General features: G+C 65.4%; 51 protein-coding genes and 2 pseudogenes (1 of these 53 running past the window's edge). 27 read left to right on the top strand and 26 right to left on the bottom strand.

The features are described 5' to 3' along the window. The 4 genes in view from GFY24_RS10365 to GFY24_RS10350 are tightly spaced (at most 55 nt apart) and all read right to left on the bottom strand, a layout consistent with a single transcriptional unit that may run on beyond the window. A protein-coding gene (locus GFY24_RS10365) for an amidohydrolase family protein (protein WP_309230697.1) crosses the window boundary here: on the bottom strand, positions 1–424 show its start. It extends 1,325 nt beyond the left edge of the window; only the first 424 of its 1,749 coding nucleotides appear in the window; the start codon lies at positions 422–424; its stop codon lies off the left edge, out of view. A 6-nt stretch (positions 425–430) separates the two neighbouring features. Continuing rightward, positions 431–2,089, bottom strand: a complete 1,659-nt coding sequence (locus GFY24_RS10360; RefSeq protein WP_153804805.1) for a class I adenylate-forming enzyme family protein — start codon at positions 2,087–2,089, stop codon at positions 431–433. Positions 2,090–2,144: 55 nt separating this feature from the next. Then, complete coding sequence (locus tag GFY24_RS10355; RefSeq protein ID WP_153804804.1) at positions 2,145–3,290, bottom strand: serine hydrolase domain-containing protein; 1,146 nt, start codon at positions 3,288–3,290, stop codon at positions 2,145–2,147. Positions 3,291–3,306: 16 nt separating this feature from the next. Next, the gene (locus GFY24_RS10350; protein ID WP_153804803.1) at positions 3,307–4,674 is read right to left on the bottom strand and encodes an NAD(P)/FAD-dependent oxidoreductase; all 1,368 of its coding nucleotides are present in this window, start codon (positions 4,672–4,674) and stop codon (positions 3,307–3,309) included. A 206-nt stretch (positions 4,675–4,880) separates the two neighbouring features. On the opposite strand from GFY24_RS10350, the gene GFY24_RS10345 reads away from it, so the two are divergent. Next, the gene (locus GFY24_RS10345) at positions 4,881–5,531 is read left to right on the top strand and encodes a TetR/AcrR family transcriptional regulator (protein ID WP_153804802.1); all 651 of its coding nucleotides are present in this window, start codon (positions 4,881–4,883) and stop codon (positions 5,529–5,531) included. Between the two features lie 145 nt (positions 5,532–5,676). On the opposite strand, the gene GFY24_RS10340 is transcribed toward GFY24_RS10345, so the two are convergent. The 7 genes from GFY24_RS10340 to GFY24_RS10305 form a co-directional block, all read right to left on the bottom strand. Then, entirely contained in the window at positions 5,677–5,889 is a 213-nt protein-coding gene (locus GFY24_RS10340; RefSeq protein WP_153804801.1) for a hypothetical protein, read from the bottom strand. Positions 5,890–5,979: 90 nt separating this feature from the next. Next, the gene (locus GFY24_RS10335; RefSeq protein WP_309230696.1) at positions 5,980–6,831 is read right to left on the bottom strand and encodes a CbiX/SirB N-terminal domain-containing protein; all 852 of its coding nucleotides are present in this window, start codon (positions 6,829–6,831) and stop codon (positions 5,980–5,982) included. Next, positions 6,828–8,198, bottom strand: coding sequence for a uroporphyrinogen-III synthase (locus GFY24_RS10325; protein WP_228566178.1), 1,371 nt, complete (start codon positions 8,196–8,198; stop codon positions 6,828–6,830). Before GFY24_RS10325 ends, GFY24_RS10335 begins: the two co-directional genes overlap by 4 nt. Continuing rightward, positions 8,195–8,611, bottom strand: coding sequence for a nitrite reductase small subunit NirD (gene nirD, locus GFY24_RS10320; protein ID WP_153804800.1), 417 nt, complete (start codon positions 8,609–8,611; stop codon positions 8,195–8,197). Before nirD ends, GFY24_RS10325 begins: the two co-directional genes overlap by 4 nt. Positions 8,612–8,676: 65 nt before the next feature. Next, a complete protein-coding gene (nirB, locus tag GFY24_RS10315) occupies positions 8,677–11,250 on the bottom strand; it encodes a nitrite reductase large subunit NirB (protein ID WP_153804799.1) in 2,574 nt (857 codons plus the stop codon). Between the two features lie 31 nt (positions 11,251–11,281). Continuing rightward, positions 11,282–12,739, bottom strand: a complete 1,458-nt coding sequence (locus tag GFY24_RS10310; RefSeq protein ID WP_153805158.1) for a NarK/NasA family nitrate transporter — start codon at positions 12,737–12,739, stop codon at positions 11,282–11,284. A 265-nt stretch (positions 12,740–13,004) separates the two neighbouring features. Then, on the bottom strand, positions 13,005–14,156 hold the full coding sequence (locus tag GFY24_RS10305; RefSeq protein ID WP_153805157.1) for an MFS transporter: 1,152 nt from the start codon (positions 14,154–14,156) through the stop codon (positions 13,005–13,007). Positions 14,157–14,377: 221 nt separating this feature from the next. Between GFY24_RS10305 and GFY24_RS10300 the strand changes: the two genes are divergently transcribed. Together GFY24_RS10300 and GFY24_RS10295 are read left to right on the top strand one after the other, a co-directional pair. After that, a complete protein-coding gene (locus GFY24_RS10300) occupies positions 14,378–15,049 on the top strand; it encodes an FCD domain-containing protein (RefSeq protein WP_309230695.1) in 672 nt (223 codons plus the stop codon). A 191-nt stretch (positions 15,050–15,240) separates the two neighbouring features. Beyond that, positions 15,241–16,707 carry an MFS transporter gene (locus tag GFY24_RS10295; RefSeq protein ID WP_153804798.1) on the top strand — a complete coding sequence of 489 codons (1,467 nt, stop codon included), beginning with the start codon at positions 15,241–15,243 and terminating at the stop codon, positions 16,705–16,707. A gap of 105 nt (positions 16,708–16,812) precedes the next feature. Here the strand turns inward: GFY24_RS10295 and GFY24_RS10290 are convergent, their stop codons facing one another. The 3 genes from GFY24_RS10290 to GFY24_RS10280 form a co-directional block, all read right to left on the bottom strand. Continuing rightward, positions 16,813–17,664: a TIGR02569 family protein gene (locus GFY24_RS10290; protein WP_153805155.1), complete on the bottom strand. Its 852-nt coding sequence runs from the start codon at positions 17,662–17,664 to the stop codon at positions 16,813–16,815. 237 nt (positions 17,665–17,901) lie between these two features. Beyond that, a complete protein-coding gene (moeZ, locus tag GFY24_RS10285; protein ID WP_309230694.1) occupies positions 17,902–19,089 on the bottom strand; it encodes an adenylyltransferase/sulfurtransferase MoeZ in 1,188 nt (395 codons plus the stop codon). Positions 19,090–19,191: 102 nt separating this feature from the next. Then, positions 19,192–20,148, bottom strand: coding sequence for a DUF3152 domain-containing protein (locus tag GFY24_RS10280; protein WP_228566207.1), 957 nt, complete (start codon positions 20,146–20,148; stop codon positions 19,192–19,194). 459 nt (positions 20,149–20,607) lie between these two features. On the opposite strand from GFY24_RS10280, the gene GFY24_RS10275 reads away from it, so the two are divergent. Then, positions 20,608–21,273 carry a TetR/AcrR family transcriptional regulator gene (locus GFY24_RS10275; protein ID WP_153804797.1) on the top strand — a complete coding sequence of 222 codons (666 nt, stop codon included), beginning with the start codon at positions 20,608–20,610 and terminating at the stop codon, positions 21,271–21,273. A 110-nt stretch (positions 21,274–21,383) separates the two neighbouring features. Here GFY24_RS10275 and GFY24_RS10270 read toward each other — a convergent pair whose 3' ends face one another. Together GFY24_RS10270 and GFY24_RS10265 are read right to left on the bottom strand one after the other, a co-directional pair. Beyond that, positions 21,384–21,611: a DUF3107 domain-containing protein gene (locus GFY24_RS10270; protein ID WP_309230693.1), complete on the bottom strand. Its 228-nt coding sequence runs from the start codon at positions 21,609–21,611 to the stop codon at positions 21,384–21,386. A 120-nt stretch (positions 21,612–21,731) separates the two neighbouring features. Continuing rightward, a complete protein-coding gene (locus GFY24_RS10265; protein WP_153804795.1) occupies positions 21,732–22,433 on the bottom strand; it encodes a ferritin-like fold-containing protein in 702 nt (233 codons plus the stop codon). Between the two features lie 138 nt (positions 22,434–22,571). On the opposite strand from GFY24_RS10265, the gene GFY24_RS10260 reads away from it, so the two are divergent. Next, positions 22,572–23,678, top strand: a complete 1,107-nt coding sequence (locus GFY24_RS10260) for an SGNH/GDSL hydrolase family protein (RefSeq protein WP_153804794.1) — start codon at positions 22,572–22,574, stop codon at positions 23,676–23,678. 17 nt (positions 23,679–23,695) lie between these two features. On the opposite strand, the gene GFY24_RS10255 is transcribed toward GFY24_RS10260, so the two are convergent. After that, positions 23,696–24,730 (bottom strand): alpha/beta fold hydrolase, encoded by a 1,035-nt coding sequence (locus tag GFY24_RS10255; RefSeq protein WP_309230692.1) that lies wholly within the window; start codon positions 24,728–24,730, stop codon positions 23,696–23,698. Positions 24,731–25,248: 518 nt separating this feature from the next. Here GFY24_RS10255 and GFY24_RS10250 point away from each other — a divergent pair. From GFY24_RS10250 to GFY24_RS10235, 4 genes and pseudogenes are all read left to right on the top strand, one after another. Further along, a pseudogene (locus GFY24_RS10250) lies at positions 25,249–26,895 on the top strand (DEAD/DEAH box helicase); the annotation flags it as partial. 1,719 nt (positions 26,896–28,614) lie between these two features. Continuing rightward, positions 28,615–29,838, top strand: coding sequence for a hypothetical protein (locus GFY24_RS10245; protein WP_228566177.1), 1,224 nt, complete (start codon positions 28,615–28,617; stop codon positions 29,836–29,838). 113 nt (positions 29,839–29,951) lie between these two features. Further along, positions 29,952–30,560: an acid phosphatase gene (locus GFY24_RS10240; protein ID WP_375336029.1), complete on the top strand. Its 609-nt coding sequence runs from the start codon at positions 29,952–29,954 to the stop codon at positions 30,558–30,560. Then, on the top strand, positions 30,557–31,042 hold the full coding sequence (locus tag GFY24_RS10235) for a GNAT family N-acetyltransferase (RefSeq protein WP_153804791.1): 486 nt from the start codon (positions 30,557–30,559) through the stop codon (positions 31,040–31,042). The genes GFY24_RS10240 and GFY24_RS10235 overlap by 4 nt, the downstream gene beginning before the upstream one ends. An 84-nt stretch (positions 31,043–31,126) precedes the next feature. Here the strand turns inward: GFY24_RS10235 and GFY24_RS10230 are convergent, their stop codons facing one another. Then, the gene (locus GFY24_RS10230; protein ID WP_228566206.1) at positions 31,127–31,456 is read right to left on the bottom strand and encodes a hypothetical protein; all 330 of its coding nucleotides are present in this window, start codon (positions 31,454–31,456) and stop codon (positions 31,127–31,129) included. A 245-nt stretch (positions 31,457–31,701) separates the two neighbouring features. Between GFY24_RS10230 and GFY24_RS10225 the strand changes: the two genes are divergently transcribed. Together GFY24_RS10225 and GFY24_RS10220 are read left to right on the top strand one after the other, a co-directional pair. After that, complete coding sequence (locus GFY24_RS10225) at positions 31,702–32,640, top strand: diacylglycerol kinase family protein (RefSeq protein ID WP_309230691.1); 939 nt, start codon at positions 31,702–31,704, stop codon at positions 32,638–32,640. A gap of 258 nt (positions 32,641–32,898) precedes the next feature. Continuing rightward, complete coding sequence (locus GFY24_RS10220) at positions 32,899–33,153, top strand: WhiB family transcriptional regulator (RefSeq protein ID WP_011211115.1); 255 nt, start codon at positions 32,899–32,901, stop codon at positions 33,151–33,153. A 296-nt stretch (positions 33,154–33,449) separates the two neighbouring features. Here GFY24_RS10220 and GFY24_RS10215 read toward each other — a convergent pair whose 3' ends face one another. Together GFY24_RS10215 and GFY24_RS10210 are read right to left on the bottom strand one after the other, a co-directional pair. Beyond that, a complete protein-coding gene (locus GFY24_RS10215; RefSeq protein WP_153804790.1) occupies positions 33,450–34,964 on the bottom strand; it encodes a sensor histidine kinase in 1,515 nt (504 codons plus the stop codon). Between the two features lie 174 nt (positions 34,965–35,138). Beyond that, entirely contained in the window at positions 35,139–35,360 is a 222-nt protein-coding gene (locus GFY24_RS10210) for a biotin/lipoyl-binding carrier protein (RefSeq protein ID WP_153804789.1), read from the bottom strand. A 90-nt stretch (positions 35,361–35,450) separates the two neighbouring features. Here GFY24_RS10210 and GFY24_RS43630 point away from each other — a divergent pair, with 90 nt between their 5' ends. Further along, positions 35,451–35,525: a 50S ribosomal protein bL37 gene (locus tag GFY24_RS43630; RefSeq protein ID WP_153805149.1), complete on the top strand. Its 75-nt coding sequence runs from the start codon at positions 35,451–35,453 to the stop codon at positions 35,523–35,525. Positions 35,526–35,750: 225 nt separating this feature from the next. On the opposite strand, the gene rsrA is transcribed toward GFY24_RS43630, so the two are convergent. After that, positions 35,751–36,014 carry a mycothiol system anti-sigma-R factor gene (rsrA, locus tag GFY24_RS10200; protein WP_153805148.1) on the bottom strand — a complete coding sequence of 88 codons (264 nt, stop codon included), beginning with the start codon at positions 36,012–36,014 and terminating at the stop codon, positions 35,751–35,753. Between the two features lie 8 nt (positions 36,015–36,022). Next, complete coding sequence (locus GFY24_RS10195) at positions 36,023–36,826, bottom strand: sigma-70 family RNA polymerase sigma factor (RefSeq protein ID WP_194852838.1); 804 nt, start codon at positions 36,824–36,826, stop codon at positions 36,023–36,025. A gap of 259 nt (positions 36,827–37,085) precedes the next feature. Here GFY24_RS10195 and ybaK point away from each other — a divergent pair, with 259 nt between their 5' ends. From ybaK to GFY24_RS10175, 4 genes are all read left to right on the top strand, one after another. Next, positions 37,086–37,580: a Cys-tRNA(Pro) deacylase gene (gene ybaK, locus GFY24_RS10190; protein WP_153804788.1), complete on the top strand. Its 495-nt coding sequence runs from the start codon at positions 37,086–37,088 to the stop codon at positions 37,578–37,580. A gap of 129 nt (positions 37,581–37,709) precedes the next feature. Next, positions 37,710–38,261, top strand: coding sequence for a MarR family transcriptional regulator (locus GFY24_RS10185; RefSeq protein WP_309230690.1), 552 nt, complete (start codon positions 37,710–37,712; stop codon positions 38,259–38,261). Between the two features lie 56 nt (positions 38,262–38,317). Continuing rightward, entirely contained in the window at positions 38,318–39,946 is a 1,629-nt protein-coding gene (locus tag GFY24_RS10180; RefSeq protein WP_153805146.1) for an MDR family MFS transporter, read from the top strand. Positions 39,947–40,094: 148 nt separating this feature from the next. Then, a complete protein-coding gene (locus tag GFY24_RS10175; RefSeq protein WP_153804786.1) occupies positions 40,095–40,385 on the top strand; it encodes a hypothetical protein in 291 nt (96 codons plus the stop codon). Positions 40,386–40,448: 63 nt separating this feature from the next. Here GFY24_RS10175 and GFY24_RS10170 read toward each other — a convergent pair whose 3' ends face one another. After that, positions 40,449–41,216, bottom strand: a complete 768-nt coding sequence (locus GFY24_RS10170) for an SOS response-associated peptidase (protein ID WP_153804785.1) — start codon at positions 41,214–41,216, stop codon at positions 40,449–40,451. A gap of 91 nt (positions 41,217–41,307) precedes the next feature. Here GFY24_RS10170 and GFY24_RS10165 point away from each other — a divergent pair, with 91 nt between their 5' ends. The 5 genes from GFY24_RS10165 to GFY24_RS10145 all read left to right on the top strand — a co-directional run bounded on the left by GFY24_RS10165 (position 41,308) and on the right by GFY24_RS10145 (position 46,485). Further along, positions 41,308–42,816, top strand: coding sequence for an aldehyde dehydrogenase family protein (locus GFY24_RS10165; protein WP_153804784.1), 1,509 nt, complete (start codon positions 41,308–41,310; stop codon positions 42,814–42,816). Between the two features lie 189 nt (positions 42,817–43,005). After that, entirely contained in the window at positions 43,006–44,289 is a 1,284-nt protein-coding gene (gene aroA / locus GFY24_RS10160; RefSeq protein WP_309230689.1) for a 3-phosphoshikimate 1-carboxyvinyltransferase, read from the top strand. Then, positions 44,250–45,296 carry a ribosome small subunit-dependent GTPase A gene (gene rsgA, locus GFY24_RS10155; RefSeq protein ID WP_309230688.1) on the top strand — a complete coding sequence of 349 codons (1,047 nt, stop codon included), beginning with the start codon at positions 44,250–44,252 and terminating at the stop codon, positions 45,294–45,296. Before aroA ends, rsgA begins: the two co-directional genes overlap by 40 nt. Positions 45,297–45,624: 328 nt before the next feature. Continuing rightward, positions 45,625–46,086: a nitroreductase family deazaflavin-dependent oxidoreductase gene (locus GFY24_RS10150; RefSeq protein WP_309230687.1), complete on the top strand. Its 462-nt coding sequence runs from the start codon at positions 45,625–45,627 to the stop codon at positions 46,084–46,086. A gap of 81 nt (positions 46,087–46,167) precedes the next feature. Beyond that, entirely contained in the window at positions 46,168–46,485 is a 318-nt protein-coding gene (locus GFY24_RS10145) for a hypothetical protein (protein WP_153804782.1), read from the top strand. 4 nt (positions 46,486–46,489) lie between these two features. Here GFY24_RS10145 and GFY24_RS10140 read toward each other — a convergent pair whose 3' ends face one another. After that, positions 46,490–46,774, bottom strand: a complete 285-nt coding sequence (locus GFY24_RS10140; RefSeq protein WP_153804781.1) for a hypothetical protein — start codon at positions 46,772–46,774, stop codon at positions 46,490–46,492. Positions 46,775–46,922: 148 nt separating this feature from the next. Next, positions 46,923–49,751: a preprotein translocase subunit SecA gene (secA, locus tag GFY24_RS10135; RefSeq protein ID WP_309230686.1), complete on the bottom strand. Its 2,829-nt coding sequence runs from the start codon at positions 49,749–49,751 to the stop codon at positions 46,923–46,925. A 494-nt stretch (positions 49,752–50,245) separates the two neighbouring features. On the opposite strand from secA, the gene GFY24_RS10130 reads away from it, so the two are divergent. From GFY24_RS10130 to bluB, 6 genes are all read left to right on the top strand, one after another. After that, a complete protein-coding gene (locus tag GFY24_RS10130; RefSeq protein WP_309230685.1) occupies positions 50,246–51,661 on the top strand; it encodes a wax ester/triacylglycerol synthase family O-acyltransferase in 1,416 nt (471 codons plus the stop codon). A 52-nt stretch (positions 51,662–51,713) separates the two neighbouring features. Continuing rightward, complete coding sequence (locus GFY24_RS10125) at positions 51,714–52,226, top strand: DUF6912 family protein (protein WP_153805142.1); 513 nt, start codon at positions 51,714–51,716, stop codon at positions 52,224–52,226. A gap of 254 nt (positions 52,227–52,480) precedes the next feature. Beyond that, entirely contained in the window at positions 52,481–53,641 is a 1,161-nt protein-coding gene (locus tag GFY24_RS10120; RefSeq protein WP_153804779.1) for a ferredoxin reductase, read from the top strand. Between the two features lie 220 nt (positions 53,642–53,861). Next, positions 53,862–55,280 carry a fatty acid desaturase gene (locus GFY24_RS10115; RefSeq protein WP_309230684.1) on the top strand — a complete coding sequence of 473 codons (1,419 nt, stop codon included), beginning with the start codon at positions 53,862–53,864 and terminating at the stop codon, positions 55,278–55,280. Positions 55,281–55,375: 95 nt separating this feature from the next. Continuing rightward, entirely contained in the window at positions 55,376–56,626 is a 1,251-nt protein-coding gene (locus GFY24_RS10110) for an acyl-CoA desaturase (protein ID WP_153804777.1), read from the top strand. Positions 56,627–56,767: 141 nt separating this feature from the next. Further along, positions 56,768–57,403, top strand: coding sequence for a 5,6-dimethylbenzimidazole synthase (gene bluB / locus GFY24_RS10105; protein ID WP_194852837.1), 636 nt, complete (start codon positions 56,768–56,770; stop codon positions 57,401–57,403). 92 nt (positions 57,404–57,495) lie between these two features. On the opposite strand, the pseudogene GFY24_RS41050 reads toward bluB, so the two are convergent. After that, a pseudogene (locus tag GFY24_RS41050) lies at positions 57,496–57,671 on the bottom strand (IS30 family transposase); the annotation flags it as partial.

Genomic DNA, 57,671 nt, shown 5'->3' with positions numbered 1-57,671 from the left:
GCGATTCCAGCGCCGCCACATAGCTGTGCGCGCTGTTCCAGGTCTTGAGGTCGTCGACCGCCGACACCACGAACTTGTGCGGAATCGCCTCCACGCGTCCGAACAGGTCGCCCGCGTCCGAGCCATTCACGTGAATGGTCGAGAGCGAGCAGGATCCGAGCACAATCGTGGTGACACCGTGCCGCAGCGACTCCGACAGCGTCGGATCCAGCAGCACCTCCACGTCATAGTGGGTGTGGATATCCACCATGCCAGGCATGACCCACCGCCCGGCGGCGTCTATGACTCGCCCGCAATCGGTTTCGTCGAGCGGTTCGGCGCTGACCGCGGCGACTCGCCCGTCGGTGATGCCGATATTACGGATGGCGGACGGCGCACCGGTGCCGTCGAACCAGCGCCCGTCCTTGATGATGGTGTCGTACACGGTCTCTCACTCCCCGAGGGATAGGTCGCGGCGCAGCACCTTGCCGGTCGCATTGCGAGGCAGCGCATCAGCGGTGATGAGCCAGCGGGCGGGCACCTTGAAGTAGGCGAGCCGCTGCGCCACATGATCGCGCAGTTCGTCTTCGGTAACCGAATCAGGATTGGCCACAACGACAATCGCCGCCACTTCTTGACCGAGATCCTCGTGCGGAATGCCGATCACGGCGGATTCCTGCACCAGCGGGTGATCGTCGAGAGCGTTCTCGATCTCGGTCGGGTAGACGTTCTCACCGCCGCGCAGAATGAGATCCGAACGCCGCCCGGCCATTTGCAGCCGACCCTCGCTGACGAAGCCGAAGTCGCCGCTGCGCAGCCAGCGGTTCTCGTCGATGGACGCCTTGCTGGCGTCCTCGTTGCTCCAGTAGCCGAGCATGACGTACGCGCTGCGAATACAGATCTCGCCCTCGGTGCCGTCCGGGACGACATTCCCCTCGGGATCGCGAATCTCCACGGCCACACCGATAATGGGCCGCCCCACCGTCTCCGGATTGGTCATCAGGTCCGGCGGTGTCGCCACGGTGGCGGCGGTACCGGATTCCGTGCACCCGTAGCTGGTGGTCAACGCCACCTGCGCGACCGGCAGCCGCTCGCGCAGCCGCTGCTGCAGCGCGGGCGAGGACGGCGCGGCATTGAGGGAGAACCCGGCCAGCGACGACAGATCGTATTGTGTGAGATCGGTATCCAGCAGTCGGCTGGCCATGGTCGGCACCGCACCCCAGTTGGTGATGCGCTCGGATTCGATGAGCCGCAGGATCTTGTCGGCGTCGAAGCCGCCGGACGGGAAGACCACGGCGTCACCGGTGCGCAGCCGCGGAATCGCCAGATTGTGCAGGCTCGCGATATGGAACAGCGGCGAGGTGGTCAGGAACCGCCGGCTGGTCGGCGAACCATCCCACGGCAGGCCGCGGAAGCCCGCCGCCAGCGCGTCGGTGAAGCGGTGATAGTCGCTGACCGCCACCATATTTCGATGCGAGTGCACCACGCCCTTGGGGCGGCCGGTGGTACCGGAGGTGTACAGGATGCAGGCCGGATCGTCCTCGGCCACCTCGACGCTCGGGTACTGCCCGGCGAACTCCGCGATCAGTGCGGGCAGGTCCTGCTCCATGGTGAGCACCGGCACCGTCGACCCGGATTCGGCCACGGCCGCCGCGCGCTTGGCATCGACGATCACCACCTTCGGCTCGGTGTGCTCGAGCCCGTAGGCAATCTCCATCGGAGCCCACCAGGCGTTGTAGCCCACCGGAATCGCGCCGAGACGCTGTGCCGCCCAGAAGGTCAGCACCCATTCCGGGTTGTTGGCGGCCAGAATGCCGACCCGGTCGCCCTTACCGACGCCGTAGCGCTGCGCCAGCGCCGCCGCCAGCGCGCCCGCGGCCTCGTAGTGTTCGGCGAAGGTCATCCGGCTGTCGGCACTGACCAGGTAGTCGCGGTCGCCGAGTTCACGGGAGGCTTCGAGCACCTCCAGCAGCGAGCGATGCCGATTACGGAAGACCGGGATGGTCGCGCCGAGCACCTCCTCGGCGGTCATCTCGAACTGCCCGCCCGGACCGGTGAGCTTCCCGGCGATCTGGGCCGCGAGGGCCTGGAGGTCAACGGTGTTCGTCATGAATGAAGTCCTCGAATATCGTCGGGCTGTTGTTCCGGAAGAAGCGTTATCACGATTACCCTCGCACCGCGGCGAAAACCGGCTTCAGATAGGCGTTGGCGCGATCGGAGCCGATGAGCCCCGGAGCCATTCGATTCATGGTGTAGGCGACGGTGACCCGATTGTCCAGATCGTTGACGACCATGGACCCGCCGAGCCCGCCCCACCAGCACACTCGGCCGTCCTGCGGCACCTCGGGCGCGGTGTGCGGCTGCGACAGGCCGTAGCCGATGCCGAAGCGCAGCGGCATCAGCACCGCCAGGTCGACACCGTCCGCCTGCTGATCGAAGATCAGGTCGATCGTCTTGGCCGACAGGAACTTCCGGCCGCTCAGTTCGCCGCCATTGCTGATCACCGACTGCACCCGGGCCACCGAGCGGGCATTGCCCTGACCATTGGTGCCGCCGATCTCGGCATCGAGCCAACCCGGCGTGGCGCAGAGCTCGAAGTCCAGCAGCGGCTGGAAGAGCGTCTTGTACAGGACGCTGTCCTTGGGCAGCAGGTCCTGGTCGAACGTGCCGAAGTCGGGCGGAACCAGCGTGGCAATGCGCTCGGAATACTGTGCGGCCCTGCCGATATGGAAGTCCGCGCCCAGCGGCTCGGCCAATTCCTCGGCGAAGAAACGACCGAGCGAACGCCCGTCGATTCGCCGGACCAGTTCACCGATCAGGTGCCCATAGTTATTGGCGTGATAGCCCGATGCGGTGCCGGGCTCCCAGAACGGCTCCTGCTCCGCCAGCAGCGCGGCGGACGACTCATTGTCGTAGATATCGCTGAACGGGAACTCGGTCGCCCAGCCCGACACCCCGGAGGTGTGCGAAAGCAGGTGCCGCACTTCGATATCGGCCTTGCCATTGGCCGCGAACTCCGGCCAGTAGTGCGCCACCTTCGCGTACACATCCAGTTCACCGCGGTCGACCAGCAGTAGCGCGCAGAGCGCCGTCATGGTCTTGGTGATGGAAAAGGTGTTCACCAGGGTGTCCGCACCCCAGCGCGTGGTCCGCTCCGGATCGGCGTGGCCGCCCCACAGATCGACCACCGGATCGCCGTCCACGGTCACGCACAGGGCAGCGCCCAGTTCGGCCCCCGACTCCACCTGTTCGGTGAAAGCGGTTCGTACGGCGGCGAATTCGTCGGCACAGAATCCAGCGACATTGCTCATCTGTTCCGCCCCTTTCTCAGACTTTGACGCTCGCACGGGGCGAGACCGGCAGCGAATGACCCTGCGCGGCAGCACGCTTGGCGCCGCGCTCGATTTCCCGCTTCAGATCGCGCACATAGGGCTCGAACTCGGTCTGAATGGTGTGCCGCGGCGAGTCGTAGTACTGACCGCTGCGCTCCTGCTCCTTGACCCGCATCTCCTCGACCATCTCGGGCTGCGAGGGCAGGTGATAGTTGCCGGTCAGATACGCGGCGACCAACTTCGACTGCTGTTCGGCGAAGTTCACCAGCGTCGGCATGGGCTGGGCCAGACCGAGATAGAACAGATTGGGTACGCCCGGCTTGATCATATGCCGGTAGAGCGGGATCATATTGCGCTCGTCGGGGGTCAATTCCGGATCGGAGAAGAACGGAAAGCTGATGTGATATCCGGTGGCGCACACCACCACATCGACCTTCTCCACACTGCCGTCGGCGAAGTGCACCTTGTCGCCGTCGAGCCGGGTGATGGCGGGCTTGAAGGTGATGTCACCGCAGCCGGCGCGATGCAGGAACTCCTCGCTGGCGGACGGATGTGCTTCGAAGGGAAGGTGATCCGGCTTCGGGAGACCGTAATCCTCCATATAGCCGCGATTCTTGACCACGAAGCGCTGCTTCAGCTTGAGCCCCAGCTTCTTCGGCATCCACGACGGCATCGCCGCCTTGTCGCCGACCTTGCCGTTCACATACTTCGGCAGCACCCAGACGCCGCGGCGCGCGGAGAGATAGAACTTCGAGGCGATGAAGCGCTGCGAGAGTTCGCTGGCGATATCCAGACCCGAGTTACCCATGCCCACGACCACGATTCGCTTGCCGCGCATATCGATCGGATCGAAGGGATCGTTGTACGAGTGCGAATGCATGAGGACGCCGTCGAATTCGCCCGGGTAGTCGGGCATGCGCGGATCCCAGTGGTGGCCATTGCAGACCAGCAGCACATCGTAGGTTTCGGTGCGGCCGGTGTCGGTGGTGATCTGCCACAGGCCCTCGGCATCGCGCTTGGCGTCGATCACCTTGGTATTGAGGATGATTCGATCACCGATGCCGAAATGCTCGACGTAATCCTTGAAGTACTGGTGCAGCTGGGTGTGATGCGGGAAGTCCGGCCACTCCTCGGGGGCCGGGAAATCCTCGAAGGCGAGGCGGAACTTCGAGGTGTCGATGTGCAGGCTCTGATAGCAGGCCGACATACCGTTCGGGTTTTTGAAGTACCAATTGCCGCCGATTTGATCCGAGGCTTCGTAGCAGTCGAAGGGGATGCCGTATTCGGCGAGCCGCTTAGCGGCCGTGATACCGGACGGGCCGGCGCCGATGACGCATACCCTGGGCAACTCGCGTGTTTCCAATGCACTCTCCTGGCTTCGGTCACAGGTCACATTCCCGGACCGGACGTGATGTGACCCACACGCTAGCAGTCGCTAGACACCATGTCTAGTGAATGAACATACGTCTACTATCGGGGTGGTAAACCGGACAGACGTAAACTCGAGCATCGGAAAACGGCCGCCATACCGGCGGCTTCCGCACCTCCGAACCAAGGCGGCCAGCACCCATGACCGAACCGGCGACAGACCTCTCGCAACCAGCGAGGGCGACCACCCGGCGCACCTCACTGCGCGATGAGCAGAAGCGACTCACCCGCAGCCGGCTCATCGATGCGGCCAAGGGGCTGTTCACCACCCAGGGCTACGCACCGGTGCGCGTGGACGATATCGCCGCGGCGGTCGGCTGCAGCCGGGCCACCTTCTATCTGCACTTCACCGGGAAGCCGGATGTGTTGCGCGCCATCGCCGAACAGGGCGCACTGCCCAGCGTGCAGCACTTCTACGAAGATCTGGACCACGTGCTCGAAAGCGGTTCACGCGAGGAGTTCGCGGCGTGGATGCGGCGGTCCATCGACTGGTTCCAGGAGTACAAGGACCTACTGCCCGCCTGGGACGAGGCGACAGCGCTGGAACCGGAGTTCCGCGAGGTGGCACGCGAGGGCATTCTGGCGGTGCCGAATGTGATGACCTCGTATTTGTCGCGCTGGCCCGCGACGCAGCAGGACGAGGCACGGCTGCGGATCGAATTGCTGGTGGCGCAGTTGGAGCGGTTCTTCACGCGCTGGGCCATGCAGGGGACGATTGATGTCTCGGCCGAGGAGGCCGCCACGGTGCTGACCGATATCTGGTTCCCGGCACTGCAAACACCCGGAGCCTGAGCGAAATCGGATTAATTAATACCGGATTTGCCGATCCGACCGGATCGGCAAATCCGCAGCAGCCTCAGTTCGAGGCAAATGTGGTTCGGGCCTGTTTCAATTCATGCCAGGCCCGCCGCTCGGAATAATCGAGCGGTGATTCCGGTCAGCGGGCGGACGCGGAACCCGTCCAGCCGAAACCCGCGCCAGGAGTGGTCGCCGGATCATTGGCGTTCACGGTCTGGCTGCACGCCTCATCGGACATGCCGGACGCCTTGCAGGCCGTCCACGGGTCGTACATGGGGGCGGCGGAGGCAGGGGCGAAAGCTCCTGCGGCACAACCGACAATCAGACCTGCCGTGACAACCAGCTTCTTCACCAGTAAACCCTCCGAGCGAAATGGAATTTCCCCGCACATTGCCACGGCAATGCGGGAACTACCAAACAATCGGAGAAATCGGCGATTCGGTCAGGCGGCGCGAAGAGTGCGGAGAGTACCGGCCGCAGTGCGATAGCGATCCACCAGCAAACGGACAATCGCGGGGTGCACGCCGATCGGCTCGGCCACCCCGTCCGCGCCCGCCGCGTGCAGTCGCTCGTGGAAGAGCCCGTGCGCCAGCAGATACGAGCCGATGAACACCCGCCGCGCACCCTGCTCCCGCAGCGCCGCAACGACTTCCGGCACCCGGGGCGCACCGGTGGCGATATAGGCCACCCGCACCGGGGCCGCGATCTGCTCGGCCAGCAGTCCGGCGGCCCGTCGCACATCCTGCCGCGCACGCGCATCCGAGGATCCGGCGGCCGCGAACACCACCGCATCCCCGGGCCGCCAGCCGGCAGCCCGCAACCGCATCCGCATCACCGCGGCCAAGGCCGGATCCGGACCCATCGCCTGGGTGACCGCGACCGCCTCATGAGCACTCGCGGCCACCTCTCGCGGCACATCCTGATACACGTGATATCCCGATGCCAGGAACGCCGGAACCACCACGGCGGGAACATCTTCCAGATCCCGCAACACCTCGGCCGGCGACGGCCCGAGCACATCCACGAACGCCGTCCGCACCCGCGGCACTCCCCCGGACAGCTGCCCGGGTTCTGCCGCTCCGGGCGTGGCCGACGATGCCGATGCCACCCCGAACGCGGCACCGGCACCTGTCTCAGTGGGCAGCGCGGTCATGAAATCCGCTGCGCCGGTACCACATCCGCGAGCCTGCGCATCGAGCTCATGCGCGACGGCCTCGGCGAGTGCGGCAATCATCTCGACTCCGCGCGTACTCCTGGTGCCATGCGCCACCAGAACCAGCGCCGGGGTATTCACCAAGCCTCCGCTACGGGGGCCGGGCGGATGGGGCGGACCGGAGCGCCGGAGCCGGTGACGGCTGGGCGCTGCGGGAAGGCGGGGTGGGCGGCACCGTTCAGCGGGGCGTCGGGGCGAGGGGCGGCCGGGCCGCGCGCCGGGATGTCCTGGCGGGGCGGGAAGGCCGCCGCCCGGGCCGGGAATTGCTGGCGCGCAATGGGAGTCACCACGGCGGGGCGCGGGTTGTCGATGCATTCGGCCGGGTCGAGGGCGAGGCGGTAGCCGCGCTTGACCACGGTTTGAATGGCCTTGGGGGTGCCCAGGCCCGCGCGCAGGCGGGCTATGGCGGTCTCGACGGCATGGGTGTCGTCACCGCCGCCGGGCAGGGCCGCGAGGAGGTCTTCACGGGAGACGACGCGGCCGGGCTGGCGGGCCAGCGAACGCATCAATGCCATTGGGGCCGGGGCCAATTGGCGGACCTGGCCGTCGACCACGACGCAGCCGCCGCGCACGCTGAGGATGTGCCCGGCCGCCTGGATACGGTTCGCGCGGCGCGGCAGTTCCTCCGCCACATGGCGGGCCAGCGCACCGAGGCGGGCGCGGGCGGGCGAGGTGGTGGCCACTCCCAGCTCCTCCAGGGGGGCGGCGGTGATGGGACCGACGCAGGCGGCCAGCACGCGACCGCGGAAGGCGTGCAAGATGGCTTCGAGCAGCCCGGTTTCCTTGGCGCGCATCAGAAGTGAGGCCACGGCGGGCGCACTGGTGAAGGTGACGCAGTCCAGTCCGCCGGTGACGATGCCCTCGATGAGGCGATCCATCGGGGTGCGGTCCTCGGGCGGAATCCAGCGGTAGACCGGCACCGGCACCACATCGGCTCCGGCGCAGCGCAATACCTCGCAGAAGTCCGGTACCGGCTCCCATTCGGTGGTGGCGCCGTGCAGCTGCACGGCGATCCGCATACCCTCGACCCCTTGCGCGAGCAGATGATCGAGTACCTCCGCGGAGGATTCCGAGGCGGGCGACCACTCCTCACGCAGCTCGGCCGCGCGAATCGCACCCTTGGCCTTGGGCCCGCGCGCCATGATCCGGGTCGCGGCCAGCGTGGCGCACAACTCCTCGGCCAGCCCCCAGCCCTCGGCCGCCTCCATCCAACCCCGGAAACCGATTCCGGTGGTGGCGACGGTCAGCTGCGGCGGTTCGGCCACCAGCTGGCGGGTGACCCGCTCCAGCTCGGTGTCATCGGCCAGTGGAATGATTCGAATCGCCGGGGCGGCAACAATATTCGCGCCCCGGCGGGTGAGCAGCGTACCGAGCTCGTCGGCTCGGCGGGCCGCGGTGATACCGACCGTGAACCCGGCCAGTGGAGTACCGGCGTCAACCTCGGTCATGCCGTACCACCATCTATCGGTCCAGGTCCCCCCGGAAAGAGCATGGGCTCGTTGGCCAATGCGACCACACCTTCCAGCACCCGCACCGCGTGCACCGGCAGCGCTACCGATTCATCGTCCAGGCATTGCCCGTCGATGAGCGAGAACGCCTGCTTGAGCAGCGGCGAAGCGACCACCGGCACACCACCGCGGTCACCGACGATGCCGCGGGAAATGACCGCTGCCCGGCCGAACGGGTCGATATTGCCGACGGCGTACAGCGAGCCGTCGGTGGTCAGGAAGAGGGCCGCTTGCCGGCCGCCCTTCAACAGAACCGCAACGCCGCGGCCGGGGATCAGATAATCGAGTCGGCATGCCTGGGTCCAGCCGTTGAGACTGGTCGTGGTGCCTGGTGTTTCGATCACGGTGGTCATCGGTAACTCTCCTCCGAACGCCTCACCTATTGGTACCGACGTCCTGTTTCCATCCGGTTAAGCAGTCATTTCCCGTGCATAGCCGGTGCCGAGTCGCTGGTCACAGCGGTGTCGCCGAGCGGGATCGCCGGTATACCCAGCAATACGGGCACCTTGCGGGCACCGGTCTCGTCGAAGGCGATGGTCGGATCGGCCTCCTCCGGGGCGTTCACGAAGGACACGAAGCGGGACAGCTTCGCCTCGTCGTCCAGGACCGCGGCCCACTCGTCGCGGTAGCCGACCACATGGCGTTCCATGGCCGCTTCCAGATCCTCGGCGATACCCAGGCTGTCCTCGCAGATGACCGCCTTGAGGTAGTCCAGCCCGCCTTCGAGGGCCTCCTGCCAGGGCGCGGTGCGCTGCAGGCGATCCGCGGTGCGGACGTAGAACATCAGGTAGCGGTCGATGTAGCGGATCAGCGTCTCGTCATCGAGATCGCCGGCCAGCAGCACCGCGTGCTTCGGGGTGAGACCGCCATTGCCGCCGACGTACAGGTTCCAGCCGTGCTCGGTGGCGATGACGCCGACATCCTTGCCGCGCGCCTCCGCGCACTCGCGCGCGCAACCCGAGACACCCAGCTTGAGCTTGTGCGGGGAACGCAAACCGCGGTAACGCTTTTCGAGCAGCACCGCCATTCCGACCGAATCCTGTTGACCGTAACGGCACCAGGTGGATCCGACGCAGGACTTCACCGTGCGCAGCGACTTGCCGTACGCGTGACCGGATTCCATGCCCGCGTCGACCAGGCGCTTCCAGATCAGCGGCAGCTGCTCCACCCGCGCACCGAACAGGTCGATGCGCTGGCCGCCGGTGACCTTCACATACAGGTCGAACTCCTTGGCGACCTGACCGATGGTGATGAGCTGCTCGGCGGTCACCTCACCGCCGGGCATGCGCGGCACCACCGAATAGGTGCCGTTCTTCTGCAGATTCGCCAGGAAGTGGTCGTTGGTGTCCTGCAGCGCCGCCTGCTCACCATCGAGAATGTGATCGCTGGAGGTCGAGGCCAGAATCGAGGCCACGGTCGGCTTGCAGATATCGCAGCCGGTTCCGGTGCCGTGCTTGGCGATCAGACCCGAGAAGGTGCGGATTCCGGTCGACTGGATGATGTGGAACAGTTCGGCCCGCGACTGCGCGAAGTGCTCGCACAGCGACTTGGAGACCGCGACACCCGACTGCTCGAGCAGCTTCTTGAGCATGGGAACGCAACCGCCGCAAGAGGTTCCGGCACTGGTGCAGCTCTTGATGCCCGGTACATCGCAGGCGCCGTCGGCGATCGCGCCGCAGATGGCACCCTTGGAAACATTGTTGCAGGAGCAGATCTGGGCGTCATCGGGCAGCGCGTCCGCACCCAGTTCCGCACCGGCGGGCGAGATGAGCGCGGCCGGTTCGGCGGGCAGCGGGCGGCCAACCAGCGGGCGCAGCGACGAGTACGCGGTGGCATCGCCGACCAGTACGCCACCGAGCAGCGTCTTGGCATCATCGGAGACAACGAGTTTGGCGTAGGTGCCCTTGGCGGCATCGTGCAGTACCACCGAGAGCGCGCCCTCGGTGCGGCCGTGCGCGTCACCGAAGCTGGCCACATCCACACCGAGCAGCTTCAGCTTGGTGGACAGATCCGCACCGGGGAATTCCCCCGCACCGCCGAGCAGTCGGTCCGCGACCACCTCGGCGGTGCTGTAACCGGGGGCGACCAGGCCGTAGCAGACACCCTCGACCGCGGCGACCTCACCGATGGCGTAGATATTCGGGTCCGAGGTCTGCAGGCTCAGATCGGTGATGACGCCACCGCGCGGCCCGACCTCCAGCCCGGCGGTGCGGGCGATCTCGTCACGGGGGCGGACACCGGCGGCGAAGACCACCAGCGCGGCGCGCAACTGTGTCTCGTCGGAGAAGGTGACATTCAGCTTCTCCGAAACCGGTGCGCCGGCAATGGTTTCGATGGTCGAGGTGCCGACGCCGGTGTGCACGTGCAGGCCCAGTTCGGTGACCAGCTTGGCCAGGATCGCGCCGCCGCCCTCATCGATCTGGGCGGGCATCAGCCACTTGTTGAACTCGACCACGTGCGGGGTCATGCCCAGCAGGCGCAGCGCGTTGGCCGCCTCCAGGCCGAGCAGACCGCCGCCGACGACCACGCCGACCGCGCCGGGACCGGCGGCCTCGGCGGTGGCGCGGATACCGTCCAGATCCTCCAGGGTGCGGTACACGAAGCATTCGGGGGCGTCATGACCCGGCACCGGCGGTACGAAGGCGTACGACCCGGTCGCGAGAACCAGTGCGTCATAACCGATTACGTCGCCCGTGGAGGTGGTGACCTTGCGTGCGGCCCGGTCCACGGTATCGGCGCGCACGCCCAGGCGGACCTGTACGAGCTCGTCGCCCTCGTAGTCGTTGCCGGGCAGCGCCAGCGCGGAGGTCTCCCAGATACCCACGTAGGACGAGAGTCCGACCCGGTCGTAGGCGGCCAGCCGCTCCTCGCTCAACACGATGACCTGCCAGTCACCGGCCTCGTCGCGAGAGCGCAGCGCCTCCACGAAACGGTGGCCCACCATGCCGTGGCCGATGACCACCGCGGTCTTGCGTTCGACTGAGTTCGTCATGACAACAGGTCCTTTCGGGACGACGTGCGGGTCAGGCCCGGGCCGGCGTGGTGGACGGAGAATCGGTCTCGGCCTCGAGCACCAGTGCCTCGGCCTCGACGACCACCTCGGAATCGGTGTCCAGTGCCTTGAGGCTCGGGCGGCGCATGAAGACCACCCAGCAGACGACCGCGCAGATCACGTAGAAGGCCATGAAGACCCAGAAGGCGGTGGTGGCGGATTTGGTGGAGGCGTAGGAGGAGCGCAGCACCAGGTTGATGCCGACGCCGCCGAGTGCGCCGATGGCGCCGACGAATCCGATGAGCGCACCGGAGGTGTTCTGCGCCCATGCCGCACGCGAGGCCGAATCACCTTGCAGGCCACGCGATTTCGCCTCGAAGACGGAAGGGATGATCTTGGTGACCGCGCCGTTGCCGAAACCCGAGATGACGAACAACGCGGTGAAACCGATGATCAGCGCGGCCAGCACGCCACCCTTCGGGCTGCCCGTGCTGTCACCCATGGTGCTGGCCACCGCGACCACCGCGGCCGCCGCCGTCATGGCCCCGAAGGTGTACAGCGTGACCTTGCTGCCGCCGATCTTGTCGGCCCACTTGCCGCCGTAAGGACGGGCCAGCGAACCGAGCAGCGGACCGATGAAGGCGATCTGCGCCGCGTGCAGCGCCGCGGCGGCAGCGGTCGCGCCGCCGGCCTTGAAGCTGATCTGCAGCACCTGCCCGAAGGCGAAGCTGTACCCGATGAAGGAACCGAAGGTGCCGATGTACAGGAAGGCGATGGCCCAGGACTGCGGCACTTTCAGCGCCTTCAGCATGTAGGACAGGTCGGCCTTCTGATTCTTGACATTGTCCATATTCAGCGCCGCACCCAGCGCCGCCACCACGATGAGCGCCAAGTACACCAGGCACACCACCGAGGCATTGCCGTACGCGTTGCCCAGCGTCGCGATGACGATCAGGCCGATCACCTGGATCACCGGCACACCGATATTGCCGCCACCGGCGTTCATACCGAGCGCCCAGCCCTTGAGCCGCTGCGGGTAGAAGACATTGATATTCGACATGGACGAGGAGAAGTTGCCGCCGCCCAGTCCCGCGAAGGCCGCGATCACCAGGAAGGTGGTGAACGAGGTGCCCGGCTGGTTGATGAAGTACAGCGTCAGCAGCACCGGGATCAGCAGCGCCAGCGCGCTGAAGATGGTCCAGTTCCGGCCGCCGAACTTCGCGGTGGCGACCGTGTACGGAATCCGCATGAAGCCGCCGACCAGAGTCGGCACCGCGCCCAGGAAGAACTTCCCGGCGGTATCGATGTGGAAGACGTTGGCAGGCATGAAAAGCACCATGACCGACCAGATCGACCACACCGAGAACCCGATGTGTTCGGCGAAGACCGACCAGATCAGATTGCGCCGGGCGATGTCCTTACCACCGGATTCCCAGGCGGCAACATCCTCGGCATCCCAGTGTTCGATGTCGCGATTGCGCGTCAGCATGTTCAACCCGGCCCTCCTGAAATCTGGATGACCTAAAGGTAGAAAGCCGGTATTGCCGCAATGCTGCGCGGAATGACCTTCAAATCAACGGTTGCTCACGTTTGTCCGTATTCGAAGGTGAGATCGATTGATTTGTTTCGTCGGTGTGACACAACGGTTTCCGCTCGTCACGAAACACCCAAAATCGCCGCTGCCGACCGTGAGATGAGAGCGTCGCCACACAGCATCGCCAATTCCTCACCGGTCGGCAACTCGAACGGTGAAATCAGTTCCAGGTGTCCTCGAGCATGCGCGGCTTGCACGCCAACCACGCACCACCGACCAAGACCAGCACCGCCAGCGCAAGGAAACCGAAGGGCGCCAGCCATTTTCCGGTCATTGTGTGCAGCGCGCCGAAGAGCACCGGGCCGATGCATGCCACGGCGTAGCCGACACCCTGGGTGAAGCCCGAGAGTGCGGCCGAACCGGCGGCCGTGCGGGTGCGCAGATTGATCAGGGTCAGCGCCATCGGGAAGGTCGACGGACCCAGACCCAGCAGCAGCACCCACACCAGCGGCGCGCTCATCGGCGCGATGAGCAGACCGGCGAAGCCCGCGAAAAAGAAACCGGCACAGGCGATCACGACCGGGAACGGATTTCGCATGCGGCCCACCACAATTGGTGCGCTCAGCGCCGCGACCAGGCCGATCAGCGCGAAGACACCCACCATGCTGCCGCCGAAGGACGCGCTCGCCCCGGCATCGGAGAAGATCGTCGGCATCCAGGTGAACATGGAGTACGTGGTCAACGAGGTCATACCGAACATCAGCGCCATGCCCCACGCCAGCGGGGACCGCCACACCTTGCCGGTCGCCTCCAGCGGCTCCGGCGGCAATTCGGTGGTGTCCAAGCGGGCACGATCACGCCGAATGCGCAGTACGCCCAGCCACGGCAGCACGGCGGCCAGCGGCAGGATCGCCCACATGCCCAGCGAGACGCGCCACCCGTGCGCATCCGCGATCGGCACCGCGATCAGCGCCGGGACGACCGTGCCCAGTTGCACCAGCACGATGTAGACCGAGCTCAGCAGCGCCAGCTGATCGGAGAAGTAGCGCTTCACCAGTGGCGGGATCACCACATTGCCGATGCCCATACCGGTCAGCGCCAGCGCCGAAAAGACAAGCAGCTCCCAGGTTTCCGGCACCAGCGAGCGCACCGCGGTGCCCGCGGCGGTCATCAGCATGGCGATCAGCGCGGTGGCCTCCAGGCCGAAACGACGCGACATGATCGGGGTCAGCAGGCCCGCGACCGCGAACATGGCGGTCGGGATCATGCCGAAGACACCGACGATGGCGGTGGAGTACCGCAGGTCATCGCCGATGCGGGCGGCCAGCGGGGTGAACGCGGTGACCGCGATGCGCAGGGTGAGCGCGGACATGAGGATGGCGGCGAGTACGAGCAGTCGCCCCTCGAACAGAGATCGTTCGCGCTCGGCAATCGAATGGGACGGCTTCGGTTCGACGGCGGTGCGCTGCCGGTCGACAGAAGAAAGGCCCCGCTCGGGGGCCGTCGTCTCATTCAGGGTCGCAGTCACCAATAAATCATAGGATGACCCGATGATGTGATGCAAAGAATGTGAGGCACGGTACGCTGTCCCACGTGCAACCAGTCCGGCGCACCAGCCTCATCGCTCAGGTGACAGAACAGCTGCGTGCCGAAATCCGTTCCGGCCGTTGGCCCGTCGGCTCCCGTATCCCCACCGAACCGGAGCTCACCGAGCTCACCGGCACCGGCCGCAATACCGTCCGCGAGGCCGTCCAGGCGCTCGTGCACGCGGGTATGGTCGAACGCCGTCAAGGCTCCGGGACCTATGTGATCTCCACGTCCACCCTCGGCGGCACCCTCACCGAGTTCTTCGCCGACGCCCAGCAGCGCGACGTCCTCGAGCTACGCCAGGCCCTGGACACCACCGCCGCCGCGCTCGCCGCCGAGCGCCGCGACGACCTCGATATCGCGAATCTCGAGCGACTGCTGGAGGAACGCCGCATCGCCTGGGAAGACGACCACGACACCGCCGTCGACGCCGACGTGCAACTGCACCGCGCCATCGTCGTCGCCAGCCACAACGCGGTATACCTGGAGTTCTACGATTCGCTGCTGCCCGTCATCGCGGCCGGAATCCGTTCCCGCTCCACGAAAGCCGGCGAGGCGTACCACGACGAGCACACCGAACTGGTGCGCTCGGTCATCGACGGCGATCCGGAGCGCGCCGCCCGCGCGGCCAACTGCTTCCTCGGCTCCCTCATCGCCGAATTCCCGGACACCCGATAGTTCCTGCGCGTAAACGGAACGTCACCGCACGCAAAACTCGCAAGTGAGCGGGAATTACCGTCCGCGTCACCGAAAGCCATGCCGGCGTAATCACACCTTCGTACGGTTGACCCGACCGCAGGGACCTTCTCCGCGAACACATTCCGGAGAACAACGATGAGGGCGGTCGACGTGCGAGAGGAACACTGCTGATGACAACCACCGAGGAAACGAAGACCGCCTTCAGTTTTCAGAAACGCGGACGGTGGATAGATCACTGGGAACCGGACAATGCTGAATTCTGGGAAAACGGCGGAAAAAAAACGGCCCGCAAGAATCTGATCTTCTCGGTATTCGCAGAAAATCTCGGGTTCAGCATCTGGGTTATCTGGGGCAGCGTCGTCACCGCCATGGGCGCGGCCGGATTCGACTTCCTCGCCGGACTCGGCAAGGGCAATCCCACCGCGGTGAGCAATGCCCTGCTGCTCACCTCCACCCCCACGCTTGTCGGTGCGGCCCTGCGCATTCCGTACACCTTCGCCATCCCACGCTTCGGCGGGCGCAACTTCACTGTCTTCAGCGCCGGCATGCTGCTGCTGCCCGCCCTGGGCCTGGCCTGGTTCATCAATCAGCCCGGCACACCCATGTGGGTATTCATGCTGCTGGCCGCGCTCGCCGGTGTCGGCGGCGGCAATTTCTCCTCCTCGATGGCCAATATCAACTTCTTCTTCCCCGAAGGGAAAAAGGGTGCGGCCCTTGGCATCAACGCCGCGGGCGGTAATCTCGGCGTCGCGCAGACCCAACTGTTCGTGCCATTGATCATCACCCTCGGCACGCACATCATGGCCAAGGACGCGGGCGGCTACCGGTTCGGCATCACGCTTGCGGTGCTCATGTGGATTCCGTTCATCCTCATCGCCATGTTCGGCGCACTGCGGTATATGGATTCACTCAGCGGCGCGAAATCCGATGGCACGTCCTACAAATTGGCGCTCACCAACCGGCACACCTGGGTGATGGCCATCCTCTACATCGGCACCTTCGGATCCTTCATCGGCTTCTCCTTCGCCTTCCCCACCCTGCTCAAGGCGAACTTCCCGGATCTGGCCAAGATCAGTTGGATGGGCACGCTGGGCAACCTGGCCTTCCTCGGCGCGCTCGTCGGTTCCATGAGCCGTCCGTTCGGTGGCTGGATCGCCGATAAGCTCACCGGCGCGAAGATCACGCTGTACGTCTTCGCTGGTATGGCCGTGTCGACCCTGCTCATCATGGCGTCGCTGTCGGCGAAGAACTTTCCGCTGTACCTGATCTCGTTCCTGCTGCTGTTCGTGCTCACCGGCGTCGGCAACGGATCCACCTACCGGATGATCCCCTCGATCTTCAGCGCCGAATCCCGGCGCCGGGCCTCGGAATCGGGGCAGGATGTCTCGGTCGCGCTGGCCTCGGCCAAACGTCAGGCCGGTGCCGCCATCGGTGTGATCGGCGCGGTCGGAGCCTCCGGTGGGTGGCTGCTCCAGCAGGCACTGCGCCTGTCGAATGTGCACTACCACAGCATGACCCCGGCCTTCTGGGGTTACGCCGTCGCCTACCTGGCCATGGCCGGACTCACCTGGTGGTTCTACCTCCGGTCGTCCTTCGCGGTCGGCCGCGCGCCGTCCCTCGCGCACGCGAACGTGTAGGAACAACTCACTCTCGGGGTCCCCCTGACACCCCATCACAGGGAGACCCGAATATGACTGTCGCGCCGAGCTATTCGCTCGGCGCGACAAGTTCTTTCACGGGTATTACAGGATCAGGCGGATCATGTCCGCGGTGCGCGCGAGGCCGCGGAAGGCTTCGGGCGTGGATCGCGGATGCAGGGCATGCACCGCGAGCCGGAACATGACCGCGCGCACCAGCATCTGCGGCCATTCGGGCAGACTCCCCCAGCGTTCCAGGAGTGCGTCATCGGCCCCGCCCCAGGAGAGCGCGTCCACCACGATCACCGCCGCCGCCCACGGCGCGGGGCGCCAGTAGGGGGTGATATCGGTAAGCCCGGGCGCGGAACCGGTTTGGAACAGGACCGTGCCGAACAGATCGCCGTGCACCAGTTGCGGTGGCGTGGCGATCGGCTTGCGCAGGGTCGAGAGCTGGGTGATCAGCATCAGACTGCGATCCCCGTCCGGCGAGGTCGCGGGGAGCAACCCGCCCACCTTCAAACTCCGCAGCGGCACCGCCTCCCAGGCGGCGCGATCGGCGGCGGCGAACACATCCACATCCACCCACGGTGCGACCGGCGCCTGCGCCAGAAACCGCGGCCGCTCCAACTTTACGGTCACCTCGTGTAGTCGCAGCGACAGCGACACCACCTCATCGTGCCGAGGCTCCGGAATCCCCTCGAGGTAAGTGTCGGCGCGCCAACCGGATACGACATACCGCCCATCGGTCGCCCGCACCGGCCGAGCCAGCCGCACCCCATCCACCCGCAGCGTCTCACGCACCTTGGCGGACCAGGCCGCCCGCGCATGATCGGTCACCGGACTCAACACCACATCCCCGCACCGCCACCCGCCATCCCAGTTCCCCAGCGGAACCGGCGCGGTCTCGCGCAACCCGAAGGTCGCGCGCACATGCTCGGGAGGTTCCACAGCAGTCATGGTCACGCGCGTACGCTACCGCCGCAACACAACCCGATTAGCTCGCCGCGCCGAAAACCGGTCGGTCCGAAACCACCCCCGCACCACAACCGTTGCCGTGCCTCGACCTACCCCGCCGCGCTTACCAACCGGCAGCGGGTATTCGACATGCGTGCACTCAGGCAGGTGGCTACTCGACGATTACATGCACGTCTGTGTCGCGGGAATGCGTTCCGGCGGTGGGTTCGGTTGTGCGACTCAGTAGATCGGGAGGGAGGGGTCTACCTGGTTGGCCCAGGCGATGATTCCGCCCTGTAGGTGGGTGGCGTCGGAGAAGCCGGCGTTCTTCAGGGCGGCGAGGGCTTCCGCGGAGCGGATTCCGGTCTTGCAGTGCAGGACGATCGGTGTGTTCTGCGGGAGTTCGGCCAGGGCCTCGCCGGTGAGGATGCGGTCCTTGGGGATCAGGGTCGCGCCCTCGATGCGGACGATGTCCCATTCGACGGGTTCGCGGACGTCGATGATGGCTACGTCCTTGCCCGCGTCGAGCATTTCCTTCAGCTCGCGGGCGGTGATCGTGGAGCCGATCGCGGCGGCTTGGCCTTCCTCGGAGACCACGCCGCAGAAGGCGTCGTAGTCGATGAGTTCGGTGATGGGCTCACGTTCGGGATCGCGGCGGAGCTTGATGGTGCGGTAGGTCATGTCCAGTGCGTCGTACACCATGAGGCGGCCCAGCAGCGGGTCGCCGATGCCGGTGATCAGTTTGATCGCCTCGGTCACCATGATCGAACCGATCGACGCGCACAGCACGCCCAGGACGCCGCCCTCGGCGCAGGAGGGGACCATGCCCGGCGGCGGCGCCTCGGGGTAAAGATCGCGATAGTTGATGCCGCGGCCGTCGGGGGCGTCTTCCCAGAAGACCGAGACCTGGCCTTCGAAGCGGTAGATCGAACCCCACACGTACGGCTTGCCCGCCAGCACGGCGGCATCGTTCACCAGGTAGCGGGTGGCGAAGTTGTCGGTGCCGTCGACGATCAGGTCGTACCGCTGGAACAGCTCGATCGCATTGTCCGGCTCGAGGCGAATCTTGTGCAGCTCCACGGTGATTCCGGAATTGATCTCCAGAATCGAATCGCGGGCGCTGTCCGCCTTCGAACGGCCGATATCGGATTCGCCGTGAATGATCTGGCGTTGCAGGTTCGAGGCATCGACCTCGTCGAATTCGACAATGCCGAGCGTGCCCACACCGGCGGCGGCCAGATACAGCAGCGCGGGGGAACCCAGGCCGCCGGCGCCGATCACCAGGACGCGGGCGTTCTTCAAACGTTTCTGTCCGACCACACCGAGATCGGGAATGATCAGGTGGCGGCTGTAGCGGGCGACCTCGTCCTTGGTCAGCTCCGCGGCCGGCTCCACCAGGGGCGGCAGGGACTGATGCGATGCTGTCACGCTTGCGGACTCCTCAATCGACTTCACCGGCACTCGCGGCCATACGTACAACACCGCGGCTCGAGCCGTTCTTCCCAAGCCTAGGTGGCGGTCGGCGAGCGGCTAGGCGCGGGGATACGGCCACGGATTGAAGCGGCACTTCTTACCGTCCATCGGCACCACACCATCCGGATCGAGGGTGGCGATGTCGTTATTGCGGGTACCGAAGGTCTGCTGCATCATCACCGGCGCGAGCCCACCATCCACATCACAGGGCTGATGCTCGTGATAGCCGATGGCATGACCGACCTCATGATTGATCTGATACTGCCGATAGGATCCGATATCGCCCTCGTACGAGAGCGCGCCACGCACCCAGCGCACCTCCGACAGCACCACGCGCCCCAAATCGGTGTTGTAGCAGGAGGAGTCGATGGGGATCTCGAATCCGCACGATTTGTGCGTGGTGTTCCGGGAGGTCAGCGAGACCCGGAAATCCGGGGTGCCGTTGTCGACGCGGCGGAAGCCGAAGCGCGAATCATGGGTCCAGCTCTTGGGATTGGCGAGCGTGGCATCGACCATCTGCCCCACCGAGGTGTCGCCGCCGAACCCGGAAGTGTCTACGCCGTCCTCGATTTCGACGGTGTAGGTGAACACGTGCTCCGAGCCGGCACCGACCTGTGCCGTACCGCCGGGCACGATATGCCAAGCACCACTTCCGATCTCGGTGAACGGGCCACCGCCCGGCACCGCGCCGGTGGGTAGGTCGGCGGCGAATTTGCCGTCCGCCTTGGGCGGCACGCCGCCGATGATCTTGGCGTTCTTGTCGGCGTGGTCACTCAACCGCCCGAACCCGGGCACTCCCGTGACACTGTCACCGCCATCGCGGAAGGCGTCCACGGCCACCAGCACCGTCACCACGAGCAGCACCGGTAGCGCGTACGCGCGCCAGCCGTAGGTGGAGACGAAGCGGCCCAGCGCGCTCTGTTTCCTGGTCTCGCGTTCGGGGCGCTCGCGGGCGCCCTCGGGTGGTGCGGTCGGATCCCAGCGCGCGCGTAGCGGCTGATGCGGGAGTGGCAGTCGTTCCTCGGCGAGTACGGGAAGTCCGGACTGTCCGCGAAGTTCCGGTTGTACGGATCCCTCCGGCTGTGCCGGTACGTTCTCGGCATACAGCCCGAGCGGATCATAGATCGGGCCGGTCGGCCGGCCTTTCCGCTTGGAGTTTCTGCCCCCGTCGTCGGTCACACCCACCAGACTCTCACAGTGCATGCGAACGCACTCGGGTGCCGTCATCGGGGCAGCGACGGATCTCACAAATCACCGCATGTGCTACACAGTTGTGACCGGCCTCGCATAAGCGAGGCGGCAAGCGCGGTCGTCGAATACACGACGCGCATCCACAAAGCCTTGTGCGGATCCGACAAACATCCAGCACATCAATATTCGGAACCTGGATCGGCACCGACCCCTCGAGCGAGTATCGTTCGGGTGATACCCGGTGACATCCTTTCCGCCGGTAATCGACTGGGAGATCGGAAAATGACTGACCTCGTGGACCGGATGACGGCGCACCGCAGTTCATCCGAGGCCATGGCGCCGACAAAGCGCGGCACCCGCCTGCCCCGCGAGGCCCGTCGCGCACAGCTTCTCGCCGCCGCCGGCGAGGTGTTCGTGCTCCGCGGTTACCACGCGGCCGGTATGGATGAGATCTCGCAATGCGCCGGCGTCAGCAAACCCGTGCTGTACCAGCACTTCTCGAGCAAGCTCGAGCTCTACCTCGCGGTACTGCAGAACTACGTCGAATCGCTGGTCTCGAGTGTGCGCCAGGCGCTGCGCTCCACCACCGACAACAAGCATCGCGTCCGCGCCGCCGTACAGGCGTACTTCGACTTCGTCGATCACGAAACCCAGGGCTTCCGACTGGTTTTCGAATCCGACCTCACCAATGAGCCTCAGGTGCAACGCCGCGTGGAGCAGGCCACCGAATCATGTGTGGACGCGGTCTTCGACCTCGTCGCGCACGACTCGGGTCTGGATCCTTATCGCGCGCGTATTCTCGCGGTCGGTCTGGTCGGCGCGAGTCAGATCAGCGCCCGCTACTGGCTCGAAGCGGATCGCCCGATTCCCAAGGATGAAGCGGTCGATACGACTGTCGCACTCTGCTGGGGTGGCCTCTCACATATCCCCTTGCACCCCATCGACTGACAAATACAAAAGAGTAAGTAAAGCAATTGCCCCGTTGAATTCTCAACGGGGCAATTCTCTTTGGAGCATTCGGGGTTCGGGGGCTTGCCCCCGGGAGTCCCGAGAGTTCGTTATACCGCCGCGAAACCGACGCGGCCTGCGGACGGCGCACCGATCTCGACGTAGGCGACCTTGTTGGCCTGGATCAGGTACTTGCGGCCCTTCTCGTCGGTCAGCGCCACGACGCCGCTCTCACCCTGCAGCGCACCGGTAACCAGCGCCTCCACCTCGGCGGGAGTCTGCGCGCTGTTGATGATCAGCTCACGCGGGCTATCCGAAATACCGATCTTGACCTCCACGGCCAACCTCCGAACCTAGAGTCCTGTGCTGTCTTCGCCAAGGCTAGTGCAGGGCGCGCGCCCACCGGCAGCGACCGCCCTGCGCTGAGAGCGAACTAGCCGAGGCAGTTCACGAATGGGCTAGCCCAGCCCGAGCACGCGCATGCGCTCGGCATGGCTGTCCTGCATGTGCTCGAACAGAATCGCGATGCCGTTCAGATCACCGGTGGCATCGAGCACCAGATCGGTCAGCTCATCGCGCTGCGCCATCACGTACTGCGCCTGCGTGATCGCCTCACCCAGCAGGCGGCGACCCCACAGTGTCAACCGGTCGCGCTCGGAACGGTTCTGCTCGACCGCCGTCCGCACCTCCTCGATGACGAACTCCGAATGCGAGGTCTCGGCCAGCGCATCACGGACCACGGCGGCGACCTCGGGAGCCAGGGCGCCGGCGATCTCGGTGTAGAAGTCGGCGGCGATACCGTCACCGACATAGAACTTGACCATCGACTCCAACCAGGTGGAGGGATCGGTGGAGGCGTGATAGGCGTCCAGCGCGCGCACGAACGGGGCCATGGCGTCGAAGACATCGGCACCGCGCTCCGCGAGCGCCTTTTCGAGGGTCACGAAATGACCCATCTCATTGGCGGCCATCTTGGCCACGGCTACCTTGCCGCGCAACGACGGCGACAATTCGGCCTCTTCGGCCAGACGATAGAAGGCGGAGATCTCACCGTAGGCGAGAACCGCGAAAAGGTCGGTGACTCCGGGGTGACCGGCGGCGATCCGAGCGTCGGCAGATTCCGACGCGTCGCCCAGCGCGGTAGACGAGTTTGCTCCCATGGACCACACCCTAGTCCGCGCGTACGAACGCCATTCACCCATCGGTGACACATCATCGGCCGTACCCTCGAATAGCTCGGAAATCATTGTGCCACAACTATTTTCATGATCATCAGACTGGCGTCTCGGGAGAACCCCATGCCCACATCAATTCAAAATCTCATCGTGCTCGGCGACAGCCTCTCCGATATCGGCATCAAACGCGAAGCACCCACGGGCATGTTCGCCCGCGCCCTGGGCAAAATGCGCACCAATGAGGTCGGCCGCTACAGCGACGGTAAGAATTGGGCCGATTTCCTCGTCGAATGGATGGGTGGCGAACCACTGATCCGCGGTGATAAGAAGCAAACCGAGTACGCCACCGAACCACACCGCACCCTGACCACCAATTCCCTGGTGCTACGCACCAACTTCGGCGATCTGGCACCGGTCAAGTACGCCAACTACGCCGAAGGCGGGGCCATCGCGGCCTCGGACTGGAAACCCAAGGCCGGTGCGCTCGGCTACCTGAAAGAGCAGGTCTCCGCCTATATCAACGCTCGTCGCAAACTGATCGACCAGAACCAGTTCACCGGCCACACCATGCACATCATCTGGATCGGGCTCAACGACATCATCACCGCGAAACGTGAGGTGCCCGCGAACCCCGGCCCGATCGACAAGCCCGGCACCGGAATCCGGCCGCTGGTGCAGGAGATCAACGAACTCGTCAACGAGATCTGCGATTCGTTCCCGACCAATCCGTCCTTCGAACACTTCGTCCTGATCGACCTGCCCAGTCCGCTGGTCTCGGTGCGCTTCCAGGACAAGGTCGCCGATAAGGGCGAAGACTCGGTGGCACAGGCGGTTCGGAATGTCGACGCCTTCAACGCCGCCCTGCGACAGCTGGCCACACACTGGGTGAAACCCGGACCGAAAGGCGGACTCGGCGCCCTGCAACAGACCATTTCCTTCGTGCCCATGTCCGCTTGGATGCAGGTCGTCTCGAACAATCCGCAGCAGTTCAACCTGACACGGCTGGCACAGAATCATGGACCGGTCCCGTACATGGGCATGCGGGATCAGACCCCACCCGCCATCCGCCGCGCCCTCACCACCAGCGATCTCGCACACCCCACCCAGGCGGTGTACGAGCTCATCGGCCGGCAGATCGCCGATGTCCTGGTCCCCAATTACCGACTGGGCACACTGACCACCGGATCCTGGCCCGAAAGGCGGCCCTTCCCAACGATTCCCGGAATCTGACCGCCCCGCGAGCCGGGCTAATTCAAATCCCGTAGGAATTTATCCAGGTACGTCCATGTGGTTTCGCGGGCTATCAGAATGCCGAGGTGAGAACCGGGTGCGGTCTCGTACCGCACCTGCGGCGACCCGGTCAGCGTGGTCTTGCCGTGCTCCACCGCCGGAGCCGGGGTGATCGCATCGGTGGGCCCGCCGACCAGTAGCACCGGCACATTCACATCGGCGAGGACGATGGTGCGATCACCGAAATGCACCACGCCCTTACCGATGTCATTGTTCAACATGAACCGGCCCCACAGCTGGTTGTAGAACCGGCCGGGATAACCGGGCAGCGAATTCTGGAAACGATCGATCGTTTCCATCCGCTCCAGCGTCGCCGTATCCGCGAGATTGCTCGCAATGAAGAAGGGGCGCTTGAGTTCTCGATCCCAGGCGGTAGCGCGATAGGCGATCCGGGTCAGCTGCGCCGAGACGCCGCCGGTGGCGCGAATCGCGGCCGTGGCGGTACGCCCGCCGTCGAGTCGGGCCAGGGCGCGCAGTTCCCGCACGCCCACCATGTGGTTGTAGCTCAGCGGCGCACCGACGGCGGTGACCGAACGGATCGGCAGCGTCTGATCGGCGGCCACGGTCAACAGCGCCAGGACGCCGCCGATGGACCAGCCCACCAGATCCACCGGCTGCCCGCCGCGATCGGCGGAGACCTGGCGAATCGCCTCGGGCAGGATGTCGTCGATCCAATTCTCGAAGCCCATACGGCGGTCGTCGAAGGTGATATCGCCGTAATCGACCAGATATGGCGCGCGGCCGGATTCGAGCAGAAAACGCGCCATGCTCTGTTCCGGGCTGAGGTCGAAGCAGAAGGCGGGCGCGGCCAGCGGCGGCACCAGCAGGACCGCCGGATCACCGTCCGCGGATCCGTCATAGCGGCGCAATTCCCGGTGCGGCGCACTGGAAAGTACGGTTGACGGAGTGGGTTCGGGTGCCCCGATACCGGTACCGAAGGTCAGGGCCCACGCATTGCGCGCGGCGGTGCTCACGGTGTCTGCCAAGCTCACCCGCACAACTTCGCACATACTGCTACATCATGTAACACCTATGTGAGCAATCCAACTGCCGACCAGGCCGACCCATCCGGTCGCCGGGCCAATTACGGTGCGGCACAATCCTTAACGCGGCTGCGAAGACCGATGCCGGACAGCGGGTATACCCGACAATCGCGTCTATCAGCGCAATATCGCAGGCAATTGCGGTGGCAGGAAATTGGGCGAAGACCGTATCACGCTACAATCTCCGCAGACAACGGAAATTTTCGCCCGAACGAGTTGACCGGATACACCGTGAACCGGTGCTCGGGCGGCCGTAGTCCACGGAAAATGTGCGCGCACTCCGATCCGCAACATTGTCCGCCGCGCCAGGTCGATGCCCGAAAAGGTATCCCGCAGCGGCGACAGGACGAACGGATCAAGTGGCAGCGCGGACCGACCGGTCCGCCCCACACCTCGTGCGCGCGAGACGCGATAAAACGAGGAAGGCACGAACCCTGAGCAAGATCACCGTAGAGCAGGAACCCGGAGTGGCCGACACGCTACTGACCGCGGAGCTCGACGAAACCCACACTGCCCCCACCTTCGCCGAACTGGGCGTGAACCCTGCCATCGTGCGCGCGCTCGGCGAAATCGGCATCGAACGCACCTTCGCCATTCAGGAACTCACCCTGCCGCTCGCGCTGGCCGGTGAAGACCTCATCGGTCAGGCCCGCACCGGTATGGGCAAGACCTTCGGTTTCGGTGTGCCCCTGCTGCACCGGATCGCCTCGCAGACCTCGGGAACCATTCCGCTGGACGGCACTCCGCGCGCACTGGTCATCGTGCCGACGCGCGAGCTGTGCATGCAGGTCACTTCCGATCTGGAGAACGCCAGCAAGCACGTGCAGACCCACGAGGGCCGGCCGCTGCGCGTCACCTCCATCTACGGCGGACGGCCCTACGACACCCAGATCGCCGCGCTGCGCGACGGCGTCGATGTCGTGGTCGGCACCCCCGGACGACTGCTGGACCTGGCCGAACAGCAGCATTTGATCCTGGGCAAGGTCCAGGTGCTGGTGCTCGACGAGGCCGACGAAATGCTCGACCTGGGCTTCCTGCCCGATATCGAACGCATTCTGAGCATGGTCCCGAACCAGCGTCAGACCATGCTGTTCTCGGCCACCATGCCGGGACCGATCATCACCCTGGCGCGTACGTTCCTGAACCGGCCCACGCACATTCGGGCCGAGGAGCCGCACGACTCCACCATTACCGACCGCATCACCCAATTCGCCTACCGGGCACACGCTTTGGACAAGAGCGAAGTCGTCGCCCGCATTCTGCAGGCCGAAACCCGTGGCGCGACAATGATTTTCGCGCGCACCAAGCGCACCGCACAGAAGGTCGCCGACGATCTGGCCGAACGCGGCTTCTCCGTCGGCGCGGTACACGGCGACCTCGGACAGATCGCCCGCGAGAAGGCGCTCAAGAAGTTCCGCGAGGGCAAGATCGACGTGCTCGTCGCCACCGATGTCGCCGCGCGCGGTATCGATATCGACGATGTCACGCACGTCATCAACTACCAGTGCACCGAGGACGAGAAGACCTACGTGCACCGCATCGGCCGCACCGGCCGCGCGGGCCGCAGCGGCGTCGCGGTCACCCTGGTCGACTGGGACGAGCTCAAGCGCTGGGCCTCCATCGACCAGGCGCTGAAGCTCGGCATGCCCGAACCTGTTGAGACGTACTCCAGCTCCGTGCATCTCTTCGAGGACCTCGGCATCCCCGCCGGATCCACCGGTCAGGTGCGCAAGCGCCCGGTCGTTCGCGATGAGGAAGCCGTCGTCGTCGAACGCGAAGCCCGCTCCCCGCGCAACCGCAATCGCAAGCGCACCCGTGGCGCTCGCACCGGCGACGTGATGGAGGCCACCAGCACGGATTCGACTGCCACCAACGGCAATTCGGTCAACGGTAGTGCGGTGAACGGCAACACCGTCAACGGCAACACCGTGAATGGCAACGCTGTCAACGGCAACGCCGTGAATGGCAGCGCTGTCAACGGTGACGCGGCCAACGCGGAAGGCTCCGCCGACAAGCCGGGCCGCCGCCGTCGTCGCCGTCGCGGCCGTGGCGGTTCCGACAATGCCACCGCCACAACGGTTTCCACCACCGAAGCAACCACCGACACCGAGGCTCCCGCCGAGACCACCCCGTCCGAGTCGACCGACGCCCCGGTGCGCGAAGGCCGCAGGCGTAACCGCAACCGCCGCAATCGCGGCTCCGCCGACACCAACGGCGCGAGCGACAACGGCGACGACTCGAACAGCACCGAGGTTGCGGCCACCACCGGAGTGGTGTCCGAGACCCCTGCTGTCGCAGTCACTTTCAGCCACGCAGCCGAAACCGGTGCCGCGGCAGCAATTTCCAACGGCTCCGCCGAGCCCGCCGAAACGGCAGCGAATTCGGTTGCCGCCGTGACTGATTCGGTGACAACCACCGATTCGGCGGAGGCCACCGCACCGGCCGCGCGCACGCGCAGCCGCCGGGTACGTGGTTCGAGCGAAAGCGTCAACGGCTCGGCACCGATTGCCGAGAGCCCGGAGGCCGCGGATTCCGTTGCCCCCGTGCCGGATTCGGCTCCGGTCGCAACCGAGACCGCCGCCACTGCCGCACCGGCGAAGCGCACCCGCGCCCGCCGTGCCGATAAGCCCGCCGACGATGCGGTGAACGGCAACCCCGTCGCCATCACCGCTTCGGCCGATGCGGCTGCCACCGTCACGGCTGCCGCGACCGAGGCCACCGAGCCCACTGCCGCAGCGCCCGCCAAGGCCACCGGCCGCCGTCGGGCCAGCCGTCCGGCATTGGCTCCGGGTGACGCGGTGATCGAATCCAACGGTGCCGCAAGCGGTTCCGGTGATCCGATCGCTGCCGCGGAGGCTCCGAGCGAACCGGTCAAGACCCCGGGTCGCCGTCGGGCCAGCCGCCCGGTATCGGCTCCGGTCGACGCCGTGAATGGTTCCGCCACCGCCGCACCGGTTTCCGCTGATCCGGTTGCCGCCACGGCGGTGACCGTCACGACCGAGCCGGTCAAGGCACCGGCGCGTAAGCGGGCCACCAAGGCGGTCGCGGAGGTCGCCGTCGCGGCGGAGACCGCGGAGCCGGTCAAGACCGCTCGCAAGCGCACCACCAAGGCCGCGACCGAGGTCGTCGAGACCGTCGCCGAGGTCGCCGTGGCCGAACCGGTCAAGGCACCGGCGCGTAAGCGGGCCACCAAGGCCGCCCCGGCGGTCGAGGTCGCCGCCGAGCCGGTCAAGGCCACTCGCAAGCGGACTACCAAGGCCCCGGCGGAGATTGCCGAAGCCGTCACCGAAATCGCGGTGGCCGAACCGGTCAAGGGTCCCGCACGCAAGCGCGCCACCAAAGCTGCCCCGGCAGTCGAGGTCGCCGCCGAGCCGGTCAAGGCCACTCGCAAGCGGGCCACCAAGGCCGCGACCGAGACCGTCGCCGAGATCGCGGTACCGGAACCTGTCAAGGCTCCCGCACGCAAGCGCACCACCAAGGCGGTCGTCGCCGAAGTGGTCGCCGAACTGGTGACGAGCACTCGCAAGCGTGCGGCGAAGGCCGTAGCCGAGGTCGCCGAGGTCGCCGAACCGGTCACGGCTCCGGCGCGGAAGAAGGCCACCAAGGTCGCCGAACCGGCAAAGACCACTCGTAAGAGCGCTGCCAAGAGTGCTGCGGCGGTTGAGGTTCCGGCCGAGCCGGTCAAGAAGGCCAAGCGCGCTACCAAGGCCGGCAAGACCAAGGTCGCCGAAGTCGAGGTTGTCGAGGTCGAGGCTCCGAAGTCCGCCGCCAAGAAGCGGACCCGGAAGGTCGCCGCCTCGGCGTAACGGACGGAATCGGCTACTCTCGCTGTCGTGCTCGCACCCGAGCGGCGAACGCGCGCCGATCTTCTCACCGCTGTCGCGATCGCCGTTTTACTGGTGATCGCGACAGCGGTGGTTTTTTGGACCAGCGATGCCCGGGGTACCGAATCGGTGACCACGGACCAGACGCTCTCCGCGCCACCGACTCCGGAACAATTACCCGCCACCCTGCGTGAGGTGTGGAATTCGCCCGACGCGGCAAGCGCCCGGGCGATCACGGTCGGCGGGGTCGCGGTCACCGCGTACAGCGGCACCGTCACCGGACGCGATCCGCGCACCGGCGAACAGGTGTGGAAGTACGAGCGGGATATTCCGCTGTGCGGTGTCGAATCCCAGTTCGGCACCGTCATCGCCACCTACCGGGATCAGCGCGGCTGCAGTCAGACCACACTGCTCAATGCCGAGACCGGTGGCCGCATCACCGCCCGCTCCAGCTATATGGACGACACCGTCGAACTGTCGGTGGACGGCACCTACACCCTCGCGCAGGGCCCGGACCGCCTCGAAGTATGGCGTTCGGATCTGGTGCGCACCCTGGAGTACGGCAGGGTCGACGCCCCGGTGAACCCGCACACCCAGCCGCGCAGCGACTGCCGGCTGCTCTCGGCGGCCTCGGCCCCCAGCCGGATCGCGGTGCTGGAACGCTGCCCCAAGGACACCGCCGACCGACTCACCGTGCTGAATCCGGCCCCCAAGGACGGCACCACACCCGAGGAGTACAGCACGCATGTACTCAACGAATCGGGCGGCGCGTCCGAGAGCGCGCGGGTAATCGCGGTGTCGGACAGTCGAATCACGCTCTATCTGCCCGGAATGGGTACCAGCCCACCACAATTAGCGGTCTACGATATCTCCGGCAATACCGTTGCGATTCACCAGCTTCCGGCTCCGCTGCCGGACACCGCCCTCGTCAGCCATTTGAGCTCGGAGTGGTTCGTGTTCACCGGTGACACCCTGATTGCCTTGAACGCCACCACCTTCGACGTCATGTGGGTCGCCGGGAACGTACTCGGCACCCCCACCCTGATGTCCGGTCAGCTATTGGTCCCCTCCCCCGACGGTCTGCGGGCGCTGGACCCGATCACCGGGGCGGCAACCGGCCGAATCACAGTGCAGCGCAGCGACTATCACAATGAGCCGATTTCACTCGCGGCCGTCGGCGGCACAGTCCTGGAATTGCGCGGCGGCAAGCTCTACGCCCTCGCTGCGAACTAGCCCGAAACCGCTCCCCCGCCGTCGCGGCCTGCTCGAAACGGTTCCGCCCGCCACCGGAGCATTTTCCTGCGCCGCGGACCGAGTCGCGAGGATTGTCGGGCATGATCGAGTACGTGTCCGCACCCGAAAATCGGCTGATATTGCTTCGACACGGTGAGACGGAGTGGTCGGCCGCGCGCCGCCATACCGGGCGCACCGATATTCCGCTGACACCCGCCGGGGAGGAGCAGGCCCTCGCCGCCGGGAAATTGCTGGCCGGGCTCGGCCTGCGCGATCCACTGGTATTCAGCAGTCCCCGCAGGCGTGCCCTGCGCACCGCCGAATTGGCCGGATTGACCGGCGTTCATATCGACGACGATCTGGTCGAATGGGATTACGGCGAATACGAGGGACTCACCACCCTGGAAATCCAGCAGATGGCACCCGAGTGGACCATCTGGACCAGCTTCACTCCCGAAGGCGAAACCGCCGCACAGGTACGCAAACGCGCCGATCACGTTCTCGCAACGGTCATTCCCGAACTCTCGACCCGCGATGTGGTGCTGGTCGGGCACGGCCACTTCTCCCGCGTCCTGATCGCCCGCTGGGCCGAGTTCGAGGTGGTCGAGGGGCGGCGGTTCTTCCTGTCCACCGCCGCCACTACCGTGCTCGGGTACGACTACCAGGCTCGAACCGTGCTCGCGCACAACCTGGTTCAGCAGCTCGAAGGGACTGATCGATGATTCGCCGCGCCACACCCGCCGATATCCCGGCCCTGGTGGGACTCGTCTACGACCTCGCCGAATACGAGAAACTGCGCGACGAGTGCACGCTCACCGAGGAGCAGCTCGAATCCGCGCTCTTCGCCGAGCATCCGGCGGTCTTCGCGCACGTGGCCGAGGGCCCCGGCGAAATGGGTGTGGTCGGTTGCGCCATCTGGTTCCTGAACTACAGCACCTGGACCGGCGTGCACGGGATCTATCTCGAGGACCTGTACGTCAAGCCGGAGACACGGGGCCTGGGCCTCGGCCGGGATCTGCTCGCGGCACTGGCCCGCGAGGCCGTCGAGCAGGGGTACGCGCGCGTCGACTGGTCGGTGCTGGACTGGAACGAACCGTCCATCAACTTCTACCGGTCCATCGGCGCTGTGGCACAGGACGAATGGACCGACTACCGCCTGGCAGGTGGCGCGCTCACCCGATTGGCCGCGCACGCCGACGACTGACCCGATCCGGAATCAGGGGTAGGTCAGCCGTCCAAAAGCGCTCTACGAGGCAATCAGCCGGGTTCAATACCCGGCTGACAACACCTACTCCGGCGACGTGTCGTACCCGGCCGCCATCCATCGATTGGAGGCCGGGGCGAACAGCAACACCAGAGCACCGAGCGAAACCGCCCCGAACGGCACCGCCAGATCCCAGCGATCCGAGGTGACCATGTACCAGGCCACCCCGAGCAACAGCAGCTGCGTGATCACCGCGATTGCCCGGCCCCAGCGCCGCCCGCGCAGCAGGCCGATACCCGCCGCGAGCACCGCGCCACCCACGATCACCCCGTAACCGGCGGTGAGATAGCTGTTCTTGGCGCTCTGCGCGGAACCGGTCAGGCCAGTCACCAGCAGCACGATCACAGCCACCATGCCCAGCGCACCCTCGAGGGTCACCAGCGCACCCGCCCCGCGCACCGTATTCGGCACGACTTCGCTCGCGCTCGCCTTGTTCTCGCCGGAGTTCTGCTCAGCCACCCGCCCAGCCTACGACCGTGCGTCGTGGATGCTCGCGCGGCCGCCCGCACGGTGTGATTCCGATCGCGGCCCGCCACAACAACTCCCGTACTCGCGACTCGAAGCGGACGCATGACCCGGACCTCAGTAGGCTGCCTAGGGTGCGGACGCTGCTGATCGTGAACCCCAATGCCACCTCCACCACCCCGGCCACGCGCGATCTGCTCGCCCACGCATTGGAGAGCCGCACACAGCTGACGGTCGCACACACCGAACATCGCGGACACGCGGCCGAACTCGCGCGCTGGGCCGCGGACACCCGGATGGATCTGATCGTGGTGCACGGCGGCGACGGCACCGTGAACGAGACCGTCAACGGCTTCCTGCCGCTACCGCACGAACCGCAGCGCGAATGGCTGCCGCGGCTCGGCGTGATTCCCGGCGGTTCGGCGAATGTGTTCGCGCGCTCACTCGGTATCGAACAGGATCCGGTGACCGCCACCAATCAATTGATCGATCTGCTGGCGGCGGAAGGGGATCGGCGTATCGGGCTCGGCCTGGCCGAGGACCGCTGGTTCTGCTTCAGCGCGGGCGTCGGCCTCGACGCCGATGTGTGCGAGGCGATCGACAGCAAGCGCGCGAACGGCAAAGCCGCTACTCCCGCACGGTATCTGCGCACCACGGTGAAGCAGTTCTTCAAGGCCGCGCGCAGTCTTCCCCAGGTGCGCTTGGAGATTCCGGGTCACGAACCGGTCACAGATGTCCATTACGCATTCGTGACCAACACCAGTCCGTGGACGTACCTCGACAACACGCCCGTGCGTACCAACCCCGGGACCGCGTTCGAATCCGGTCTCGGAGTGTTTGCCATGCGCACCATGGGCCTCGTACCCACCCTGCTGATTGCCCGCCAGTTGCTGGCGAGCGACGGAAATCCCAAGGGACACAAATTGTTTCGCGAAGACGACGTCCCGTCGGTGCGCGTCGAGGCCGCCGAGCCGATCGGACTGCAAATCGATGGTGACTTCATTGGCCGGCGCAACATGGTGAATTTCACAGCCGCACCGGATATCCTCGATGTGGTCGCGCCGAAGCCCTGACCGGCGGGACACACGAGAGAAACCTTGCGGTTGCGCTGCGAAAACCCGCTCGACCGAGTAGAAATGGTGCGGCAGGCCCGCATAGTAGGGGTCTTACAGTGTGGGCTTCCCCACGGTGCACCAGGTATCTATTGACATCTACGGTGTTCGTGAAAGCATTCACAAGCAACCGTGCGGAAACATTCGAGTCGCACAAGTGAACGGACCACAAACCCGAGGGGCAGAGCCATGCGCTCGCCCTAGCAAAGGAGCAGAGGAATGGACTGGCGCCACAAGGCCATCTGTCGCGACGAGGACCCCGAGCTGTTCTTCCCGGTGGGTAACAGTGGTCCCGCGCTCGCGCAGATTGCCGATGCCAAGCTGGTCTGCGCTCGCTGCCCGGTCACCGCCGATTGCCTGTCCTGGGCCCTGAAGTCCGGCCAGGATGCAGGCGTGTGGGGTGGGATGAGCGAAGACGAACGTCGTGCGCTGAAGCGTCGCAACGCTCGCACACGTACTCGCACCGTCGTCTAACAGCACGTAGACGACGTATAGCGCTAAGGCCGCAGGCTTTACGGCCGTAGCGCAATTCAGCCCGGCACCACAAAGGTGCCGGGCTTCAGTGTGTTCAGGACAACTCTCGTAACTCTCGGGGGCTTCGCCCCGAACCCCCAAACGCAACTCGCGGGCCACGCCGCCGAACCCCGGTTCGAATGCGCGAGCCCTGCAAGAACAAATTCCGTTGAGCGGGATTTGCTTATGCGGAAATTGCGAGAGGGCCTCACCAGGAATGGTGAGACCCTCTTGGAATGGCGCGGGTGTGCAGGTTTCTAGCGGGCTGAACGGCGGCCCAGGGGGACGCGAAGGACGGCATCTGTTCCTATGTCCGCGCCCGGGTGCAGGCCGATGGAGCCGCCCAATTCGGCGGTTACCAGGGTTCGGACGATTTGCAGGCCGAGGCGGTCGGAGGCTTCCAGGCTGAAGCCGTCGGGGAGGCCGCGGCCGTCATCGCTGATGATCACATCGAGCCAGCGGGCGGAGCGCTCGGAGCGGATGGTGACGGTTCCGTTTTCGCCGGCGTCGAAGGCGTGTTCAATTGCGTTCTGGACCAATTCGGTGAGAACCATGACCAGCGGGGTCGCGCGTTCGGCGGAGAAGACGCCCAAAGAGCCTGCGCGACGGACCTTTATGCGAGCGGTGTGCACCGTAGCGACATCGGCCATTATCGGCAAGAGGCGATCCACGACCTCATCGAGATCGACCTCCTCGTCCACCGACATCGAGAGCATTTCGTGCACAGAGGCAATGGAGGTGACGCGTCGAACCGATTCCGTGAGAGCCAATCTGGCCTCTTCGTTCTCGGTGCGACGAGCCTGCAACCGCAACAGGGCAGCAACCGTTTGCAGGTTGTTCTTCACCCGATGGTGGATCTCGCGAATGGTCGCGTCCTTGGACAGCAGAGCGCGATCGCGGCGCTTCACCTCGGTGACATCGCGCACCAGTACGGCCGCGCCGGCGAGTTCACCACCCGGGCGCAGCACCAATGTGCGCAAGAGCACGGTCGCGCCGCGCGCCTCGACTTCCATTCTGCGCCCGGCCTTTCCGGCCAGCGCGGCTTGGATATCACCGACGACTTCCTGCGCGTCGAACGGATCGGTGATGAGTGAACGGGTGGTCAATGCCAGATCCTGTCCGACCAAATCGTTCTGCAAACCCATGCGGTGATAGGCCGAGAGCGCGTTCGGGCTGGCGTACACCACGATGCCGTCGGTATCGAGACGGATGAAACCGTCACCGGCGCGCGGACTGGAGTGCGCTCCGGTGCGATCCTCCAGCGCGGGGAAGGTGCCGTCCGCGACCATCTGGCAGAGATCGTCCGCGCACGCCATGTACGCGATCTCCAAGCTGGAGCGCATCTTTCGGCGCTGCACATCGGTATCGCGGCCGAGAATGGCGATCACATCGTCGCCGACGCGCACCGGAATCGCCTCGCGAATCGCGTGCACCGGATGCGGGTGGTAGACGCCCGCCACCTCGGAATCGGTATCCACGCGGACGATATCGCCGGTCAGTAGCGCCTCGAAGATCTGCGGATACGCCTCTTTGGTCGCCAGCGAACCGACCAGATCCTCCGGATGCACGGTGGGCGCGGTGGTGGGGCGGCACTGCGCAACGCACACCACATCCGCGCCATCGGCTATCGGCCCGGTGCCCACCCACAGATGCAGATCGGCGAACGACAGGTCCGCCAGCAGCTGCCAGTCCCCCACCACCCGCTGCAGATGATCGACTGCCGCACCCGGTAGATCGGTGTGCTCAGCCAGTAGATCGCTCAGTGTCGACATTCACCCACGCTCCTCAGATCCCCACAACACGGGTATCTTCCCACGCCTACAAAGGTTCGCGGCCCGTCCGGGTTCTGGACTGAGTGGAGCGGGGAGCGAAGCGGAGGAGCGGAGGGAGCGAAGGTTCCGGACTCTCAGGGCCGCGAACCCGCCCGGAGCGAAGCGGAGGGCAAATTAGGCAGAGTTGATGACCGCGATCAGGTCGTCCTTCTGGATTACATCGCCGGGCTTGACGTTGATGGATGCCACGGTGCCCTCGGCCTCGGCCACGACCGGGATCTCCATCTTCATCGACTCGAGGATCACCAGGGTGTCGCCCTCCTTCACCTGATCGCCAACACTGGCGACGATCTGGTAGACGGTGGACACCATCTCCGCGAGTACTTCCTCAGCCATGTTGCCCCTTGGTTCGCTTTGGCCCGATCCGATGAAGGTACAGCCAACCACACGTGAAAGAATGGTCTTCAATCAGAAGGGAGACTACCTATGGGTAAGCGTGGACGTAAGAAGCGTGGCCGCAAGAAGAACGCAGCCAATCACGGCAAGAGGCCAAACGCCTGAGCTGGTTTTCTAGCTCGAAATGCACTGAGCGGCATCACTTCTCGACGAAGTGTGCCGCTCATGCTATTTCTGTCCCGCCTCTCCGCGACTTCAGCGCACGGCCTGGGAGCCGTTGGCCGCTGGGGACGCGTGGTGCGGGCGGGGCGGGACACCGATTTTGGGGGTACCCCAGGAGTTACCCCGAAGCTCGCGAAATCAGTTGTCCCGCCCGAAGACGCGAGTTGTCTATTGCGGTTCGATGCTCGTCTCGACCTGAGTGAAAGTTGTCCGGATCTCCATGGTGAGGCGGGCGCGCAGGGAGTCGGGGGCGCGTTCACCGCCGCACTTGCGGTTCAGTAGCGACTTGAGCTTCTCCTCGAGGCCGTAGGCCTCGATGCACGGCGAGCAGCGGTTGATGTGCTCCCGCAGCCGAGCCTTGATGGTCTCGTCGCACTCGTTGTCCAGGAGCAGCCAGACGTCGGCGAGTACCGCCGTGCAGTCCATATCCATCTCGTCGCTCACTGGGTGACCTCCTGACGCGCGTCATTGCCCGACCGGTTGAATCCGCGCTCGCGCGCCACATCCGCGAGCAGGCCCTTGAGCTGCTTACGGCCTCGGTGCAGGCGGGACATGACAGTGCCGATGGGGGTTCCCATGATCTCGGCGATTTCCTTGTAGGGGAAGCCCTCCACGTCGGCGTAGTAGACCGCCATCCGGAATTCCTCGGGAAGTTCCTGTAGAGCGCGCTTGATCTCATCGTCCGGTAGCGCCTCCAAAGCCTCCATCTCGGCGGAGCGCAAACCCTGCGAGGTGTGTTCGGCGGTGGCGGCGAGCTGCCAGTCGGTGATCTCGTCCGTCGGATACTGCGCGGGCTGGCGCTGCTTCTTCCGATACGAGTTGATGTAGGTATTGGTGAGGATGCGGTACAGCCATGCGCGCAGGTTGGTGCCCTCGCGGAAGGAGCGGAAGCCCTGGTACGCCTTGGCGAAGGTCTCCTGGACCAGATCCTCGGCATCGGCCGGGTTGCGGGTCATGCGCAGGGCCGCGCCGTACAGCTGATCGAGCAGCGGCAGTGCGTCGCGCTCGAATCGGCGGCTCAGTTCCTCGGTGGTTTCCGTGCTGCGGACACGGGTTTCGCCGTCGTTGGTGTCGCCGCCGTCGATGGCCTCGTCAGTTTGCGAGTCGTCATCGGGCAGGCGACCGACCTTATCGTCGTCGCTCGTCACGCTGTTCCCTTCGATCGCCGTAGCAGTTGAATCTACCGCGAGCGGGGCGAGCGCCGGGAAACCGGCAGGGCGAGCGACGTCCGCTGGGATGCCCATGGCATCAGCGGGGATGTGCATCAGCATCCGCACCGGGCGTTCTTCGACCAGAACGGTCACCGATTCCTCCTTCGTGATGATTACCTCGCGCACTGCGAGCTTTCGGCTTTCGCGTGACGCGTATGGCGTGCAACAGGCCGATAGATCGGCATGTTCCCGAGAGCGGAAAGAAGGGGCGCTGACGCTAGGTCCCGGGGGCTCCGCCCCGAACCCCAAAAGCATTCGCGTCCAGGTCCCCGGCCCAAATAGGGTGGCGACCATGGCTTCTGCTTCAACTCCGGCGATCAAGGCACTGGTGCAGGCGAAGGTGGAGCACCGGGTGCACGCGTATTCGCATGACCCGCGCAGTGATTCGTATGGTGCGGAGGCGGTGGACGCGCTCGCCGAAGAGCTGGGATTGGTCGCGAGGCAGATCTTCAAGACGCTGGTGATCGAGCTCGGCTCGGGTGGGCTGGCGGTGGCGGTGCTGCCGGTTCCGGCGAAGCTCTCACTCAAGGCGGCGGCCGGGGCACTGGGTGGCGGGAAGGCCACGATGGCGGACAAGGCGAAGGCCGAGCGCACGACAGGCTATGTGCTGGGCGGGATTTCGCCATTGGGGCAGAAGAAGCGGCTGCCCACCGTGATCGACGAATCGGCGCTGGATTTCGATCGGGTGCTGTGCAGTGCGGGTAAGCGCGGGCTGGAGATCGAGCTCGCGCCCGCCGATCTGGTGCGGCTCACGGACGCTGTCACCGCGCCGGTCGCGGCGGGTTGAACCCCGTTTCCAGGGTGAGCTGAGACACCGTGCCGGAAAAAACTTGCCAAGAGACAACTATCTCCACATACTTGCTCAGTACAACTAGTTGATTAGCGCAAGCAGTTGCCCGATGCAAGGAGGTGCGATGTGGCTGATGACCCCGCGCAACCCGGCTGCCCCGTCACCGATGACATCGCCGACGCCGTCGCCAACCAGATCATTCGACTCAGCCGCCTGCGCGATCGCACCAACGCGCAGATCGCCGCCGCCACCAACGGCGAAGTCGAACCCGCCGCATTCGCCATCCTGTTCAGGCTCATCCACGACGGGCCCATGCGCTCCGGAGCATTGGCCGAGGCCCTCTACTCCGACGCCTCGACCATCAGCAGGCAGGCCGCGAATCTGGTCAAACGCGGCCTCATCGAACGCCGCGCCGATCCCGCCGACGGCCGGGTCAGCGTACTCGCGGTGACCGCCGAAGGCCGGACCGTGGCCGCTGAGATCCGAGTACGCCGCAATGAGGCACTGACCGAGATCATGACCGACTGGACACCCGGCGAACAGGACACCTTCGTGGGCCTGCTCACCAAGTTCGTCGACGGCTACGAGCACACGCGCAGCACCAAATTCGCCGCCCTCTCCGCCAAGGCCGGCAACAAAATTCTTCCGAAAATCGATTCCGCAGAAGGTAATTCGTGACCACAACAGCCGACCAGGAGACCGCGTCGCCCGCGGGCTTCACACACAAACAGATCATGGTCGTACTCAGCGGCCTGCTGCTCGGCATGCTGCTGGGCGCACTCGACCAGACCATCGTGTCCACCTCCATCCGCACCATCGCCGATGACCTGCAGGGTTATTCGATGCAGGCGTGGGTGACCACGGCGTACCTGATCACCGCCACCCTCTCCACCCCGCTGTACGGCAAGCTCTCGGATATGTACGGCCGCAAGCCGTTCTACCTCGCGGCCATCACGATCTTCGTGGCCGGATCGCTGCTGTGTGCCTTCGCCACCTCCATGTACGAGCTGGCCGCCTTCCGTGCCTTCCAAGGTCTGGGCGCGGGCGGTCTGATGTCGCTGGCGCTGACCATCCTCGGCGATATGGTCGGGCCGCGTGAGCGGGCGCGCTACCAGGGTTACTTCCTGGCCGTGTTCGGCACCTCCAGCGTGGCCGGGCCGGTACTCGGCGGCATCATCTCCGGACAGGACACCATCCTGGGCATCACCGGCTGGCGCTGGGTGTTCCTGGTGAACGTACCGCTGGGCATCATCGCCCTGGCCGTCGTCTCGCGAGTCCTGAAGCTGCCCAAGGTGGAGCGATCCAAGGCGACCGTCGACTGGTTCGGCGTACTCACCATGGCCGTCGGACTGGTGCCGTTGCTGGTCGTCGCCGAACAGGGCCGCATCTGGGGATGGAGCAGCACGAACTCCATCATCTGCTACGTGGTCGGCGCGCTCGGCCTGATCGGATTCGTGGCGGTACAGGCCAAACTCGGTGACGCCGCGCTGATTCCACTGCGTATGTTCAAGAACTCCACTTTCGCACTCGGCGTTGCCATTTCGATCGTGGTCGGTTCGGCCATGTTCGGCGGTATGACACTGCTGCCGCAGTACCTGCAGGTGGTGCGCGGGTCCAGCCCGACCCTCGCCGGTATGCAGATGCTGCCGCTGGTGGTCGGCATGATGGTGGCCTCGATCTTCGCCGGTCAAACCATCTCCCGTACCGGGCGGTACAAGATCTTCCCGCCGCTGGGCGCGGGTCTGCTGGTGCTGGGCCTGTTCCTGCTGCACTTCATCGGCGCGGACACACCGCTCTACGTGGCCATGCTGTTCATGCTCGTGGTCGGCCTCGGCCTCGGCAATCTGATGCAGCCGCTGACCCTGGCCATCCAGAACGCGCTGCCGCCGCAGGACATGGGCGTCTCCACCGCGGCCGCGACCTTCTTCCGGCAGATCGGCGGCACGCTCGGTGTGGCGGTCTTCCTGTCGATTATGTTCTCGCAGGTCGGGCCCAATATCAGCACCGAACTGCAGTCTGCGGCCACCACGCAGGAGTTCAAGACCGCGGTCGCGGAGGGCATGCACAGCACCAACCCGGCCGAGGCCGCACTGACCAATGGTCTTGCCACCGGCGATCATTCGGCCGCGGCCAAGGTGCTCGACGACAGCTCGGTCATCCAGCAGCTGAATCCGACACTGGCGCATCCGTTCAAGGTCGGCTTCGCCAATGCCATGGACACGGTGTTCCTGGCGGCGTCCGCGGTCGCGCTCATCGCGCTGATCCTGGTGCTGTTCTGGAAGGAAGTGCCGCTGCGCATGGCGGGCGGCATCCAGGCCCGGGCGGAGAAGGTCGAAGAGACCGACGTGGCGGCCATCGGCTAGTCCGCGAACGCTCCAGCTGGGCAAATGGCCAGCAGTGACACGCACACATCCGGTCGTATTCCACGGGAAGCGGCCGGATGTGTGCGTTACTTGTGTGTGCGTTTCCCATCTCGCCAGGTTCGTTTCGACCCGAGGATGTGATGTGGTTATGTCCCCAAACCAGCGTTTTCGCGCCGGTGTAGTGGCCGTTTCCGGCGCGCTGCTGCTGGCATTGGCATCCGGCCCGCTGACAGTGGCGACGGCGTCTGCCGCACCCGTCAACCCCAACTATCCGCTCGCTACCGACCCGAGCGCACCCGGCCAGCAACAGAAGGACGAAAAGCCGGAGAAGGCAATCAAACTCGGTGGCAGCGTGACAACCAAGGTCATCGACCTTTACACCGGTGTGGTCAAGTGCGTGCTGAATATCGCGTTGCCCTCAGTGAAATGCGACTTATAACAAACTCTCGTAACTCTCAGGGGCTTCGCCCCCGAACCCCCAGGAGCCGTTCGAGAACGCCGGTCAGATCAGGCTGATCTGACCGGCTTGTTCGTCCGCTTTCGCCAATAGCTCGGGCCCGTTGTTGCGGACGCTGTTCACCAGCGAGGGCACCGGGCGGATGACAATGTCCGAAACCACTTCTGTGCCTGGGGTTTCCAGGAGTTCCTCGGGGGCGGGGTGATCGGGGTCCAGCCAAGCGTCCCAGTGCTCGCGGGGCATGGGTAGGGGCATGCGGTCGTGCACCTTGGTGAGATCACCGACCGCGTCGGTGGTCAGGATGGTGCAGGAGAGCAGGGGTTTGGCCGCGTCGCCGAGGCTGCGGTCGCGCCAGACGGACCATAGGCCCGCCATGTAGAGGCGGCCACCGTCGGCCCTGGACATGAAAAATGGCTGTTTGACGGCCTTTCCGGTCGCGCCGGGCTCGGTGACCCACTCGTACCAGCCGTCCATGGGGACCAGACAGCGACGCTTCTTCACCGCATCACGGAAAGACGCTGTGGTGGCGGCCTTGTCGGCACGGGCATTGAAAAGGGGTTTGCCCTTGGCCGGGATGCCGGGTTCGGCCGCCTTGGTCCAGGGCGGGAGCAGGCCCCAGCGCATGGCGCGCAGGCGTAGCGTCGCCGGGTCCCCGGGGTGGTCGCGGTCGTGCCGCTCCACCACGGTGAGCACCTGATTGGTGGGTGCCACGTTGTAATTGGGGTTGAAACCCGTCTCGGCGGTCTCGTCGATGGCATCGAGTTCGACAGCAAGTTTGGCGGGATTCGTCGTTGTCGCGTATCTGCCGCACATGTCGACCATGCTGCCACCGAGCACCGACAAACACCCGCAACGTCATGTGATGGCGATTGACTTCACTTGTGACGTGTGAGACGTTCGTCCCATGTCTGCTACCGACACCGCCTCGATCGATCCGGACGCCATGCTGACCTCCGTCAACCCCGCCACCGGCGAGGTGCTCGCCACCTACCGCATCGATGACGAGGCCGCGGTGCACGCCGCGGTCGCCGAAGCCCGCATAGCCGCCGCCACCTGGGGCGCATTGACCTACGCCGAGCGCAAGCGGCACCTGCTGCGCTGGAGCAGCAAACTGGTCGCCGAATCCGATGAACTCTGCGCGCTCATCCACGCCGAGAACGGCAAGCCCCTGGACGATGCTTACCTCGAGCTCATGCTCGCGCTGGAACACATCAAATGGGCGGCTTCGAATGCCGAGAAGGTGCTCAAGCCCAAGAAGATCGCACCCGGCGCGCTCATGGCCAATTTCGCGGCGCATCTGGAGCAGCGGCCGCTGGGTGTCGTGGGCATCATCGGGCCGTGGAACTATCCGGTCTACACACCCAATGGTTCCATTGCCTACGCGCTCGCCGCCGGTAATGCCGTGGTGTTCAAGCCGAGCGAATTCTCCACGGGCATAGGCAATTTCGTGGCCGCGGCGTTCGCCGAGGCGAATCCCGAACTGCCGGACGGCGTTTTCGCCACCGTCAACGGATTCGGTGCCACCGGTGCGGCTCTGGTGCGCGCGGGCGTGAACAAGCTGGCCTTCACCGGGTCCACCGCGACCGGTAAGAAGATCATGGCCTCGGCCGCCGACTCGCTCACCCCGATCCTGCTGGAGTGCGGCGGGAAGGACGCGGTGATCGTGGCCGCCGACGCCGATATCAAGGCCGCCGCCGACGCCGTGGCCTGGGGCGCGACCGCCAATTCGGGGCAGACCTGCGCGGGCGTGGAGCGGGTGTATGTCGACAAGTCGATCGCCGAACCGTTCATTGCCGAGGTCAAGCGGATTCTCACCGATATCAAGCCGGGGTCGGATGCCAAGGCGTCGTACGGGCCGATGACCATGCCCAGCCAGATCGATATCGTGCGACGGCATATCGAGGACGCCATCAAGAACGGCGGCAAGGCCGTGCTCGGCGGGCCCGAATCCATCAAGGGGCCTTTCATCGAACCGGTCATCCTGGTCGACACCGACGAATCCTCGGATGCGGTGTGTGAGGAGACCTTCGGGCCGACCGTCACCATTCGCACGGTGAACGGGATCGACGAAGCGGTCGAGCTGACCAATCGCAGCAAGTACGGGCTCGGATCGGCCGTCTACTCGGCCAAGCACGGCCTCGAAATCGCGCGCCGGCTGAATGTCGGCTGCACATCGGTGAATTCGGTGCTCAGCTACGCGGCCATCTCCGGACTGCCGTTCGGCGGCGTCGGCGACTCCGGTATCGGCCGCATCCACGGCGCGCCCGGCCTGCTGGAGTTCTCGCGGCCGCATTCGATCGCGGTTCAGCGCTTCACGATTCCGGGCATGGCGCTGCTGTCGTACTCGCGCACCGACACCACCATGAAGCTGCTGCGCAAGATCGTGCCGTTCCTGCACGGCCGCGCCAAGTAGATTCGGCGCTTGCGAATGCCGGTTCCTCGGGGGACCGGCATTCCGCGTCTCCGGTGCAGGATCACCCGGAGGCGCCATCAGGGCTCCGAACGGGCCGGAAGCCGGGAAAATCACACATTTCCAGCCCCCTCACCGGACGAAAGGGGCGGGGAGCCCCGCGCGGCGGCGATCATTTGGGAAGATGAAGCGGTGACTTTCTGGCCCGCGCCCCTTGTCCGCACTCCCGTCCACGCCAGCGTGACCCTGCCCGGGTCCAAATCCATTACCAATCGGGCGCTGATCCTCGCCGCGCTGGCGGATCGGCCGTCCACCCTCACCGGTGCGCTGCGCAGCCGCGACACCAACCTCATGATCGACGCGCTGCGGGCCATGGGCGCGGGTATCGAGGGCGACGGGGACACCCTCGTCGTCACCCCGCCCGCGGAGTTCACCAGCGCGATGGTGGACTGCGGACTCGCCGGGACGGTCATGCGGTTCCTGCCGTCCGTCGCGGCACTGGCCACCGGCGATGTGGCCTTCGACGGTGATGAGCAGGCGCGGGTCCGGCCGCTCGGCACCATCCTGGACGCCCTGCGCGGGCTCGGCGTCGACATCGACGGGGACGCACTGCCTTTCGTGGTGCACGGTACGGGTGCGCTGCGCGGCGGGCCGGTCACCATCGACGCCTCCGGATCGTCGCAGTTCGTGTCCGGGCTGCTGCTCTCGGCGGCCCGCTTCGAACAGGGCATCACCGTCAATCACGATGGCGCGCCACTGCCCTCGATGCCGCATATCGAGATGACCGTGCAGATGCTGCGCGAGGCCGACGTCCGGGTGGACGCGCCCACCGATCCGCGCAAGGCACAGACCTGGACCGTCTCCCCCGGACCCATTCGGGCCGTGGACTGGGAGATCGAACCGGATCTGTCCAATGCCACCCCGTTCCTGGCCGCGGCGGCCGTCACCGGCGGCGAGGTGAGCATTCCGCACTGGCCGCGGTACACCACCCAGCCCGGCGATGTGATTCGCGAAATCCTGGTGCGCATGGGCGCGGAATGCCGCATCTTCGACGGGATTCTGACCGTGCGCGGCCCGGATCGCCTGGCGGGCATAGATATTGACCTGCACGATGTGGGTGAGCTGACCCCGACCGTGGCAGCCCTTGCGGCACTTGCGGATTCGCCGTCACGACTGCGCGGGATCGCACACCTGCGCGGGCATGAGACCGATCGACTGGCGGCGCTGTCCACCGAGATCAACCGGCTCGGAGGCAAGGTCACCGAGACCGAGGACGGGCTTTCCATCACGCCCGCACCGCTTTCCGGCGGGCAGTGGCACTCCTACGCCGATCACCGCATGGCCACCGCCGGCGCCATCCTGGGCCTGGTGGTGCCCGGTATCGAGATCGAGGACATCGGCACCACCGCCAAGACGCTGCCGAACTTCGTCGGGCTGTGGGAAGACATGCTCGATGGGCAGGGGTCGGGCAACTGAAGCGCCGCGAGTACGACGAGTCCGATGTCCGGATCCGTCCGGGCAAGAGCTCCCGCCCCCGCACCAAAACCCGTCCGCAGCACCTGGATGCGGAGGCGGCCATGGTCGTCTCGGTGGACCGCGGCCGCTGGGGCTGCGTGCTGGACGACGATCCCGAGCATCGGATCGTCGCCATGCGCGCCCGTGAACTCGGGCGCACCCCGATCGTGGTCGGCGATCAGGTCGATCTGGTCGGCGACCTCACCGGCAAGCCGGACACACTCGCACGAATCGTGCGGGTCGCCGAACGCCGAACCGTCTTGCGCCGCACCGCGGATGACACCGATCCGTTCGAACGTATCGTGGTCGGAAATGCCGAACAGCTCTTCATCGTGGTGGCCCTGGCCGACCCGCCGCCACGCACCGGCTTCGTGGAACGCGCCATGGTCGCCGCGTATGTCGGTGGGCTGCAACCGATTCTGTGCCTCACCAAGCACGATCTGGCCGCCGACTCCGAATTCGCCGCCACCTTCGAGGATTTGGATCTCCGCATCGTGTACGGCGGGATCGAGGACCCACTCGAACCGGTGCTGGAAATATTGAACGGGCGCCTCACCGCATTGATCGGACACTCGGGGGTAGGCAAGTCCACTTTGGTGAATCGTCTTGTCCCCGACGCGGATCGAGCCGTCGGCGTGGTCTCCGGTGTCGGCAAGGGCCGGCACACCTCCACCCAATCGGTCGCCCTGCCCCTCGAAGGCGGCGGCTGGGTCGTCGACACCCCGGGCATCCGTTCCTTCGGCCTGGCGCACATCACCCCCGACGACGTCATCGGCGCCTTCTCCGACCTGGCCGACGCCATCGAGGACTGCCCGCGCGGCTGCACCCACCTGGGGCCACCCGCCGATCCCGAATGCGCGCTCGACAATCTGCCCGGTAAAGAGGCCCGGGTGGCGGCAATCCGCTTGCTGCTCACCGCTCTGAACACGAACGACCCCTGGTTCAAAGGCGTCCAGCCCACCGTCTGAACCCAACCGATAAAGCAGCCATACTCGCCATCCACTCAGTGACAGCATGTCCTGCGAATAGGGGGCTTGCGGTCTAGCCTTGACGTGTATGGCGATAGATCAGCCGGACACCCCGGCCTACGCACCACAACCGACGCCACCGCGCCGAATTCGCACCCGGTGGCGCAGTCGAATACGAAACTGGTTACCCCCCAACACAATTCATGAGCCGGACGGGCCGAGGCGCCGGACCGCATGGCGGGAGCGGGCGCGGGCGTTCCGGCAGCGACAGGCAGCGCGGGACCGGCCGATCAAGGCGCGGCTACGACCACGGAATCCCATCCCCGCCGTGGGGCGGGCGCTGGCGCGACGGCCGATCGTCATGCGGAGCGCGCCCGTGGTCGTCCTGCTCGAACGTACGACCCGGCGACTCACCCACGGGCGCATGGGCGTACTCGATCTGGCCGGATTGCCCTCACTCGAATTGACCGTCGCCGGATGGCGCACCGGGCAGCCGCGGACCGTATCGCTGCTGTACGTGCCCGATCTGATCGACCGGAAGATATTCCTGCTCATCGGCTCCAATTGGGGTCAGGCCCGGCATCCATCCTGGTCGGCCAATCTCGGCGCGGCCGATCACGCCGAACTACATGTCGACGGCGAGCGATTCACCGTGAATGTGCGCGCGCTCGAGGGCGTCGACCGGGAGCGCGCCTGGCAGCGCGCCGTCGCATTCTGGCCCGGCTATGTCATGGAACAGCGGTTGGCCGGGAACCGCACTTTCCGCCTCTTCGAACTCACCAGGGCCTGAACGCCCGCCGATAGCTCGACCGCGAACATCGTTGTCGCGGTACGGGATGCGGGCGTTGCCCGAAATCGTTAGATTGCCGGAGTGGAAGACCATGAGCGGGGCGAATACTCGCCGCTCCTAGATGAAGACCTGGGGCCCGGCGCACCGGTAACCCCGGAGGTGCGGGTAGGGCGGAACGACGAGAGCGCGGGCCTGCCCGAGTGCGTGCGCTGCGGACGGCCGGCGGCGCTGTACGTGCGCGCGGTATGGCTGTCCATGCGCGCGGTGCTCAGTGGAGATACCGACGTGGACAAGATAATTCAGGTGAATGCCTGCGGTCCGTGCACCGGCAGCGTCGCGGGCATGATCCTGATCAACTGGGACCCGCGACACTGGGGCGAATCGGTGAACCTCGACTGAGGGATTACATCCCGATGCCGAGCTTGCACCCTTGACCGCCGCTGATACTCGCACTCATCGAAGCGGCGAGGCAGGGAGCCAGGGCGAGGGGAAGCAGCAGCCAACCCGGCTGCTTGATGATGTCCTGAATGGCCAGCTCGACCGAGCCCGAACTGCTACCGCCCGTGGTGACATCGATCTGCTGCAGGGTCGGGGCAGTGGCGGGTTCGGCGGTCGCGGTCGCGGCCCCGCCGATCAGAGCGGTGGCGATGGATGCGGCGGCGACGGCGGCGCGAAGTGTGTGGTGCATGGATTGCCAAGCCTTCCAACAGGTACGGCGAGTGATCAGCGCAGCATATCCATATCTGAAGTAACAATGGTTCAGATCGGTGATACCCGAGAACGAGAACGCCCCGGACCGTGCGGCCCGGGGCGTTCTCAACGTTCGAACATCGAAATCAGCGGCGGCGCTTGGACTTCGGGGCCTTGTCCAGTTTGCCCTGGGAGCGGGCGGCCTCGCGGCGCTCGCGGCGGGTGCCGGAGTTGTCGCCGTCGCCGTACTCCTCGGTGTCGCTGTGGACGGCGCGGTGGCCGCCCTCATCCGGACCCGAGTAGCTGAGCGCGCGGGAGGCGGGCTCGTCGATTCCCTTGGCGCGCAACGCCGCCGGAGCGCCATTCGCGACCGGGATCGCCTCCTCGGTGGGGAGCGGACGGTTGCCGACCGGGGACTGCAGGCCCGCGCCGACCGAGACACCGGTGGGCTGCGGCTGCTGCACCTCGACCTGGAGGTTGAACAGGAAGCCGACCGACTCCTCCTTCAGACCCTCCAGCATCGCGGCGAACATGTCGAAGCCCTCGCGCTGGTACTCGACCAGCGGATCGCGCTGGGCCATGGCGCGCAGGCCGATGCCCTCCTTGAGGTAATCCATCTCGTAGAGGTGCTCACGCCACTTGCGGTCCAGCACCGACAGCAGGATCTGACGCTCGAGGTTGCGCATGCTGCCCTCGCCGGCCAGGCCGTCGATCTCGGCTTCGCGGTTCTCGTAGGAGGCGTGCGCGTCATCGAGAACGGCATCGAGGAGGTCCTCGCGGGACAGCTCGCCGACATCACCATCGGAGTTCTCCGCGGTGAGGTCCTTGTAGTCGATCCCGATGGGGTACAGCGTCTTCAACGCGGTCCACAGCTTGGCCAGATCCCAGTCCTCCACATAGCCCTCGGCGGTCGCGCCGTTGACATAGGCGGTGATCACATCGGTGATCATCTCCTGGACCTGACCCTCCATATCCTCACCATTGAGGATGCGGGCACGCTCGGCGTAGATGACCGTGCGCTGCTGGTTCATCACCTCGTCGTACTTGAGGACGTTCTTGCGGATCTCGAAGTTCTGCTGCTCGACCTGGGTCTGCGCGGATTTGATTGCGCGCGAGACCATTTTGGCCTCGATCGGCACATCATCCGGCAGGTTCAGGCGGGTCATGATCGACTCCAGCGCCGCGCCGTTGAAGCGCCGCATGAGCTCATCACCCAGGGACAGGTAGAAACGGGACTCACCCGGATCACCCTGACGGCCGGAACGACCGCGCAGCTGATTGTCGATACGCCGCGACTCGTGCCGTTCGGTGCCGAGCACGTAGAGACCGCCGGCCTCACGCACCGCCTCGGCATCCTCCTCGGTCTGCTCCTTGACGCGCTCCAGCGCGGGCAGCCAGGCCGCCTCGTACTCGGCCGGGGTATCGACCGGGTCCAGGCCCTGCCGGCGCAGCAGAATGTCGGCGATGATGTCGGCATTGCCGCCGAGCACGATATCGGTACCACGACCGGCCATATTGGTGGCGACGGTGACCGCGCCGGGGCGACCGGCCTCGGCGATGATCTGGGCTTCCTGCTCGTGGAACTTGGCGTTCAGCACCGAATGCGGGATACCGCGCTTGGTGAGCTGCTTGGACAGGTACTCCGAGCGCTCGACCGAGGTGGTGCCGATCAGCACCGGCTGGCCGTTCTCGTGCCGCTCGACAATATCGTCGGCGACCGCGGAGTACTTGGCCTCTTCGGTCTTGTAGATCAGGTCGGACTGGTCAGCGCGGACCATTGCCCGGTTGGTCGGGATCGGCACCACGCCCAGGCCGTAGGTCTGGTGCAGCTCGGCCGCCTCGGTCTCGGCGGTACCGGTCATACCGGACAGCTTGTCGTAGAGGCGGAAGTAGTTCTGCAGCGTGATCGTCGCGAGAGTCTGATTCTCCGGCTGGATCTCGACCGCTTCCTTGGCCTCGATCGCCTGATGCATACCCTCGTTGTAGCGGCGGCCCACCAGGATTCGACCGGTGAACTCGTCGACAATGATGACCTCGCCGTCACGGACGATGTAATCCTTGTCGCGGGAGTACAGCTCCTTCGCCTTGATGGCGTTGTTCAGGTAGCTGACCAGCGGAGAATTCGCGGCCTCATACAGATTGTCGATACCGAGCTGATCCTCGACGAACTCGACGCCCGCCTCATGCACGCCGATGGTGCGCTTCTTGATATCGACCTCGTAGTGCAGGTCCTTCTTCAACAGCGGCGCGATACGCGCGAACTCGGCGTACCACTTCGAAGAGGCATCGGCCGGACCCGAGATGATCAACGGCGTACGCGCCTCGTCGATCAGAATCGAGTCGACCTCGTCGACCACGGCGAAGTTATGGCCGCGCTGCACCAGATCGTCCAGCGAGTGCGTCATATTGTCGCGCAGGTAGTCGAAGCCGAACTCGTTGTTCGTGCCGTAGGTGATATCCGCGCCGTACGCCACGCGACGCTCGGCCGGGGTCATACCGCCCAGGATCACGCCGACCTCGAGACCGAGGAAGCGGTGCACGCGGCCCATCCACTCGGCATCGCGCTTGGCGAGATAGTCGTTGACGGTGACCACGTGCACGCCGTCGCCACTGATGGCGTTCAGGTAGGCGGGCAGCACACAGGTCAGGGTCTTGCCCTCACCGGTCTTCATCTCGGACACATTGCCGATATGCAGGGCCGCGCCGCCCATGATCTGCACCTTGTAGTGCTTCTGATTGAGCACGCGCCAAGACGCCTCGCGGGCGGTGGCGAAGGCCTCCAGGAGCAGCTCGTCGAGGGATTCACCCTCGGCGTAGCGCTCGCGGAACTCCTCGGTCTTGGCTTGCAACTCGGAGTCGGACAGCGCCGCGAACTCCTCGTCCAAGGCGATGACTTCATCCGCCAGGTTCGCAAGCCGCTTGACCGTGCGACCTTCACCAATCCGTAGCAACCTCGAAAGCGTCAGCGCAGGCACGGGTCTTGTAGTCCTCTGGTCGGTGTTGTCGGTAGCCCCCACCAAGGCAGGGAACGTGCGCGCGGACGCGCAATCACTAGCCATGGTAATCCGCGGCCCAGCATAGGCGGCGTCTGATTGCCCTGCGCTTCGCTGCGGGCGGGTTCGCGGGCAGGCGCAGGGAGGTGGATGCCGTGGGAGTCCGGAACCTTCCCTCCCTCCGCTCAGTCCAGAACCCGGACGGGCCGCGAACCATGGCGGGCGATCCATTAGCGAATGACTTTGTGTCCGAGGCTGTTTCAACCCCGCTGGCGTACCATGTACGAAGGTTCGGCACTCGAAGGCCCGGACCGGGGGCGTCGGCTATGACGTGAAATATCGGGCAGTGGCGCCCGGACCGTTCCCCCAGGTGATCGGATTGCGATAGCTTGCCACCAACACCGGCGCGCGCCGCCGACGCCTCAGCGGGGGGACTTCATGCGGGCGCACGGCAGGATTAGGGAGTAGCGGGCAGCGTGATCACCAGACTGACACCGCAGGACGCGTCGTTCTACCGGCTCGAATCGAGCAGCAACCCGATGCATATCGGCTCCCTCGCCATCCTGCGCAATACGGCGCCCACCGGGAATTCCGGGCATGCGCCGCTGGATTACGAAAGCCTGGTTTCACTCGTCGAATCGCGGCTGCCGCTGGTGCCGCTGTACCGGCGCAAAGTGCGGGAGATTCCGTTCGCGCTGGGCCGCCCGGTCTGGGTGGACGATGCGCATTTCGATATCACCTACCACATTCGAAGGTCCGCGTTGCCCGAACCGGGTACCGATGAACAACTGCTCGACCTGGTCGCGAGGCTGGCGTCGCGACCACTGGACAGCACCCGTCCACTATGGGAGATGTACCTCGTCGAAGGTCTGTCCGACGGGCGGTCCGCGATCTTCACCAAAACGCATTCCGCGCTGGTGGACGGGGATTCCGCCCTCGAAATCGGGCATGTGATCCTGGACACCTCAGCCGCTCCACGCGAGGTCGCCGATGACGCCTGGATCGCGCATCGCGAACCCGCCGATCTGGAATTGCTGATCGGGGCGGTGATGCATCTCGCAACCCAGCCTCGTGAGGCCCTCGAAGTGATGCGGCATCACGGGGCCGAGGCATTCGCGGTCGTCGACGCCACCGGTAAAGCCGTACAGAAGATGGTGTCCATGGTGCGGGCCGCCGCGCTCGGCGCACCGGACAGTCCGCTCAATATCCGCACCTCACGCAATCGGCGGGTGGAGGTGGTGCGCACCGATCTCGAGGATTACCGCAAGATCCGCAAGCGCTTCGACTGCTCCATCAATGATGTGATCCTGGCCGTCGTGACGGGGGCGCTGCGCAATTGGCTGCTCTCGCGCGGGCAGGTACTCACCGAGGCCGATACCCTGCGCGCGGTCGTGCCCATGTCCGTGTACTCGGACGCCGCGGAGTTGAAACCGGCGGGCGAGGTCACCCCGCTACTGGTGGATCTGCCGGTGGGCGAACCGAATCCGGTGATCCGCATGTCGCACATCAAACACGCCACCGAGGCGCATTCGCGGCATCAGCGCGGCGTGCAGGCGCGCACGCTCGTGCATATGGCCGGATTCGCTCCGGCGAGCCTGCATGCCATGAGTGTGCGATCAGCGAGTACCTTTGCCGAGCACACGTTCAATCTGGTGATCACCAATGCGCCGGGTCCGCAACAGCCGATGTACATCGGCGGGGCGCGGATGCTGGAGATGTACCCGGTCTCGCCACTGCTGCGCTTTCAGGCATTGAGTATCGGACTCACCTCGTATGACGGGCGGGTCTTCTACGGGCTCACCGCCGACCGCGACGCAATGGCCGATATCGCGGTATTGACCGCTTCGGTGCACGAGTCGATGGAGGAGATGCTCGGTGCCTGCGTCCAGTGAGTCGTCCGGCGTGGCGAAGAAGCTACGCGTGTACGTCCCGGCCACCGTGCCGATGCTGCGGGGACTGGTCGCCGATCGGGAGATCCGGGCCATCAACGACACCGCGTTCGCGGTCACGCCCGCGCTGCGCGAGGCGTACGCCTCCGGGGATGACGATGAACTCGCCGAGGTCGCCATGGCCGAAGCCGCGCGCGCCTCACTGCGATTGCTCGCCGAGGATTCCGCGCTCGACGACAAGGACGCCGACTCCGACGACGACGCGAGCCCCGCGCGCGGGCCGATCTTCCGGCGCGCGGTCATCGCCGCCGATGTGGACGGCACCACCCTGCGCCCCGACCTCGACGACGCTGTAGTCCGACTGTCCGCCGCAATCCCCTACTCCGCCATCGCCTCGGTACACGTCGACCTCGCCGACGCCGAGCCCCAGGTCTCCAAGGCCGTCGACGTCATCGACGCCGCCGACATGGGCGACCCAGACGCCGAATTCGTCCTCGGCGACGCCGAAGACCACCAATTGGCCTGGTACGCAGCCCAAGAACTCCCCTTCCTCCTCGACCTCCTGTAGGAGGAGAAGGCCCCTGCTTTTCTGGGGGTTCGGGGGCGAAGCCCCCAAGACCCAGCGTCAGCTTTCCCTCTTTCCTCTCTGGCAGCGGCACCGTAACCTACGATGCCGTAACCTTGCTGTGACGGCATGCGGCCGGGGTCCGGGAGGGCGTTCGACCGTCGTGCACGCGCACGGTGAGCAGCGACGACGCTGCACCGTGCGGGCATCTGAGGACACTGCGCTGCGAGCGCACGACGACAGGAACGTCCGGGAAAATGGCATCGAAGAGTGGCGGGTTCTCCGTGCGGGGACTCCGGGAATGGCTGGAGGCGCCGGTCGCCGAGGGCGCTACCGCGGGACGCACCAAGATGAACGCGTTGCGTGGTGCGGCGGCGCGGGTCACCACTCCCCTGCTGCCCGATGACTATCTGCATCTGGTGAATCCGCTGTGGTCGGCGCGCGAGTTGCGCGGGCGGATCGTGGCGGTGCGCAAGGAGACCTCGGATTCGGTCACGCTGGTGATCAAGCCGGGCTGGGGTTTCGACTTCAAGTTCGCGCCGGGGCAGTACATCGGTATCGGTGTGCTGGTGCAGGGGCGGTGGCATTGGCGGTCATATTCGCTGACCTGCCCGCCGGATTGGACCGATCCCGAGCACAAGGACAAGCGGCTCATCTCGATTGCCGTGAAGGCCATGCCGGAAGGATTCCTGTCCAGCCACCTTGTCAACGGGGTCGCGGTCGGCAGTGTGGTGCGCCTGGCCGCACCGCAGGGTGGATTCGTGCTCCCCGAGCCGCCGCCTTCGAAGGTGCTGTTCCTGACCGCGGGCTCCGGCATCACTCCGGTGATGGCGATGCTGCGCACCATGGATCGCCGCGAAGTGGTCCCGAATGTGGTGCACGTGCACTCCGCGCGCACTCCCGAAGATGTCATGTTCGGCGAGGACCTGCGCGAATTGCATGACAAGCACCCGGGTTTCACCGCGAACCTGCACTACACGGGCGAGCACGGCAAGTTCGCACTCGCCGATCTGGATGAGCTCGTCCCCGACTGGCGTGAGCGTGACACCTGGGCATGCGGCCCGATCGGCATGCTCGACGAGATCGAAAAGCATTGGGCGGACGCCGATATCGCCGACCAACTGCATGTGGAGCGTTTCGAGATCGAGCGTTCGGCCACCGGCGAGGGCGGCACCGTCACCTTCGCGCGCGCCGGCCGCAGTGTCGAAAGCGACGGCGCCACCACCCTGTTGCAGGCCGGTGAGGGCGCGGGCGTGCAGATGCCGTTCGGCTGCCGCATGGGCATCTGCCAGACCTGCGTGGTGACCATCACCGACGGTCACGTCCGCGATCTGCGCAATGGAAACGAGCGCCGGGCGGGCGACAAGGTGCAAACCTGCATCTCGGCCGCCGCGGGCGATTGCACTCTTGACGTATAACGCACGCATCGGTCGAGGCGTCGGCGCCAGACAACAGCTACCCTCAATGACAAAGCCCCTGCTCCGATAATTTTCCTCCCCCAATCCCATATGTTCGCGGCCCGTCTCGGTTCTGGACTGACTGGAGCGGAGGAGCGGAGGGAGGGAAGGTTCGAGACTCCCCGGGGCCGCGAACCCGCCCGGAGCGCAGCGTAGGCAAATTAGACACGGAGGATCGCCGGTGGCCATCACCGACATCAAGACGTTCGCCCACCTCACCGAGGCGGATATCGAGACCCTGGGTCGGGAGCTCGACACCATCCGCCGCGATGTGGAGCTCTCCCTCGGCGAACGCGACGCGAAGTACATTCGCCGAGTCATCCGTGCGCAGCGTCTGCTCGAGGCCGCGGGCCGCGCGACGCTGTTCGGCAGCCGGAATCGGTGGGCGTGGCTGGGCGGCACCGCGCTGCTGTCGGTCGCGAAGATCATCGAGAATATGGAGCTCGGGCACAACATCAGCCACGGGCAATGGGATTGGATGAACGATCCGGAGATCCACTCCACGTCGTGGGAGTGGGATATGACGGGTTCGTCGTCGCAATGGCAGCGGGCGCACAACTACTCGCACCACACCTATACGAACATCCTCGATATGGATGAGGATCTGGGCTTCGGCATTCTGCGTATGACGCGGGATGAGGAGTGGAAGCCCATCAATCTCGCTCAGCCGGTGGCGAATCTGGTGCTGGCGGCCCTGTTCGAGTGGGGTATCGCGCTGCACGATCTCGATGCCGCCAAGAAACAGATCGGCATTCCGCAGAGCGAATGGTTCTCCGAGCCGACCAAGATTTTCCTGCGCAAGGCCGGTAAGCAGGTCGCGAAGGATTTCGTGATCTATCCGGCGCTCACCGGTCCGGCGTGGAAGTCCACTCTGAAGGCGAATGCGACCGCGAATCTGGTCCGTAATCTCTGGGCGTACGCGGTGATCTTCTGCGGCCACTTCCCCGATGGCGCACAGAAATTCACCGAGGAGCAGTTCGAGAACGAGACGCAGGGCGAATGGTATCTGCGGCAGATGCTGGGTAGCGCCAATTTCGAGGCGGGCCCGACAATGGCGCTGATGAGCGGCAATCTCAGCTTCCAGATCGAGCATCACCTGTTCCCGGATATTCCGAGCAATCGGTACGCCGAGGTATCGGTGAAGGTGAAGGAGCTGTGCGACAAGTACGACCTGCCGTACACCACCGGATCCATTGCCAAGCAATACCTGTTGGCGTTCCGCACCATTCACAAACTGGCGTTGCCGGATCAGTGGCTCAGGCGCACTTCCGATGATGCGCCGGAGACCTCTTCCGAGCGCAAATTCGCCGGTGTCACGCTGCCGCCGCTGCCGTCCATGCCTTCGTTGCAGGATGGTCAGGAGTGGCTGGCCGAGCACAATTGGACGGGCGTGGACCCGGTGACGGGTGAGCGGCGCGGGCTGCGATCGGCGCTGCAGGAGGCCAAGATCGCGCTCAAGGAGAAGGCGCAGTACGAGAAGGAAGTTCTGCGCGAGGCGAAGGTGTCGCTGCAGGAAAAGGCAAGGCACGAAAAGGCTTTGCTGCAGGAGAAGGCCGGGCGGCGACGCTCGCTGAAGGACGTGCTGCGGGGTCGGCGCTAGCAGGTTACGATATCGAACGCAATGCGGCGTTCGACACGTCACGGATTCATATATAGGAAACCTACGGAGCCGTAACCTACGGTACTGTAACTTGCATGGCGATCTCGGATGTCAAGGAATACGCGCACCTCACCCCGGAGGATGTCGAAGCTATCGGTGCGGAGCTCGACACCATCCGCCGCGAAATCGAATCCTCCCGGGGCGAAAGCGATGCGCGATACATCCGCAAGGTGATCCGGCTGCAGCGCGCCCTCGAAATCAGCGGGCGCGGTGCGCTTTTCTTCAGCCTCTTCCCGCCCGCCTGGATCGCGGGCACGGCACTGCTCGGCACGGCCAAGATCATCGAGAATATGGAGATCGGCCATAACGTCATGCACGGCCAGTGGGATTGGATGAACGATCCGGAAATCCACTCCACCTCTTGGGAATGGGACAACGCCGGTCCCTCCGAGCACTGGAAGATCACCCACAATTTCCTGCACCACAAGTACACCAATGTGCTCGGCATGGACGACGATATCGGCTACGGTCTGCTGCGCGTCACCCGCGATCAGCGCTGGAGCCCGTTCTATCTCGGCCAGCCCGTCTACAACCTGCTGCTGCAGAGCTTCTTCGAATACGGCGTCGCCATCCAGCATTTGGAGCTCGGCAAGGTCGCCAAGAAGAAGTGGGCCAAGGACTCCCCCGAATGGAAGCAGTTCGAGGCCGACCGCACCGTCGTACTCAAGAAGATCGGTAAGCAGGCGGGCAAGGATTACCTGCTGTTCCCGCTGCTCACCGGCCCGGCATTCGTCGGCACGCTGACCGCCAACCTGGCCGCGAATGTCATGCGCAATGTGTGGACCAACGCCATCATCTTCTGCGGGCACTTCCCCGATGGCGCGGAGAAGTTCACCAAGCACGATGTACTGAACGAGACCCAGGGCGAGTGGTACCTGCGCCAGATGCTGGGCAGCGCCAATATCTCCGGCGGCAAGCTGCTGCACTTCATGAGCGGCAACCTCAGCCACCAGATCGAACACCACCTCTTCCCGGACCTGCCCTCCAACCGGCTGGCCGATATCGCCGTGCGCGTGCGCGCCATGTGCGACAAGTACGACCTCCCGTACACCACCGGCTCGCTGCCCGTGCAGTACTTCAAGTCGTGGCGCACCATCATGAAGCTGTCGCTGCCGAACAAGTACCTGCGCCGCGGCACCGATGACGCTCCGGAAACCAAGTCGGAGAAGGTCTTCGGCGGTGTCGCCGGCGTCGACCCCAGCACGGGTCGCCGCACGGGCCTGCGCACCGCCCTGGCTCAGGGCCGCAAGCGCCTCGCCCGCCGCGAGCCCGCGATGGCCGGCTGAACCGAATAGCCGAACACAACGCCCCGCCTCTTGCAGGCGGGGCGTTTGTCGTCTCGTCGGAGGCTGCCAGGAATGGGCGGGGTGGGGCCTGGTTCACTGAACGGCGTGTGTGCTGAAGGTCCGATCGCCCCTGATGAATGTCTGAGCGTCTACGACGCCATCCGTCTGCGCCGCGATGTGCGCGCGGAGTTCACCGGGGAGGTTGTGGACGACGGCACGCTGATGCGGATTCTGGAGGCCGCGCATCGGGCTCCGAGTGTCGGCAATTCGATGCCGTGGGATTTCATCGTGATTCGCGATCCGGCGATGCTGAGCAAGTTCGCCGATCATGTGGCGGACAAGCGCCGCGAATTCAACGACGCCCTGCCCTCGGATCGGTCCGAGACCTTCAATCCGATCAAGATCGAGGGAATCACCGAGTCCGGCACCGGCATCGTGGTCACCCACAATCAGGCGCGCGGCGGCACGCATGTGCTGGGCCGGGCGACCGTCCCCGAAACCGGTATCTACTCAACGATTCTCGCCATCCAGAACCTGTGGTTGGCCGCCACCGCCGAGAACGTAGGCGTCGGCTGGGTGAGCTTCTACGACACCCCCGTCCTGGCCGATCTCCTGAACCTCCCCGACCACATCAAACCGGTCGCATGGCTCTGTGTAGGCCCGGTCCACGAATTCCAGCAGATCCCCGACCTGGAACGCTTCGGCTGGCGCACCCGCCGCCCCCTGGAAGAAGCCATCCACTGGGAGCGCTTCACCCCCGGCGACTCCCCCGAGTAGCCAACCCCGAAACCCCCGAGAACAAAGAACACCGCACGCCGACCCGGACATGCGATCACCGGGAACTGACCGTTGGCACCTACGGCTTGGGTTCAAGGGTTCGATGCAACAGGGTTGTCTGGGTTCGACAGTAGTTGGTCCAGTACTTGTGCGGGGGTGCGGTAGTTGTAGCGTTTGCGGGGGCGGGTGTTGAGTTGGGCGGCGACGTAGTCGAGGTAGTCGGCGGGGAAGATCGACAGGTCGGTGCCTTTGGGAAAGTATTGGCGCA

This window comes from Nocardia sp. SYP-A9097, assembly GCF_009649815.1.
In the GTDB taxonomy this organism is placed as follows: domain Bacteria; phylum Actinomycetota; class Actinomycetes; order Mycobacteriales; family Mycobacteriaceae; genus Nocardia.
The sequence above is the reverse complement of the archived record's forward strand: the minus strand, read 5'-3'. Positions and strand labels throughout refer to the sequence as shown.

Coding starts and splice junctions, on each gene's coding strand:
- GFY24_RS10260 (WP_153804794.1), top strand. CDS start 22,572: ATGCCCACATCAATTCAAAATCTCATCGTGCTCGGCGACAGCCTCTCC.
- GFY24_RS10265 (WP_153804795.1), bottom strand. CDS start 22,433: ATGGGAGCAAACTCGTCTACCGCGCTGGGCGACGCGTCGGAATCTGCC.
- GFY24_RS10355 (WP_153804804.1), bottom strand. CDS start 3,290: ATGAGCAATGTCGCTGGATTCTGTGCCGACGAATTCGCCGCCGTACGA.
- GFY24_RS10140 (WP_153804781.1), bottom strand. CDS start 46,774: ATGCACCACACACTTCGCGCCGCCGTCGCCGCCGCATCCATCGCCACC.
- GFY24_RS10310 (WP_153805158.1), bottom strand. CDS start 12,739: ATGCTGACGCGCAATCGCGACATCGAACACTGGGATGCCGAGGATGTT.
- GFY24_RS10345 (WP_153804802.1), top strand. CDS start 4,881: ATGACCGAACCGGCGACAGACCTCTCGCAACCAGCGAGGGCGACCACC.
- GFY24_RS10235 (WP_153804791.1), top strand. CDS start 30,557: ATGATTCGCCGCGCCACACCCGCCGATATCCCGGCCCTGGTGGGACTC.
- GFY24_RS10230 (WP_228566206.1), bottom strand. CDS start 31,456: ATGGTGGCTGTGATCGTGCTGCTGGTGACTGGCCTGACCGGTTCCGCG.
- GFY24_RS10215 (WP_153804790.1), bottom strand. CDS start 34,964: ATGTCGACACTGAGCGATCTACTGGCTGAGCACACCGATCTACCGGGT.
- GFY24_RS10125 (WP_153805142.1), top strand. CDS start 51,714: ATGCTGCGGGGACTGGTCGCCGATCGGGAGATCCGGGCCATCAACGAC.
- nirB (WP_153804799.1), bottom strand. CDS start 11,250: ATGACGAACTCAGTCGAACGCAAGACCGCGGTGGTCATCGGCCACGGC.
- GFY24_RS10165 (WP_153804784.1), top strand. CDS start 41,308: ATGTCTGCTACCGACACCGCCTCGATCGATCCGGACGCCATGCTGACC.
- rsrA (WP_153805148.1), bottom strand. CDS start 36,014: ATGGATATGGACTGCACGGCGGTACTCGCCGACGTCTGGCTGCTCCTG.
- ybaK (WP_153804788.1), top strand. CDS start 37,086: ATGGCTTCTGCTTCAACTCCGGCGATCAAGGCACTGGTGCAGGCGAAG.
- GFY24_RS10210 (WP_153804789.1), bottom strand. CDS start 35,360: ATGGCTGAGGAAGTACTCGCGGAGATGGTGTCCACCGTCTACCAGATC.
- GFY24_RS10180 (WP_153805146.1), top strand. CDS start 38,318: ATGGTCGTACTCAGCGGCCTGCTGCTCGGCATGCTGCTGGGCGCACTC.
- GFY24_RS10295 (WP_153804798.1), top strand. CDS start 15,241: ATGACAACCACCGAGGAAACGAAGACCGCCTTCAGTTTTCAGAAACGC.
- GFY24_RS10360 (WP_153804805.1), bottom strand. CDS start 2,089: ATGACGAACACCGTTGACCTCCAGGCCCTCGCGGCCCAGATCGCCGGG.
- GFY24_RS10290 (WP_153805155.1), bottom strand. CDS start 17,664: ATGACTGCTGTGGAACCTCCCGAGCATGTGCGCGCGACCTTCGGGTTG.
- GFY24_RS10110 (WP_153804777.1), top strand. CDS start 55,376: ATGGCGATCTCGGATGTCAAGGAATACGCGCACCTCACCCCGGAGGAT.
- GFY24_RS10275 (WP_153804797.1), top strand. CDS start 20,608: ATGACTGACCTCGTGGACCGGATGACGGCGCACCGCAGTTCATCCGAG.
- nirD (WP_153804800.1), bottom strand. CDS start 8,611: ATGACCACCGTGATCGAAACACCAGGCACCACGACCAGTCTCAACGGC.
- GFY24_RS10325 (WP_228566178.1), bottom strand. CDS start 8,198: ATGACCGAGGTTGACGCCGGTACTCCACTGGCCGGGTTCACGGTCGGT.
- GFY24_RS10195 (WP_194852838.1), bottom strand. CDS start 36,826: ATGGGCATCCCAGCGGACGTCGCTCGCCCTGCCGGTTTCCCGGCGCTC.
- GFY24_RS10170 (WP_153804785.1), bottom strand. CDS start 41,216: ATGTGCGGCAGATACGCGACAACGACGAATCCCGCCAAACTTGCTGTC.
- GFY24_RS10305 (WP_153805157.1), bottom strand. CDS start 14,156: ATGTCCGCGCTCACCCTGCGCATCGCGGTCACCGCGTTCACCCCGCTG.
- GFY24_RS10175 (WP_153804786.1), top strand. CDS start 40,095: ATGTCCCCAAACCAGCGTTTTCGCGCCGGTGTAGTGGCCGTTTCCGGC.
- GFY24_RS10120 (WP_153804779.1), top strand. CDS start 52,481: ATGGCATCGAAGAGTGGCGGGTTCTCCGTGCGGGGACTCCGGGAATGG.
- GFY24_RS10220 (WP_011211115.1), top strand. CDS start 32,899: ATGGACTGGCGCCACAAGGCCATCTGTCGCGACGAGGACCCCGAGCTG.